46 protein-coding genes (1 of these 46 running past the window's edge) are annotated in these 57671 nt (G+C 41.6%); 19 read left to right on the top strand and 27 right to left on the bottom strand.

Annotated features, from left to right (window positions below; genetic code table 11):
* The first annotated feature begins 394 nt into the window (after positions 1-394).
* Together LK453_RS06345 and polA are read left to right on the top strand one after the other, a co-directional pair.
* On the top strand, positions 395-805 hold the full coding sequence (locus LK453_RS06345) for an organic hydroperoxide resistance protein (protein ID WP_007395736.1): 411 nt from the start codon (positions 395-397) through the stop codon (positions 803-805).
* Positions 806-1259: 454 nt separating this feature from the next.
* Positions 1260-4316, top strand: a complete 3057-nt coding sequence (gene polA, locus LK453_RS06340; protein WP_379652699.1) for a DNA polymerase I — start codon at positions 1260-1262, stop codon at positions 4314-4316.
* 198 nt (positions 4317-4514) lie between these two features.
* Here the strand turns inward: polA and LK453_RS06335 are convergent, their stop codons facing one another.
* The gene (locus LK453_RS06335) at positions 4515-4928 is read right to left on the bottom strand and encodes an organic hydroperoxide resistance protein (protein ID WP_201529130.1); all 414 of its coding nucleotides are present in this window, start codon (positions 4926-4928) and stop codon (positions 4515-4517) included.
* A gap of 221 nt (positions 4929-5149) precedes the next feature.
* Between LK453_RS06335 and LK453_RS06330 the strand changes: the two genes are divergently transcribed.
* The 5 genes from LK453_RS06330 (at position 5150) to LK453_RS06310 (ending at position 11141) form a co-directional block, all read left to right on the top strand.
* Positions 5150-6004 carry an AraC family transcriptional regulator gene (locus LK453_RS06330; protein WP_201534499.1) on the top strand — a complete coding sequence of 285 codons (855 nt, stop codon included), beginning with the start codon at positions 5150-5152 and terminating at the stop codon, positions 6002-6004.
* Positions 6005-6181: 177 nt separating this feature from the next.
* Positions 6182-7330, top strand: coding sequence for a catalase family protein (locus LK453_RS06325; protein ID WP_201534496.1), 1149 nt, complete (start codon positions 6182-6184; stop codon positions 7328-7330).
* 230 nt (positions 7331-7560) lie between these two features.
* The gene (locus LK453_RS06320; protein ID WP_227954074.1) at positions 7561-8556 is read left to right on the top strand and encodes an IS4 family transposase; all 996 of its coding nucleotides are present in this window, start codon (positions 7561-7563) and stop codon (positions 8554-8556) included.
* Between the two features lie 153 nt (positions 8557-8709).
* Positions 8710-9875 (top strand): IS3-like element ISPpy1 family transposase gene (locus LK453_RS06315; protein ID WP_227945133.1). Its coding sequence is split into 2 segments (ribosomal slippage): positions 8710-8983 and positions 8983-9875, totalling 1167 coding nucleotides; the frame shifts between segments, so codons are not numbered across the junction.
* A 114-nt stretch (positions 9876-9989) separates the two neighbouring features.
* Positions 9990-11141, top strand: a complete 1152-nt coding sequence (locus LK453_RS06310; RefSeq protein ID WP_007395741.1) for a hypothetical protein — start codon at positions 9990-9992, stop codon at positions 11139-11141.
* A gap of 47 nt (positions 11142-11188) precedes the next feature.
* Here the strand turns inward: LK453_RS06310 and LK453_RS06305 are convergent, their stop codons facing one another.
* The 3 genes from LK453_RS06305 to LK453_RS06295 form a co-directional block, all read right to left on the bottom strand.
* The gene (locus tag LK453_RS06305) at positions 11189-12442 is read right to left on the bottom strand and encodes an alkane 1-monooxygenase (RefSeq protein ID WP_201536553.1); all 1254 of its coding nucleotides are present in this window, start codon (positions 12440-12442) and stop codon (positions 11189-11191) included.
* A 234-nt stretch (positions 12443-12676) separates the two neighbouring features.
* Positions 12677-14440 (bottom strand): amidohydrolase, encoded by a 1764-nt coding sequence (locus tag LK453_RS06300; protein ID WP_201536549.1) that lies wholly within the window; start codon positions 14438-14440, stop codon positions 12677-12679.
* Between the two features lie 184 nt (positions 14441-14624).
* Entirely contained in the window at positions 14625-15398 is a 774-nt protein-coding gene (locus LK453_RS06295) for a glucose 1-dehydrogenase (protein ID WP_201536546.1), read from the bottom strand.
* Positions 15399-15981: 583 nt separating this feature from the next.
* Between LK453_RS06295 and LK453_RS06290 the strand changes: the two genes are divergently transcribed.
* A complete protein-coding gene (locus tag LK453_RS06290) occupies positions 15982-16524 on the top strand; it encodes a ferritin (protein WP_007395745.1) in 543 nt (180 codons plus the stop codon).
* A gap of 196 nt (positions 16525-16720) precedes the next feature.
* Positions 16721-16933: a hypothetical protein gene (locus tag LK453_RS06285; RefSeq protein ID WP_007395746.1), complete on the top strand. Its 213-nt coding sequence runs from the start codon at positions 16721-16723 to the stop codon at positions 16931-16933.
* 168 nt (positions 16934-17101) lie between these two features.
* Here the strand turns inward: LK453_RS06285 and hemH are convergent, their stop codons facing one another.
* Positions 17102-18121 (bottom strand): ferrochelatase, encoded by a 1020-nt coding sequence (gene hemH, locus LK453_RS06280; protein WP_201536543.1) that lies wholly within the window; start codon positions 18119-18121, stop codon positions 17102-17104.
* 463 nt (positions 18122-18584) lie between these two features.
* Between hemH and metX the strand changes: the two genes are divergently transcribed.
* The 3 genes from metX (at position 18585) to LK453_RS06265 (ending at position 21579) form a co-directional block, all read left to right on the top strand.
* Positions 18585-19856 (top strand): homoserine O-succinyltransferase MetX, encoded by a 1272-nt coding sequence (gene metX / locus LK453_RS06275; RefSeq protein WP_265088907.1) that lies wholly within the window; start codon positions 18585-18587, stop codon positions 19854-19856.
* Positions 19853-20473: a methionine biosynthesis protein MetW gene (gene metW, locus LK453_RS06270; protein WP_201536540.1), complete on the top strand. Its 621-nt coding sequence runs from the start codon at positions 19853-19855 to the stop codon at positions 20471-20473. The genes metX and metW overlap by 4 nt, the downstream gene beginning before the upstream one ends.
* 524 nt (positions 20474-20997) lie before the next feature.
* Positions 20998-21579, top strand: coding sequence for a tetratricopeptide repeat protein (locus LK453_RS06265; protein WP_007395751.1), 582 nt, complete (start codon positions 20998-21000; stop codon positions 21577-21579).
* A gap of 198 nt (positions 21580-21777) precedes the next feature.
* Here the strand turns inward: LK453_RS06265 and LK453_RS06260 are convergent, their stop codons facing one another.
* From LK453_RS06260 to LK453_RS06230, 7 genes are all read right to left on the bottom strand, one after another.
* On the bottom strand, positions 21778-23205 hold the full coding sequence (locus tag LK453_RS06260) for an FAD-dependent oxidoreductase (RefSeq protein WP_201536537.1): 1428 nt from the start codon (positions 23203-23205) through the stop codon (positions 21778-21780).
* A 359-nt stretch (positions 23206-23564) separates the two neighbouring features.
* On the bottom strand, positions 23565-24752 hold the full coding sequence (locus LK453_RS06255; protein ID WP_007395753.1) for an isovaleryl-CoA dehydrogenase: 1188 nt from the start codon (positions 24750-24752) through the stop codon (positions 23565-23567).
* A gap of 52 nt (positions 24753-24804) precedes the next feature.
* On the bottom strand, positions 24805-25722 hold the full coding sequence (locus tag LK453_RS06250) for a hydroxymethylglutaryl-CoA lyase (RefSeq protein ID WP_320157805.1): 918 nt from the start codon (positions 25720-25722) through the stop codon (positions 24805-24807).
* A 116-nt stretch (positions 25723-25838) separates the two neighbouring features.
* Positions 25839-27944: an acetyl/propionyl/methylcrotonyl-CoA carboxylase subunit alpha gene (locus LK453_RS06245; RefSeq protein WP_201536534.1), complete on the bottom strand. Its 2106-nt coding sequence runs from the start codon at positions 27942-27944 to the stop codon at positions 25839-25841.
* 111 nt (positions 27945-28055) lie between these two features.
* Positions 28056-28889: an enoyl-CoA hydratase/isomerase family protein gene (locus LK453_RS06240; RefSeq protein ID WP_201536531.1), complete on the bottom strand. Its 834-nt coding sequence runs from the start codon at positions 28887-28889 to the stop codon at positions 28056-28058.
* 116 nt (positions 28890-29005) lie between these two features.
* Complete coding sequence (locus tag LK453_RS06235) at positions 29006-30616, bottom strand: carboxyl transferase domain-containing protein (RefSeq protein ID WP_201536528.1); 1611 nt, start codon at positions 30614-30616, stop codon at positions 29006-29008.
* Positions 30617-30733: 117 nt separating this feature from the next.
* Positions 30734-32533, bottom strand: a complete 1800-nt coding sequence (locus LK453_RS06230) for an AMP-binding protein (RefSeq protein ID WP_201529152.1) — start codon at positions 32531-32533, stop codon at positions 30734-30736.
* A 681-nt stretch (positions 32534-33214) separates the two neighbouring features.
* Here LK453_RS06230 and hslO point away from each other — a divergent pair.
* Positions 33215-34144, top strand: coding sequence for an Hsp33 family molecular chaperone HslO (hslO, locus tag LK453_RS06225; RefSeq protein ID WP_007395759.1), 930 nt, complete (start codon positions 33215-33217; stop codon positions 34142-34144).
* A gap of 130 nt (positions 34145-34274) precedes the next feature.
* Here hslO and LK453_RS06220 read toward each other — a convergent pair whose 3' ends face one another.
* From LK453_RS06220 to LK453_RS06170, 11 genes are all read right to left on the bottom strand, one after another.
* Positions 34275-35270, bottom strand: coding sequence for an IS4 family transposase (locus LK453_RS06220; RefSeq protein ID WP_227945199.1), 996 nt, complete (start codon positions 35268-35270; stop codon positions 34275-34277).
* A gap of 256 nt (positions 35271-35526) precedes the next feature.
* A complete protein-coding gene (locus LK453_RS06215; protein WP_201536525.1) occupies positions 35527-36987 on the bottom strand; it encodes a PGAP1-like alpha/beta domain-containing protein in 1461 nt (486 codons plus the stop codon).
* Between the two features lie 139 nt (positions 36988-37126).
* On the bottom strand, positions 37127-39145 hold the full coding sequence (locus LK453_RS06210; protein WP_379652727.1) for a PhoX family protein: 2019 nt from the start codon (positions 39143-39145) through the stop codon (positions 37127-37129).
* A 300-nt stretch (positions 39146-39445) separates the two neighbouring features.
* The gene (locus tag LK453_RS06205) at positions 39446-40144 is read right to left on the bottom strand and encodes a fumarylacetoacetate hydrolase family protein (protein ID WP_201536522.1); all 699 of its coding nucleotides are present in this window, start codon (positions 40142-40144) and stop codon (positions 39446-39448) included.
* A gap of 121 nt (positions 40145-40265) precedes the next feature.
* Positions 40266-40991 carry an ABC transporter permease gene (locus LK453_RS06200; protein WP_201529159.1) on the bottom strand — a complete coding sequence of 242 codons (726 nt, stop codon included), beginning with the start codon at positions 40989-40991 and terminating at the stop codon, positions 40266-40268.
* Between the two features lie 9 nt (positions 40992-41000).
* Positions 41001-41741, bottom strand: coding sequence for an ABC transporter permease (locus LK453_RS06195; protein WP_007395764.1), 741 nt, complete (start codon positions 41739-41741; stop codon positions 41001-41003).
* Positions 41742-42102: 361 nt separating this feature from the next.
* Entirely contained in the window at positions 42103-42936 is an 834-nt protein-coding gene (locus LK453_RS06190) for an ABC transporter substrate-binding protein (protein ID WP_201536519.1), read from the bottom strand.
* A 252-nt stretch (positions 42937-43188) separates the two neighbouring features.
* Positions 43189-44028: an ABC transporter substrate-binding protein gene (locus LK453_RS06185; RefSeq protein ID WP_201536516.1), complete on the bottom strand. Its 840-nt coding sequence runs from the start codon at positions 44026-44028 to the stop codon at positions 43189-43191.
* A gap of 66 nt (positions 44029-44094) precedes the next feature.
* Positions 44095-44895: an ABC transporter substrate-binding protein gene (locus LK453_RS06180; RefSeq protein ID WP_227678568.1), complete on the bottom strand. Its 801-nt coding sequence runs from the start codon at positions 44893-44895 to the stop codon at positions 44095-44097.
* 482 nt (positions 44896-45377) lie between these two features.
* Entirely contained in the window at positions 45378-46187 is an 810-nt protein-coding gene (locus tag LK453_RS06175) for an ABC transporter ATP-binding protein (RefSeq protein WP_201536513.1), read from the bottom strand.
* A gap of 454 nt (positions 46188-46641) precedes the next feature.
* Positions 46642-47070, bottom strand: coding sequence for a hypothetical protein (locus tag LK453_RS06170; protein WP_201529449.1), 429 nt, complete (start codon positions 47068-47070; stop codon positions 46642-46644).
* Between the two features lie 562 nt (positions 47071-47632).
* On the opposite strand from LK453_RS06170, the gene LK453_RS06165 reads away from it, so the two are divergent.
* From LK453_RS06165 to gltS, 4 genes are all read left to right on the top strand, one after another.
* Positions 47633-48898 (top strand): glutamate-5-semialdehyde dehydrogenase, encoded by a 1266-nt coding sequence (locus LK453_RS06165; protein ID WP_201536559.1) that lies wholly within the window; start codon positions 47633-47635, stop codon positions 48896-48898.
* 523 nt (positions 48899-49421) lie between these two features.
* A complete protein-coding gene (locus tag LK453_RS06160; protein WP_201538654.1) occupies positions 49422-50510 on the top strand; it encodes an IS4 family transposase in 1089 nt (362 codons plus the stop codon).
* 52 nt (positions 50511-50562) lie between these two features.
* Complete coding sequence (locus LK453_RS06155) at positions 50563-51261, top strand: ZIP family metal transporter (protein WP_227674490.1); 699 nt, start codon at positions 50563-50565, stop codon at positions 51259-51261.
* A 470-nt stretch (positions 51262-51731) separates the two neighbouring features.
* On the top strand, positions 51732-53006 hold the full coding sequence (gltS, locus tag LK453_RS06150; RefSeq protein ID WP_007395772.1) for a sodium/glutamate symporter: 1275 nt from the start codon (positions 51732-51734) through the stop codon (positions 53004-53006).
* 224 nt (positions 53007-53230) lie between these two features.
* Here the strand turns inward: gltS and pepF are convergent, their stop codons facing one another.
* From pepF to LK453_RS06135, 3 genes are all read right to left on the bottom strand, one after another.
* Complete coding sequence (gene pepF / locus LK453_RS06145; RefSeq protein ID WP_201542287.1) at positions 53231-55048, bottom strand: oligoendopeptidase F; 1818 nt, start codon at positions 55046-55048, stop codon at positions 53231-53233.
* Positions 55049-55149: 101 nt separating this feature from the next.
* A complete protein-coding gene (locus LK453_RS06140) occupies positions 55150-55461 on the bottom strand; it encodes a DUF7677 family protein (protein ID WP_007395774.1) in 312 nt (103 codons plus the stop codon).
* A complete protein-coding gene (locus LK453_RS06135; protein ID WP_201536491.1) occupies positions 55451-56224 on the bottom strand; it encodes a type 1 glutamine amidotransferase in 774 nt (257 codons plus the stop codon). Before LK453_RS06135 ends, LK453_RS06140 begins: the two co-directional genes overlap by 11 nt.
* 133 nt (positions 56225-56357) lie before the next feature.
* Between LK453_RS06135 and LK453_RS06130 the strand changes: the two genes are divergently transcribed.
* Both LK453_RS06130 and LK453_RS06125 read left to right on the top strand, forming a co-directional pair.
* On the top strand, positions 56358-57059 hold the full coding sequence (locus LK453_RS06130; protein WP_227953986.1) for an IS1 family transposase: 702 nt from the start codon (positions 56358-56360) through the stop codon (positions 57057-57059).
* A 187-nt stretch (positions 57060-57246) separates the two neighbouring features.
* Positions 57247-57495: a DUF2164 domain-containing protein gene (locus LK453_RS06125; protein WP_201536488.1), complete on the top strand. Its 249-nt coding sequence runs from the start codon at positions 57247-57249 to the stop codon at positions 57493-57495.
* A gap of 27 nt (positions 57496-57522) precedes the next feature.
* Here LK453_RS06125 and LK453_RS06120 read toward each other — a convergent pair whose 3' ends face one another.
* A protein-coding gene (locus LK453_RS06120; RefSeq protein WP_201536485.1) for a type 1 glutamine amidotransferase crosses the window boundary here: on the bottom strand, positions 57523-57671 show its 3' end. The gene runs 601 nt beyond the window's last position; 149 of the gene's 750 nt are visible here — the last part of the coding sequence; its start codon lies beyond the right edge, outside the window; the stop codon is at positions 57523-57525.

Here is a 57671-nt window from a genome sequence, read left to right as displayed (position 1 = left end):
TGATTCATTGGCCATTACCCTCCCTATCACTGAATAGCTGTCATTTAATAAACTTAAAGATAACGACTTGGGCCAAAGCTATTTATTAGATAAGAGCATTATAAAACACAGTGTAAGTTAAGCTTACAAAGTCCCAGTAAAGCGTTACGACTCACAAACGACAAAGAGAAAATCCTTTGCTATGCTGATTGCGTGTTCAAGAAACTTTACTATTTTCATAGCTAATATTTTAACAACTAATATTTTAAAAACTAGAAATCAACTTCCTCCAAAGTGATTGTTAGGATAAAAACCTTTTTTAGGTTTAACAAAATATTAGATTCAAGACAAATGTTAGCGTTTATAAAAATTAGCATTTATAAAAAACAATAACTTAAGATAAAAAAGGATCTCTATGAAAACTTTATATTCTACAAAAGCAACTGTCGTTGGCGGCCGCATGGGTTCAGCCAAACTGAATGATAGTGATTTAGAAATTAAGATGGGTGCCCCAGGTACGGGAAAAGGTAATAATCCTGAACAGTTATTTGCGATGGGTTATGGCGCCTGTTTTGATAGTGCACTAGGTGTGGTTAAACAGATGCAGGGCGTAAAGTTTGACTCTACCACTGAAGTCAATGTTGATCTTTTACAAAGCGACAATCACGATTATAATTTAGCTGTTACCCTTCACGTGATTGCTTCTAATACTGATCTTAGTGCCGAAGATGTTCAAAAAGCGGTTGAGAAGGCTCACGAAGTTTGTCCTTATTCTAAAGCCACTCGCGGTAATATTGAGGTCAAAGTAACTTCTGAGGTTAAATAAAGCTTGGCTAGTCTTGGCTTACAGCAATAAAAAATATTATAAGTTTGTAAGTTGAGTAAGACTACTTTATAACCCCTACTAGTATTTATTAGCGTTTAGTGCAAAAAATTTAGACCCAAATCATATTTAGTGATTTGGGTCTTTTGTGTTTAAACGGTTTGATGCTATTAACCCTATAGTTACGACTGATTTATAAGCTTTGCACCGACTCAATAAACAATCATCCTATCGACACCCTATTTTTTCGTTATAATGATTTTATAGTCAATGTCTCGGCTGCCTAGCCTATTTTTTTATGGCGGTAATTTTATCGCAGTGATACTAATTTATAGTTTTATCACTACTAAACCACTATTTATCACTTTATCACTGTTCCTTTTATTCGTGTTTTTATTACCGATACTCTGATTTCTACAATAGATACTAATAACGTTAAATTAATTGAGTAACTTTTATGACCGATAACACCCCTGATACTACCCTTGATACCACTGCCGATACTTCGCATGCGGCCCTTGATCCTAATGTAATGCCTAACTTTGAGCACATGCCCAATGTCGCTACTATGGACACCAGTCATATTGATAAAGAACGCCCCCCTTTTATCTTGGTAGATGGCTCTTATTATTTATTCCGAACTTATCATGCGCTACCCAAAACTATGATGAATTCCCAAGGGCTGACCACCAATGCTATTCGTGGCACCTTAAATGCTCTTTTAAAAGTTATGCGCCGTTATAATCCCACCCACATGGCTGTGTGCTTTGATACCAAATCCCCTACCTTCCGTCATGCGATGTCAGAAGAATATAAAGCCAATCGTCCTAAAATGGACCCTGAGCTTGCAGAGCAAATCCCTTATATCCACCGGTTAGTGCGTGCTTTAGGGATTCCTTTATTACGCATCGAAGGCGCTGAGGCCGATGATATTATCGGTACGCTAACCCATCGTGCGGTACAAGAAGGTCATCATGTGGTTATCTCAAGTGGTGATAAAGATATGATGCAGCTTATTAATGACTGCGTAATATTAGAAGACAGTTTTGTTGGTAAAGTCGTCGATGTACAAGGGGTTGAAGACAAATATGGCATCAAGCCCAATCAGATGATTGACCTACTCACACTGATGGGCGATGCCTCTGACGGCATTAAAGGTATCCCAAGTGTTGGTCAAAAAACTGCCGTTAAGTGGCTTAATCAGTATCAAACTGTCGATAATATTGTTGCTAATGCGCATGAAATTAAAGGTAAAGTCGGTGAAAAACTGGTCGAGTTTGCCGATAACATTCCTCGTGACCGTCAGCTTGCGACTATTGTTACCAACCTTGAGATAGGCCAAGACTGGGAAGATTTACGTATTAATACCGATCCAACAGCACATATTGAAGAGCTGCGTGAGCTGTATAGCGAGCTAGAGTTTAAAAATGAATTGGCATCACTAGATCATCCCAATCATCCTGCTAATTCGTCTGCCAATAGTGTGGCCGATAGCAAAGCAGACGCCGAGTCACAAGCACAAGTGGCCAAAACGCTGCAAAACCAAAAACAGACTTCTATCATTGAACATATCAAAAACAGCAAAACCCATGACAAAGCTTGGCACACTGTGCTTGATGAAAACATGTTAGATACTTTGTTCCACCAATTACAAAGTGCCAAACATTTTGCAGTCGATACCGAAACAACTAGCATTAACTGGCGAGAAGCTGAAATAGTGGGTTTGTCATTTTCGGTACAAGCACATGAGGCCTATTATGTACCTCTGGCGCACGTGGACTATAGTGAACCCCAAAAAAAGGCGAAAAATAAGAAAGAAGAAGCAGAACAAGCGGAACTAGTAGCAAATGCTGAAGTGGATCCTTTAATCGCTAAACAACTTGACCGTGATATGGTGCTTGCCAAATTAAAACCCATTTTGGAGAACCCTGAAATTGGTAAAATCGGTCAGCATCTAAAATATGATGCCCATGTGCTGAGAAAGTACGGTATCGAGTTAAACACGTCGCCTAAAAATTGGGAAATGGATACGATGCTGGCAAGCTACGTATTAAATGCGGCTGCTACCCGTCATAGCATGGATGATCTTGCCCGCCATTATTTGCATACCCAAACTATTAGCTTTGAAGATGTCGCTGGCAAAGGGGCTAAGCAAGTTACTTTTGATAAAGTCGCTATTAATATTGCCAGTGACTATGCTTGTGAAGATGCCGATATTACCTATCAATTGTTTGAGCTATTCCAAGATAGACTTAAAGACGATACGGTCAATCAACGCCTACTACATGAGCTTGAGATTCCTGTGGCCCAGATATTATGTCAGATGGAATCAGAAGGCATTATGATCAAACGCTCGTTCTTAAACGAGTTGTCCGAGCGCTTTGATGAAGAGATTATTGAGCTTGAGAAGCAGGCTTATGTTGAAGCGGGTGAGGAATTTAACTTAGGCTCTCCCAAACAGTTGGGTGAAGTGCTGTTTGATAAGCTTGGCGTTATCGGTGGTAAAAAGACTAAGTCGGGTCAGTACTCAACCGGGGAGGCGGTGTTGTCTAAAATTGACCATCCTCTGGCCGAAATTGCCCTTGAATATCGTAGTCTCGCTAAGCTAAAAAACACCTATACCGATGCACTTGATGCTGTCGCTGATAAAGATACAGACCGTGTGCATACTAGCTATCATCAAGCCTTAACCAGTACTGGCCGTTTGTCTTCTACTGATCCTAACTTACAAAACATCCCGATTCGCACTAAGACCGGTCGACTTATTCGTCAGGCATTTATTGCCCCTAAAGGCCGTGTGCTATTGGCAGCGGATTACTCGCAAATTGAGTTACGTCTGATGGCTCACTTCTCAGGGGACGCCAACTTAACCAAAGCGTTTAATGAAGGCTTAGACATTCACACAGCGACTGCCGCTGAAGTATTGGGTAAAACGGTTGATGAGGTCACCCCTACTGAACGCCGTAATGCTAAGGCCATTAACTTCGGTCTACTGTATGGTATGAGTGCCTTTGGCCTTGCCAAACAGCTGCAAATGTCTCGTGGTGAAGCTCAAGACTATATCAATCAATATTTCGAGCGCTACCCTGGTGTCAGACGGTATATGCAAGACACCCGTGATAACGCGGTAGATAAGGGCTATATTGAGACTATCCTAGGTCGTAAGCTATATACACCGGATATTAATAGCACCAATCAGATGGTACGCCGTGGTGCTGAACGTGCTGCTATTAATGCGCCGCTTCAAGGCAGTGCTGCTGATTTAATTAAACTGGCGATGATAGCGGTAGACAAAGTATTGCCTAAACAAAACGCCAAAATGCTACTACAAGTACATGATGAATTGGTATTTGAGGTCGATAGCGACAAAGCCGATGAGATTGGTGAGCTAATCAAAAATGCTATGCAAGATGTACTGAGTGATACTGCCAAAGAGATGGGCTGGGAAGTTGATTTCGCTGTACCGTTGTTGGTTGAAACTGGTGTTGGCGATAACTGGGATGAGGCTCATTAAGAGATTTAGTGAGTATTTAATGGTAGCTTATTGTTAGTTTTTTATGGGAACAAAACCAATCTAATGCGAAAATTTTGAGCTAAAAAACCTTAAATTGAAAAAGGGAAGTGTCATACGACACTTCCCTTTTTTAAACTTACGCTAGATTAAACTAATAAAGCTAGCGCTTATTTATACTACCGTTTATACAACAATCACCTAAACTACAGTCACGTGCAAACGCACATCCACATTGCCTCGGGTCGCATTTGAATATGGGCAGACTTGATGCGCTTTTTCAACAAGATTTTGCGCCTCTTCTTGACTAATACCAGAAACTTCAACGCTGATGTCTAAATCTAGGTTGTAGCTGCCAGAAGACTGCATACCAATACCAACCGCAACAGAAGTTTTTGAGCTACTGATATCTAACTTCATCTGTTGTGCTGTCATGTTCAAAGCACTGTCAAAGCAAGCGGCATAGCCTAAAGCAAACAGTTGCTCAGGATTAACGCCCTTAGCACCTTCTTCTTGTGGTGTAACTAAATCAAAGCCTAATGAGCCGTCATTAAGTTCTGTACGGCCTGAACGACCACCAGTGGCTGTTGCTTCGGTTTTATAAAATATTTTCATGGTTTTATCCTTATATGTTATATGTTTATCGTTATTCATTGTCATCGAGAATTCGAACGTTTTCAGTACTATTTGCGTTTCGATGTATTAAGTTTCGATAAATAAATTATAAGGTCTGACAAACAATTAGGTTAGAACGAACCTATAATATATTTGCCTATTTCTCTAAATTACTGGAGTATAGAGCAAATAGTTTGATAATTGATAAAGCAGGATACTATATGCAGCCCCATATAATAGAGTCATTGCTGACTATATTGCCTAGAAATGAAACGATCGAGTCTGACATTGAGGGACTCTTCTTTTATTGTGCAGACAAACCCAGTGATATGGTGAGCTATATTCAAGAGCCGAGCATCTGTATCGTGCTACAAGGAGAACGTGAGATTTACCTTGGCTCTGACTGTCAGCGCTTTGATAATAACCATTTGATGTTTTGCCCAGTTAATATTCCTATCAGCGGCCATATTAAATCCGCTTCTCCTGAGCGACCGGTTATCGTGATGTCTATGCGGCTTGATTTGCCATTAATTCGTGAAGTACTCGCTAAAATGCCGCCAAAATCGGCCACTCAAGGCTCTAATCTGGGTATTAAATGGCCTTTAGATAATACGATTATGGATTCATTTGAACGCCTAATAGGCTTGCTTCATTATCCAAATGATATTTACTTTTTAGCCCCATTATTACTTCAAGAAATCTATTACCGTCTGCTTAATGCTGAACAAGGTGAAAAGCTTAGGCAGCTCGTTACCAATGGCAGTCATACTCATCAGATATCTCAAGCAACAGATTGGCTAAAGCGTCATTTGAATGAGACAGTCGTAATAGAAGAGTTAGCGCTGAAGGTAGGCATGAGCGAATCTGGTTTTTACCAACACTTTAAAGCCTTGACCGGGTTTAGCCCTTTGCAGTATCAAAAGAGTTTACGCTTGATGGAGGCAAGGCGCCTAATTCGTTTAGGTGATAAGCAGGTGTCGCAAATCGCCTTAGACGTAGGATATGAGAGTCCCAGTCAGTTTAGCCGAGAGTACAAACGTTTTTTTAATGTCAGCCCAAGTCAGGATACCGTTTAGGGCAGTGTCGTCATAAATCCTATAATCTTAATCCTATAATTTTAAAGAAATCTTATAGTTAAAGCGCTTCTCGTGTTACTTATTAGTATCAGAACCTAATCATAAGTTAGCAACTTATTAGTAAGAGATTATTTATTATAGATAAGCCACCCACCACTTATTATAAGGTAGCCTGATATGCTAAAAAAATTATTTAAGCCAAAATTTGTCAAATTTGATGAAAAATACACTAAATTGACGGCCGAGGAAGAGTCGATCATTGAGGTTATTAGTAACGATATTCGTAAAGAAGTGCTAAAAACCAAAGGTAAAGACAAATTGCCTTACCACGGTCGTGCGGTACATACTAAGGGCTATTGTGCGCTGAAAGCTAAATTTGAAGTGTTGGATAATTTGCCCGCAGAATATGCGCAAGGCGTATACGCAAACCCTGGTATTCACGACGCAGTCATTCGATTCTCAAATGCTGGGGGCTTAGTAGCCCCTGATAGAAGACTGGGGGTAATTATTGGCTTCTCTTTTAAAGTATTCGATGTAGAGGGCACAAAGGTAACCCCCGATGAGCCTGAGGCGCCAACGATGGACTTTGCCTTGGTAAATACGCCAGTATTCTTTACCAATCAATTAAAGGATTATGCCTTATTGTCTAAGTTAGCGTTTGCTTTTAATGGTTATTTGGCAGATGGATTAGTTGGCAAGGCGAAGTTCGGGATACATTGGTTGACAAAGTATGGTAAAGAGATACCAGACTTTGAAGCATTTAAGACCTTAAATGCATTCCGTAAAACAGTAACGGTAAAGCCTAAAAACCCTTGGATGTATGATTATTTTTCTCAAGGTGTGGTACGTCATGGTGATTATATGGGCAAAATTAGAGTCACGCCTACCAAAGAATCTCTTGCTAAGATTAACCATCCCGATCTACATTTGTTTAGCGACAATGAAACCATTCGTAACACCCTAATTGAAGAAATCGGTGAGCACGATTATCAGTTTGATATACAAATACAACTGTGTCGCAATCTTAAAAAGCAACCTATTGAAGACATAACCAAAGAGTGGAAAGAGTCCGATGCACCATATGTGACCGTAGCGCGATTGACAGTGCCCTGCCAGGACGTACCAGAAGATGGGAACTTTGAAGTAATGGAACACTTATCGTTTTCTGTCTTCAGAGCGTTAGAAGAAAACCGTCCGATTGGTCGTATCCAACAGTCTCGCCTGGAGGCGTATAGAACGTCATCTAAAGTTCGTCATGAAGAAAACCAAGTAGAACGTAAAGAGCCGACCAGTTTAAAACAAGTATTTGATAAAACTTACTTTTAAACTTATTTCCAGTAAGTAGTTTGTTTGTATTTGGGAGGTTTCATAACGGTTTAAACTCTGCACACGACAAAAAAACAAAAAAGTCTGTTAAAGCAAAGGCATAATAGTAATTTTTAAGACGAATCAGACCATGCCAAACTTTAACAGACTTAGTGAAACTTTAACCCAAAACCTGAGCATGAACAAGGCAAGAATCAATTGTTTGAGCCTAATGATAATAGCCCTGATTACTGCTCAAAGCAGTAGTCTTAAAAAAAATAGCAAGACACCTTCCTAAGGGTGGTAAAACCGACAGCCACTATCGCAGACTACAGCGATTTTTTGCCGAAGCGAGGATAGACTACGATCAACTGGCTTTGATGATATATCGACTATTTGGACTAGGCAAAGTCACCTTAACCATTGACCGCACCAACTGGAAATGGGGTAAAAGTAACCTCAACATCTTTATGCTAGGAGTGGTATATAAAGGGATAGCCATCCCCTTATACTGGCAAATGCTAGATAAGCGAGGTAATACAAACCATCTTGAACGCTGTGAACTTATTGAGCGGTTTATCAAACAATTTGGCAAAGATAACCTTGATATGATAGTAGCAGACAGAGAGTTTGTTGGCGAAAAATGGTTTAACTGGCTCACCAATAATCACATACCCTTTGCCATACGGATTAAGAAGAACAGTAAAGTTAAGAATCATCATGGCAAGTTGGTACATATTAAAGAGTTATTGCGCCATGTTAGCCATCAAGAAACATATCGACATGGGCGAATACTGACTGTCGATGGTTGTTTGGTTCGAGTATTTGCCAAGCGTGATAAAGACTATGGTTTAGTGATTGTCGCAACCAATCAACTAGAAACAGTGGATGCGATGACAAGCTATGCTAAGCGTTGGGAAATTGAGACTTTATTTGCTTGTCTAAAGGGGCGTGGCTTTAATCTTGAAGATACCCACTTAACCCATCTTGATCGGGTCAGTAAATTAGTCGCAGTGAACGCCTTAGCATTTTGTTGGGCTTATCATGTCGGTATTTATAAAGACAAAGATAAGCCGTTAAAACGCAAGTTAAAGTCAAACGCTCGACCTCAAGCCAGTTTGTTTGCGCTTGGCCTGGATTTATTGATTGAAGGTCTTCGTTTGGTATTTTTTAACAATGATAAGACTGTATTTCGACAATTAGTTAGCTTTTTAACCCCTAAACCTATGAAAATCGGATGGGGATGATTTTTTTGTCGTGTGCAGAGCGGTTTAAAATAGAATAAATATCCGGTTAGTATTCAAATATTTAGCCGAGTTGTATATAATACTCCCGGAAAACTAGACCAAAAAATTGTAGCAAATAAGATAGAATAACCTTTAGAAAAAGAGGTCTATCTAATGACAAAAGTACGTAAGCGTCACAATGCTGAATTTAAAAGCAAAGTCGCCGTTGAAGCCATCAAAGAACACAAAACCCTCAACGAGTTAACCGCAGAATATGGGGTTCATGCAACCCAAATCAGCAACTGGAAAAAGCAGGCTTTGGCAGTTATCCCTACTGCATTCAATACCAAACAGCAAGCCAACGAACAAGCCCAGCAAGCTATTATCGATGAACTACATAGGCAGCTAGGGCAAGTCATCAGTGAAAGAGACTGGCTTAAAAAAAAGTCCTTACAGCTACCCTGAGCACTCGTAAACAACTGCTAGAACCTGATAACAAGGATTTTAGTGTTCGTAAGCAATGTGAATTACTCAGTATCAACCGCTCAAGTCTGTACTATCAGCCAAAGCCCATCAGCGAGCTTGATATTACCCTGATGAACCTGCTTGACCAGCAGTACACCAAGACCCCATTTTATGGGGTTAAACGCATGACAGCGTATTTGAGGCAACTAGGCTATCAAGTGGGAGAAGATCGAGTTAGGCGCTTACTACGGCAAATGGGGCTAGACGCTATTTATCAGCATCCTAACACGAGTAAGCCTAACTCTGAGCATCAAGTTTACCCGTACTTGCTTAGGCATGTACCGATTAGCCGTTGTAATCAAGTATGGAGTACTGATATCACCTATATTCGCTTAGCCAAGGGCTTCGTGTATTTGATGGCGGTGATAGATTGGTACAGTCGTTATGTTCTAGACTGGTCGCTATCTACCACGCTTGAGGCGGATTTCTGCGTTGATACGGTAAGTAGCTTACTGCACAATGGGTTACGCTGTGAGATTTTTAATACGGATCAAGGCTCTCAGTTTACCAGCCCAAGATTTACCAGACCGCTCATTGAGCAGGGTATTGCCATCAGTATGGATGGTCGCGGTAGGGCACTGGATAATATCTTTGTGGAAAGGCTTTGGCGATCAGTGAAGTATGAATGCGTGTATTTGCGACAGTTTGAGACAGTCAGTCAGGCAAGAGCAGGTTTGAAAGAGTATTTCGAGTTTTACAATCATGAGCGTTTACATCAGTCGCTCGATTACCATACTCCTGCACAGGTTTATCTGGCTAACAATAGTTCGGATAATAAATCGTTTTATCAACCCAATTCTATCTTAATTTTATGATAATTTGGTCTAGACATTGGGGAGTACCTTAGTATTCTCTTTTCAATAAATATGGCGTAAGCTTTCTTTTCGATTATTTAAGCCTATTTAATAACTGTTGTGAATCTCTTTTCTATGAACAAGCCCACTAAAATTAGTTCTTCTCTATTCCCCCTAGTCACCTGTCTGTGTCTTAGCTCAGCAGCTATTGCTCAAGATGACCGTCAAAATACTGTCTCTACTGAGACAGATAGTATTGACACAGACAGCGTCCAAACAGACGACATTGAAACACAAAATGCCTCTCTAGAAACAGAAGACTCTTCGTCTATCGAAACAGACAACTCTGACAACGAACCCTCTACCCTATCGAATCTTAATCAAGAAGCGACTCAATGGGCAGACGGTCAACGAGAAGGGGTACAGAAGAAACTCAGCAGCTGGGCAAATTCAATGGATGACTGGTTTGGTGAGCCTGATCCTAGGAAACCAGCCTCCGCTAAGTTACGAATTGTGCTTGATACCCGATGGGCAGATGATCCGGTTGAAGGGAGTCAAATCTCGGTTGAACCAAGAATTAGAGGCCGTTTAAAGCTGCCGGTATTAGAAAAACGTCTCAGCTTAATTATTGGTGATGAAGATTTAGATGAAGAAAAAATCTTAACCAAAGGGTCAAAAGGCAGTAATTCAAATAATAACAATGGCTATCAAGAGAAAACTTACGACCGCAAACAGACCCGTGATGACAACGCCTCAATCGCTTTGCGTTGGTCAAAGATAGAAGAAGCCCTCGGCTTTGATGCCGACATAGGTATTCGCTCTGGAGACGATGTGTACGTTAAGTTTAGTGCTGACAGGGACTTATATGAGCAAGATAAGTGGAAAATATCCACTCATAACTATTACCGCTATGGTAGCGACAGTGAGCATGCCTTAAAAGGTGAGGTGAACTTTCAGTATGCATTGGATCACAATAGCTATCTTAACAATAACGTCAATATTCGCTATCGCCATGAAGGGGATAAGGAAGACACAGACTGGAGCAATGAGCTGCGCCAAATTCACTTCTTTGAAAAAGAAAAACAGTTGTCTTATGGACTGTCAGCCTTCGGTAATTTTGAAAATAGCGAACCTAAATTAAACAGCTATGGCCCTACCATAAGCTACCGTCAGCCTTTTTGGCGGGATTGGTTGTATTTACAGACTGAGCTGAACTACTTTGATGACAAAGAAGAAGACAAGAGTCACTTTTTGTCTGGATTATTGCGTTTAGAAGCGTTGTTCTAATCGATCGCTATATAGAGTACAGGGCAGATAATATAAAACTGAACCAATTACGCTATTTTCGATTTAAAACGATCCACCCATTCGAGCCCTTTACTTACTAAATCAGTCGCTTGCTGCATGTGAGGACTGAGCGGCTTGTCATGCAGATTAATTTTGCTCATATCACCTTGATAATGCTCGACCACCCGTTTATTCATGATGGCAAACCATAATGGTGGAATATATGCCGGTATAATCATACTGGCGTAGCCACTGGGTAATTGCGGGGACTCGTCAAAATGACGCAAGGCTTGATATACTCGACTCGGATGAGCATGATGATCTGAGTGGCGCTGTAACTGGTATAAGAATAAGTTGGTCACAATGTTATTGCTGTTCCAGCTATGCGCAGGCTCAGTACGGACAAAATTACCTTTACTGTCTTTTTGACGCAGCAGACCATAATGCTCAAGATAATTGACCGATTCTAACAAACTAAAGCCATATGCGGCTTGAATCACAATAAACGGAATCACTTTCTTGCCATACAACTTACAAAGCGTGCCATACAGTATGGCGGTAATAGCCCATCCTTGTAATAGTTCATTGTCCTTAGACCAAAAGCTTTTGTTTTTACGTTCAAGACGACGTTTTTCAATGTTAATTGCAGAGCGTAATCCACCAATTACGGTGCGCGGTAAAAACTGCCAAAAGCTTTCGTTATAACGGCTACTTGCTGGATCTTGTGGGGTTGCCACCCAGCGGTGATGACCAAAATTATGTTCGATAGCAAAATGACCATAGGCCGAAGGCGCTAAGCTGATTCGGGCCAAAGTACGGTTCAACTTATCTGATTTATGACCCAACTCATGCGCTGTGTTAATGGCGATGCCACTGCCAATACCGGTGGTAATGGCCACACCGAGCTTGTTATACCACGGTAGCTGACGGTGCGTGAACTGGTGTGCGGCAATGAATAAGGCAATGTAATTAAGTGGAATAAAAGCATGGGCAATTTTTTGATAATAGCCATCATGCTCTAATACCTGGTAGGCGTGTTCAGATAAGTTACTTTTGTCTAAACCCATTATATAATCGGTTAATGGAATAAAGCCATAGGTAAAAATACTTCCAGACCAAGCAATGGCGGTATTTTTGGCATCAAAGCCTTGTTGATCTTTGACTCCTAGATACATTGCCCAACCAATAACGGGCGCAAGCGGACTCAACAGCCACAGCTTACGTTTGGGATCTTGCCACTCACTCTGTTGCGCTACGTGGTTGATAAGATTTTGTTGAGGCGGATTCAAGTTATGAGTCATCAGACGCTCCTTGCGTTAGTGTCGTGATTTAAACACAACTGACTTTATAGGTTTCTTCCTGAAACACTGAACTTAATAGCTAGATTAGAATATTTAATCAGTAAGCGCAAACTTTATTGTCACTTAATGCTTCACTTCATATCATATCCAATACGATAATGACAACAAAAAGCCCAGTCCGGAAGACTGGGATTTTGAGATAATGTTTAACAAATGGCATTTTAGTCGTACATGCTATTTAGCTGTCTCAGCAACTTCTTGTGTCGCATCATAAACAGGTTTGCCATTTTTAATGGTCTGTACCACTTTAATATCTCTAATTTGCATCGGTTTTATTGTGAGCGGATTTCTATCAAGTATCACAAAATCAGCGATCTTACCTACCTCAAGTGTGCCTTTCTTGTCCTCTTCAAATAGTTGGTAAGCGGCATGGCTAGTCACTGATTTTAAAGCTTGATAAGGACTGGTTTTCTCTTCAGAGCCTATGACCTTTCCACTTCTAGAAAGTCTATTTACCGCAGTCCACATGGTGAATAAAGGATCAATTGGGGTTACCGTTGCATCTGAGTGATTGGTGTATTTAAGTCCTAGTTTATCTGCACTCGCTATAGGACTTAAGAAACCTGCTCTTTTCTTACCCAAATTTTCAAGATGCACATCGCCCCAGAAGTAGGCATGATTGGTAAAGAAAGAAGGCTCTATATTGTATTTCTTAAAGGTTTCAAGCTGATCAGGTCTCACAAATTGCGAATGTATCACCACAGTTCGACGGTCTTTATCCAAGGCCTGATTTAATGCTTTTGAGGCGTATTCATGAGCCTTGATAACCATATCAATGCTGGCATCGCCATTGGCATGAATAAATAACTGATTGTCTGCTTGATACGCCAATTTGAATAAATCATTAAGGGTATCTTGGGATAAGCTAGGTAAACCGGTACAGTCCTTTTCACAGCCTTCCACCTTAGTCAAATAAGGTTGAGTAAAATAAGCAGTCTTACCTTGCGGTGAACCATCCGCAATAATCTTCGTACCTTGCACCTTAAAACCATTGTTATAGGTTTTAAAGGTGAGGTCTAGATCTTTTAAGTTACTTTCAAGCTCACTAAAGCCTGCCAGCGATACCAAATCAATTTTTAATTTTCCCTGATCCGCTTGGGACTGGAAAAAGCGAATGGCCTCTCTATCTGTCATCCCATCTTGAGCAGTGGTGATTCCCTTTTGAGCGTAGACATCTTGGGTTTGATCAAAAAATTCGGCTTGTTTGCTGTTCAGCACTTGGAGCATATGACCGACAAAAGGATACATCGCTGTTTCTTGCACTAGTCCATTGGGCTCATTTGAATTCGGCAATCGACCAATCATTCCGCCTTCTGGATTTTTGGTAGCCGCAGAGACTTTCATTTTCTCAAGCGCTAATGAGTTAGCAACGCCCATATGACCGCTGGTGTGTTGAATGTATACTGGATTATTGGGCAATGCTTTGTCCAGCTCCCTCTTATTGGGATGACGCTTATCCGACAACTGGCTTTCATCATACCCCCATCCGTATATCCACTCTCCATCAGCGATATTGTTTTCAGCCTTATAGTTTTTTAAAGCGGAAAGCATCTGATCGATGCTAGAGATATTACCCACAGGTGGCGGGTTTAAGTCGACTTGCCCCATGGTATTAGACACCATGCCAAAATGACTATGCGCATCTATAAAGCCTGGTAGCAGTGTTCTCCCCTCCAAGTCTATCTGCTCACTATCCATAAACTGATCTTTGGCTTTTGCTAAATTCCCCACATAAACAATTCTACCTTTACGCTCAACCAAAGCTTCCACTGTACTAGGCTCAGTGGTGTTCATAGGAATAATATTGCCGTTGTAATATAGATGGGCCTTATTCACTTGGGTAACTTTAGGTTCAACGCTGACCGTATTTTCAGTATTAGAACTACATCCCGCAAGAAGACTTAGACTAACTAGTGTGGGGATAATTTTTTTGATCATGACTGTTTTGGATACCCTTTAATTTCTACGCAGTTTGATAAATTGTTTGACCCATCAAACGCCTGATTTTTTTAATAATCGAACATTTGATGGGTCTAATTTAATGGGGCTAAGATAATGCTAAAGTGAACATGCTAATAAATGTTCTTAAGCTAATAGCTAATAGCCACTCCTAATCTAAGAGTTACTCTAAAGTCTGTACACCGCCGCCATTTACGAATAAGGTTTGACCACTTACCCATTCAGAGATAGGCGAGGCAAAATATAACATGGCACCCGCTATATCTTCAGCCGTACCCAGACGTTTGATAGGCGTATGCTGCAACATGGTTTTTTCAATTTCTGGTGTCAGAACACTCTTTAAAGCAGCGGTCTTAGTAGCGCCTGGTCCCACCGCATTGATACGTACCTCTGGTCCGAAGTCATGGGCTAAGTTTGCCACCATATGGTTCACTGCCGCTTTTGAGCCGCCATAACCACTCATATTTGGGCTCTTATTGATGCTCGACATTGAAGTAGTAAATACGATTGAACCGTAGCCTGCTTTTTTCATGTGTGGTACCACCAACTGACACAGACGCCAACCACTAAACACATTCAGTTCAAAATCACGTTTGATATCAGAAACGTCTGCTTTAAATGGATTTTCACGACCACCGCCACCACCGCCTGCATTATTGATTAAGATATGGATAGCCCCAAATTCTTTTACCGTCTGCTCGGTTAAATTTACCAAATGCTCATCTTTTAGTACATTACATTCAACAGCCAATGCCTTAACCCCTAATGCCTCGACTTCTTTAGCGGCTATTTCAGCATCTTCTAGTTTTAAATCGGCAATAACGATATTGGCACCATGTTTTGCAAGCATTAACGCCGTAGCTTTACCAATACCATTTGCACCACCGGTCACTATGGCTATCTTATCTGTCAAATCAAATAATTCGCTAGGATTCATGTCTATATCTTCCTGTTTTCTATAATATTGTTATTAATTATGTGTTTTTTGTTTGATAAATGAATATAACAGGTCAACATAACAAATTAGGCTTTAGCTGTAGGTGACTATTTGTTCCTTTTAGGTAATTAAGGCCTAAATTAATTGTTAAAGCTCATCGATTTTTTCAGCTTTAAAGTTTTATAGTTTTAAAACCTTTTTTGTTTTTTATATTGAAAAACTAGTTTCTATTTAAAATTAGCCTCGAAAACTGGCTTTGAATGCCGACTTTTTAAAATCACTTTTTGAAGTAGCCAACTGTGCTTAAAAGTTACAACTTTTTACCTCTCTCACAGAACACGAACAACTCATAACTTAGCCTTACTAATAAAATCTGTCGCTACTCTTATAATAAATATGTACCCCATAAAATTTTAATAAAACAATGGATTTTTGCTGTTTAACTTAACTATTTACCCTAATAGATAGTTCCTAATTATTAGGTCGGAAGTTTTTAAAGACAGTACCATTGAGTAATACCAATAACTATTAACTAACTTTTATAACTAAACTTTTTATAAATAGAAAACATAAAGGATAAAAAATGAGCGACAAACGTATTTCTGACAGTATGGAACAGGCCTTAAATGATCAAATGAATAATGAAGCTGCCCAAGCGCAGGCCTATTTATCTTTAGGTGTTTGGGCTGATTCAAACAATTATTCAGGCATTGCAGAGTTCTTCTATAAGCATTCAGAAGAAGAACGTCAACACATGTTTAAATTTTTAGAATATATTCAAACTCGCGGTGGTGAAGCCAAAATTGGTGCCATCCCTGCCCCACGTGACTATCCTGTAGATTTAGAATCTTGTATTGAAGATGTGTGGCAACACGAGCTTGATAACTCTAAAAAAATCTATGAATTAGTAGACAAAGCGCTAGAAGAGAGAGACTGGCCAACTTTTAACTTCTTACAATGGTTCGTGAAAGAGCAAATTGAAGAAGAAGCGTTAATCGATGGACTTCGTGATAAATACGCTTTGGCTTCAGAAACCAAAGACAATAATGCAAACTTCTATTCTTTAGACCGTGATATGGCAAATGCTTCGCAAGAAGCTGAATTACCTCGCGATCAGACTCTATAAGATAAGCGGTTCGTAGCAGTGCGGTGCTGATTAGAATGAGTTTTTAATTAATTTCTAACTTATTAATTCCTAACTTATTTGAGTTGAACCCGTTAAATTGAGTCTAAATCATGTCTTGATTTGGACTCTAAGTTCCGCTCAGTGTTGAGCTTACTGCTCATTACTGAAACTTATAGTAGGATAAAAGGAGTACAGTATGAAAAACCCGAGTGGTAATGAAGTTGATACAGACAGTGATTTAGACGGTATGGCAGCTGAGCAAGGATTGACTGAAATGCATCATCAAAATATTGATGAAGCTCGTATCGATGAAGTGTTAGTGGAAGAGGCGATACAAGGTTCTCACTATCCCGACATCCGTGATATAGCGGATGATGATGCCGTTGCTCACAGTCATGATGACGAATAAGATAATTAGATGCGGATAACGGTTTGCACCTTAATCTAAGTATCTGTTTAATAAGTATCTGTTTAATAAGTATCTGTTTAAATTGTTAAATAAAAAACACCCCTATTTAAAGTAGGGGTGTTTTTTATTTCATTTTTTGTTTTAGCTATCTAATAAATCATAGTGATATTAAGCCCACCCTTCAAGAGTAGCTGCCCATCCCGCTGCTAATGGCTTGGCCAAAGCTTCCATCAAGTCTATGTGCGCTTCATCATCATTTAAAGCTGGAATATAGTGGTACTCTTTTCCGCCTGCATTGATAAAGTTATCACGATTTTCCATTGCCAACTCTTCTAAAGTCTCTAAACAGTCGGCGGAAAAAGCAGGACTCACCACCTGCACTGAACGGACGCCGGCTTTACCCCATTCCTCTAATGTCACATCAGTATAAGGCTTGACCCACTCTTGTTTGCCAAATCGAGATTGGAAACTAATAATCCATTCATCCTCTGTCAATCCCAATTCCTGAGCTACCTGAGCAGCAGTACATTTACAGCGTTTGGGATAAGGATCACCTTTGTCGGCATAGGGTTGCGGAATGCCATGGAAGCTGAACATTAACTTTTCAGGCTTGCCATGTACCGCTTGGAATCGACGGATTGAATCTGCCAATGCTTTGATATATAACGGATGGGCAAAGTAGTCTTTAACAATCGTTAAGTTAGGCAAATTGCGCTGCTTTAACGACCATTTGGTCACCGCATCATAGACAGCACCACCCGAGGTAGCCGAGTATTGTGGAAACAGAGGCAGAATCACAAAGTGGTCTACGCCTTCACTACGCAGGCTATCCATCACATCAGGCAACCCTGGATTGCCATAAGTCATTGCCGAATGCACAGACACCTCAAAAGGCGCCAAACTGCCGTCTAAACGACTCTGTAATTTTTCAACTTGTTGCGCTAGTATCCTGCGAATGGGAGAATCTCCCTTCCAAACACTGGCATAAGCTGCTGCTACCCGCTTCGGGCGACTGGGTAACACAAATAAATTTAAAATAATCGCCCATAAAAATTGAGGTATCTCGATCACCCTAGGGTCAGATAAAAACTGCTTAAGGTAGCGTCGTACTGCTGGCGCTGTCGGCTCATCTGGGGTACCCAGGTTGACGAGCAAGATGGCAATACGGGGAGGCTTATTTGGTTTCATAATGCACTGAATATCCTTGCTGAATCTGATTTATGGGTTATATTTAGAAAAGTTTTACTGTATTTGCTGTAGTTATAGGTTAATTTTTACGGTATTTAAAAACTAATGTAGAGCAGATCTGCTCAAATCTCTACTGTATTACTTGGTTTATTAAATTTATCTGGTCATTAGGTTAGGCTGATAACTGTGATATACAACAGCTGAAAGCACGCCATTATTGACAACAAATGTTGATTGACCCTAAACCTTCAGTGTACCATTATTGGTCATCGTTTTACTAAAGTAACCCAAACAATCCAAGCCAAAATGCGCTCAATCTTCAGAAGAATTATTCTAGGTAAGACGGCCACAGATGCAAGTTGTACTTAAAGACCCTTACGCCTACAATAGCTAGAACTATAATGCAGTACCCACAACCCTTACAACTGACATAGTAACCATCATTATCGAGGTAATTTTGAGTATCCCATCTAGTACCCGGTCGACCCCGATAGATCCCAAATTTGTTAACTCTGTGGGAATTGTTACCCCGCAGACGATGCATTTTGATACCCCTTTAGCTTTAGAGTGTAATCGAACTCTGCCTGAGTTTGACCTAGTTTATGAAACCTATGGTGAGCTAAATGCAGATAAGTCCAATGCGGTCCTTATTTGTCATGCGCTCTCGGGCAGTCACCATGCGGCAGGCTGGCATAGTGCAGAAGATGAAAAACCCGGTTGGTGGGACAATATGATTGGCCCTGGTAAAGCTATCGATACCACCCGCTACTTTGTGGTTTGTCTCAATAATATTGGCAGCTGTCATGGCTCTACTGGGCCTACCACACCCGTTCCTGAGTCAAGTGTTGATGGCACACCCGGCAAGCCTTATGGTCCAGATTTTCCTTTAATTACCATTAAAGACTGGGTGAAAACTCAGGCCATGCTTTCAGATCGTTTGGGTATCGAAGTTTGGCATGCAGTGGTAGGCGGCTCAATGGGCGGCATGCAGGCACTACAATGGTCAGTCGATTATCCAGAACGGTTAAAACGCTGCGTCATTATTGCCAGTACCCCTAAGCTTTCTGCTCAAAATATCGCCTTTAATGAGGTCGCTCGTCAGTCTATCTTATCTGACCCAGACTTTAACCAAGGTCGCTATTTAGAAGCCGGAACTTACCCTCGCCGTGGTTTAATCTTAGCCCGTATGGTCGGTCACATTACTTATCTTACCGAAGATGCCATGAAATCTAAGTTTGGTCGTGACTTAAAGTCGGGCAAATTTATGTATGGCTATGATGTTGAGTTTCAGGTGGAGAGCTATTTGCGCTATCAAGGTGAACGTTTTAGTAAAAACTTTGATGCCAATACTTACTTACTAATGACGAAAGCTTTGGATTATTTTGATCCTACCCGAGATTACGTTAGTGATGACACTCTGTCAGATTTAGAGGCTTTAAAACAAACGTTCAAGCACACCCGTTGTCAGTTCCTTGTTGTCTCATTTACCACGGACTGGCGATTTGCGCCTGCCCGTTCACAAGAAATTGTCGATGCTTTGATGGCCAATGATAAGCAAGTCAGCTATGTCAATGTCGACGCCCCGCATGGTCATGACTCGTTCTTGTTCGATATACCACGTTATATGGGCGCTATTAAAGGCTTTTTGAACGCGCCTTTTTTGAGCCAAAAGCAGCAAACCGCTACTGATATTAATACTGACGCCAAATCCAGAACACAGGAGAGCCTGACATGAGATTAGATCATGAACTTGCCAAACAATGGATTTCCCCTCACTCTCGTGTCCTAGATTTAGGCTGCGGTGATGGCTCTTTGCTTGAGCAAATGCAGCACTCTCTTGGGGTGACGGGATATGGACTCGAGCTAGATGAGGAGCACATTAATCAAGGTATTGCTAAAGGTCTCAATATTATCGAGCAAGACTTAAATGATGGCTTGGCCCGTTTTGCGGACAATAGCTTCGATACCGTGGTCATGGCACGGGCGCTACAAGCGGTAAAATCACCTGATACCCTATTATTGGACATGCTACGTGTGGGCCGAGAAGCAATTATCACTTTCCCAAACTTTGCCCATTGGCAAAACCGTCTACATTTGGGACTCAAGGGCTTGATGCCGGTCTCAGAAGCACTACCTTATGAATGGTATAACACCCCCAATATTCATCTGTGTACCTTTAAAGATTTTGAGAAACTGTGTGCTGATAATGACATCGACATCATTAATCGTTTTGCAGTGACAGATTCTGGCCCTGCTTCAAAGAAATACTCACCCCTTATGGCTTCATTAATTCGTAAAGCCCCTAATTTATTGGCAGATGTTGCTATCTATAGAGTGACAAAATCTAAATAGGGCTTTATAACAAATAGCTCTATGAAAAAGAGGTACCCCGTAAATTAGCGAAATTAATATTAGGGTCATTGGCCATTATGACGGCCAATGACCCTTTTTATTTGTAATGAAGATTTAAAGCGTATCGACAACGAAAAATCTCAAAAATTAGCAATTTAATGCTAATAAACAACCAAAATAACCCATAGAAGATTGTTACTGAGGCCTTTCTGGTATTACTTAGTTACAAATAACTGATGTAATTTTACTGTTAAATTATTTTTATAAGCCCTTTTTGGGTTATCAACGTTTGAGTTTCGTCTTTTTGGGTGTTAAGCTATGTAAATCTTGTCGATTATATGTTATCGACCTAACAAATCTAATTAAATTTACATTGTCACTATCATCTTAATTTGTCTCCAACTTAGCGTTAAACGTAGACGTTAACTTGGATTATTTTAGATTTTAAGTATTTATCACTAAATTTTAGCTCAGTGTTTGTTTAAATTTTTTTGTTTAAATACAGTCAATTTCTGGATACCCGTATGAAACTTTTAAAAGCAACTCTATTTACTGCTATGTTTGCTACTGCTGGCTTAGCTCAAGCTGAATTGGTATCAAACGTACCTTTAGATGTTTCTCGTTTTGAGATGATGGCGATCAATGAGTTAACCAGCCGCGCTACTCAAGGCAATAACCACGCCCAGTTCTACCTAGCCAAACGCTATCAAAAAGGGGAAGGCATCGCCAAAAACCCATTGAAAGCAATTGAATGGTATACCCGTGCTGCCAACCAAAACGTTACCCCTGCTCAGTTAAACCTTGGCATCATGTATGCTCGTGGTGAAGGCGTTGCAGTCAATGAACAGCAAGCCCGTTATTGGTTAGAGCGTGCTGCAAAGCGTGGTGATAACCGTGCCAGCTATACTTTAGCATTAATCGATGAAAAACAACGTAAACTGGTAGACGCTTATAAATGGTATGAGCTTGCTGCCCGTGACGGTATGTTAAATGATGAAGTTCGTACTAAAGCACGTGGTAAGATTGGCAAACTAGCCCTTAACTTATCAAGCTCTGATGTTGCGACTGCTCGCAGCCAAGCAGACAGCTGGTTCCAAAGCCAATAGTTAATGATAAAAACAACACTGAGAATTTTAACAACTGATAGTTAAAAATCCTGTATTGATAAGCACAAAGAAAAACCCCAGCCTTACGCTGGGGTTTTTTGCTTTAGATTTTGATTAATATTAGATTTTGGTTAATAAACGAATTTACCGGTTATATCAGTTACTGGCTGCCAGTTATGCGCAATGAGTTATGAGCTATTAGTTAACCGTTTTTAAGGTCGCTGTGGCCACCACTTCCCCATCAGCGTCTATCTGTTGTAGCACCATTTCATGACCCGTCTCAGTATCCATGTCGCTAACCACTTGCCATTGAGCATTGCTTTCATCAGCGGTTGGTCGACCTGTAGCACTGACAGAAATAGATTTGTTTTTTAAACGAATCATTGGTGGCTTATGAACATATGCTTTGTGCTCATAGCTTTGTGGCAAACCGTCTTCAGGTAAAGGCTGCGGACCGTCTTGCGGTAAAGAATGCTGCCCTAGATGAGCCAACAGATGCTCAGCAATGGTAGAGGCCTGTGCTCTTAATGGTGCCACATAACGACAAGGCACCCCATCAATTGACATGCAGTCACCGATGGCATAAATATCTGAATGACTACTTTGCAAGGTCGCCTCTTCTACCGCGATACCCAATTGTCTATCAAAATTTAAACCCGCACTATGAGGCAGAGTCTCATCTACCTTCAGTCCGGTACTGACTAAGATATGATCCACCTGCAGAGTTTGCTCACCCTCACCTAGACAATTGCTCACAGTTAACCGATAGCCGCCTTCGGCAAGCGCTGTCACCTGCTCTACTCGGCAGTTACCCATAAAGTTAATGCCTTGCTTAATTAACGCCTCTTTAATTTTGTTGCTAGCAATCTTAGGCAGCATTAACGCCAATGGTGCCTCATTCATATCCAATAAGCTGACCTTATGACCCGATTTCGTCAGATCTTCGGCGATTTCAGTACCCACCATGCCTGCACCAATAACGGCAATGTGCTGTGGCGCGCTTGCCGAGGATAAGGCCTGCTCGAAGTTGTGGAAATTATCGATATCATTAATATGCCAAACATTATCGGCATCGATAGTCGGCGGAATGGCCGGAACAGCGCCAATAGCCATTACCAGCTTATCGTAACCAATCTCGCCCTCACTAAGCACTATCTTGCGGTTTTCAGCATCAATACTTAATACAGTGGTGTTGGAGAGTAGCTCAATCTCTGCTTTATCCGCCGCTTCTTGCGCTTTAAAGCGTATCAAGTCTTCGGCGCTCTTTTGTTGACTAAACGCTGCTGAGAGCATAGGTTTATGATAGCGATGCCCTTTATCAGCCGCAATCAAAGTGATGCCAACCTCTTTGTTTAACGCCCGTATGGCATCTACCACTGTCCAGCCCGCTAACCCCGCCCCTATAATCACAATCTGCTGTTTGGTCTGCTTTGAAAGATTGGTATTTGAGGCCGCTTCATTCTGCTGCTGGCCAATGGGACTAAACTCAGATTTACCTACTCCGCATAAAGGGCAACTAAAACCTTCCTCTAATTCACTGAAGCTCGGTACAGTATCTGAAGTGTTGTTAGATTCTGGGGGATATACCCAGCCACACGCTTGGCATTCATATTGGGTTACGGTCATTTTTTATCCTGTTTAGTACTAATTTATTGATAGAGCATCCCGCTCATGTTTAAACAAAGCCACTTAAATAAAACTACTTAAATGAAGATAATATAATACTCAGTAGCCACTCACTCTATCTTATACCAAATCTAGAAATTAACCTATTTGTGAAAGCGAGTCTATTAAAGTAAGCGCAAACATGACAAGTAGCAGGTTCAGCGAGTTTGATAAAAGTGACTTATTTTATAGTAAAGGTATAACAACTCATTTGATGCTGAAATAACCGCTGCATAAAAAAACGCCCCAATCATAATGATGGGACGTTGGTATTAATATAGAGTGTCGATAAGACTCAAAGGATCTAATCAGCTTAAAGCTTATTTGGTTTCGTTGAACAGCTCACGGCCAATCAACATACGGCGAATTTCGCTGGTACCGGCACCAATCTCATAAAGCTTCGCGTCTCGCCAGAAGCGGCCCAACGGATATTCATTGGTATAACCATTACCGCCAAAGATTTGAATGCCTTCTCCTGCCATCCAAGTCGCTTTTTCGGCACACCATAAGATGACACTGGCACAATCTTTACGTACTTCACGGCTATGACCGGCACCACGTTGATCTAACAAATCTAAGTTTTTGCCAACTGTGTATAAGAAACTGCGACCGGCTTGTAAAATAGTATACATATCCGCCACTTTGCCTTGAATCAGTTGGAACTCCCCGATAGATTGACCAAACTGCTTGCGATCATGAATGTAGGGAATCACATTGTCCATCACTGCTTGCATAATGCCGACTGGGCCTGCGGCCAATACTGCACGCTCATAATCAAGGCCACTCATCAGCACTTGAACGCCATTATTTAAGCCACCCATAATATTTTCTTCGGGCACAAACACATTATTGAAAGTCATCTCACCTGTATGACTGCCACGCATACCTAGCTTATCTAGCTTTTGCGCAGTACCAAAACCTTCCATGCCCTTCTCTACCAAAAAGGCTGTAATACCTTTAGGACCTAGCTCTGGATTAGTTTTGGCATAGACCACCATTACGTCTGCATCAGGACCGTTGGTAATCCACATTTTGCTGCCATTTAACACATAACCGCCGTCTTTGGCTTCAGCACGTAACTTCATGCTGGTTACATCGGAGCCAGCACCCGGCTCACTCATGGCCAAAGCACCTACAAACTCACCACTGATTAGCTTAGGCAGAAACTTTTGCTTTTGAGCTTCGCTGCCATTACGCTTAATTTGGTTCACACATAAATTTGAGTGGGCGCCATAACTTAATGCCACCGAAGCAGAGGCACGGCTAATTTCTTCCATCGCAATCATATGTGCCATATAGCCCATATTAACGCCGCCGTACTCTTCAGGGACAGTGATGCCATGCAAGCCTAAATCACCCATCTTCTGCCATAAGTCCATCGGGAACTCATCGCTACTATCAATTTCCGCTGCCCTTGGAATAATCTCTTTTTCAGCAAAAGCTCGAACCGTATCACGGAGCGCTTGAATGTCTTCACCCAATTGAAAATCTAACCCTGGTAAACTCATAAATATCCTTTTTATGCTTAGTTAGCGATTGAAAAAACGTGTTAAAAAATTACTAGCGACGTAAAAGAGCGGTCGCTACTTTCGAACCATTTTTGCGACCCAAAAAGTCACTGATACGTTGACCTGCGACAGCCAACTTGTCTAAATCTATACCGGTTTCAATACCCATGCCCTGTAGCATATAGACCACATCTTCAGTCGCCACATTACCGGTAGCGCCTTTGGCATAAGGACAGCCACCAAGGCCAGCGGCAGAGGTATCATACTGTGCTACACCCAAACTTAATGATGCCAAAATATTGGCCAAGGCTTGACCATAGGTATCATGGAAATGCCCTGAAATATCGGTCACATCAATATATTCCATTGCTGCTTTTAACGCATTTTGTACCTTGATAGGCGTCCCGACACCGATGGTATCTGCCACCCCAATATGCTCGGCCCCAATATCGACTAAGCGTTTAGTGACATAAGCCACTTGGCTGGGAGCAATTTCTCCTTCATAAGGGCAACCCACTGTGCAGGAGATAACACCACGAACTTTAATACCTGCTGCCTTTGCGGCTTCAGCCACAGGCGCAAAACGCTCAATACTTTCATCGATACTACAATTAATGTTCTTCTGGCTGAAGGTTTCACTGGCCGACCCAAAAATAACCACTTCATCAGGGGCAAATGCCAGCGCATTTTCAAAACCACGCATATTGGGAGTCAGTACTGAATAACAGACATCTTTATGACGATTGTTGTCTCTGTTAATGCGCTGCATTATTTCGCTGTTATCGCCCATCTGTGGCACCCATTTTGGTGACACAAAACTGGTGGCTTCAAGCTTTTTAATACCGGCATCAATCAGCCCTTCAATCAGCTCAAACTTAACATCAGTGGGCACGGTTTGTTTTTCATTTTGCAGCCCATCACGGGGGCTAACCTCAATAATAGAAACCTTATCTGGATAATTCATTGGCATTACTCATCTTATGTTATGTTGCCGTTATCTAGTGATTGTCTTAACGTCATTTGGCCGCTGTTTAGCTATGACTTAACTTATTATTTAACTGCTATTGAACTATTAGGGCGACCCACTTAAGCGGTCTCTGTGTCTAATCTCAATAGCTCATCACCATCGGCCACCAAATCACCTGGTGCAAAGAGTAGCTCTGCCACCACCCCATCAGCTGGGGCATTGATGGTGTGCTCAATCTTCATGGCTTCAATCACTGCCAAAGGTTGGCCTTGTTTCACTTTATCTCCAGCGGCCACTTTGAAGGCAACCACTTGGCCTGGCATCGGCGACTTTAAGCTGCCTGCTGCCTGAGTATCGCCTTCAACATGTGCCATGGCGTCAATTAAGGTAATCGTACCACTGCCCTCTTCGGTGAAGACCTGTACCTTTTCGTTTTCTACCCAACTTTGAACCTTTCGACGTTGTCCATCAAGCCACAGTACATAACTGTCGCAATCTGTGCTCTTATATTCCACAAAGCCCTGATATACCGCCTCTGTCGCTGTGACAGAATTATCTTCACTAGTCGGTCGAACCGTTAATTCAAAAGTATGACTGCCCTTATCTACCAACTGTTTCGAGTTAGTTATTACCGCTGTATAGCCTTGCGCTTCATCGCCTTTATTTAAAATCAAATCGAATTGACGCTGATACTCGCTATAACCACGCCAGCCACCAAGCTGACTAAAGGGATCATGACTTTGCACCTTATTTTGACTTACTTTGGCTTGCTGTTCGGCCATCAACTTATTAATCACCGCCGTTGAAACCAATATCGGTAAAGGTAAAGGCTGTTGGTCAAACAACACCTCTTTTTCACGCTCAATAAGTGCTGTGTCTAGCTTAGCTTGGCTAAAGGACTGGGTTGCCAGAATATGACGTAAAAAGGCCACATTGTTGGGCAGACCCACAATACGGGTTTGTGCCAAAACCTGATCTAATTTTGCCAAGGCTTGCTCACGTGTTGGGGCATGCACAATCAGCTTTGCAATCATAGAGTCATAAAACGGGCTGATCACATCGCCTTCTTCCACCCCATCATCTACCCGAACATCGCTAATACTAAATTTACTGTGCTGAGGCTTACGGTAAGTGAATAGCGTACCTGTCGCCGGTAAGAATTCATTGTCAGGGTTCTCAGCACAGATACGGGCTTCAATAGCATGGCCATTAATGGTCAAATCTTGCTGTTTCACTGGTATTTCACCGCCAGCTGCCACTAACAGTTGCCACTCTACCAGGTCCATACCAGTAATGGCTTCGGTAACAGGGTGCTCTACTTGAAGACGGGTATTCATCTCCATAAAGTAAAAGCCCATCTCTACGTTGCCCTCACTAGAAGGTCTTTGTTCAACAATAAACTCTACAGTACCGGCACCCACATAGTTTACGGCTCGTGCCGCATTAATGGCGGCCGTCCCCATTGCTTGACGCATCGCTTCATCGACACCTGGAGCGGGAGCTTCTTCTAACACCTTTTGATGGCGACGTTGTACTGAACAATCACGCTCAAATAAATGAACGTAATTACCATGGCTGTCACCAAATACTTGAATTTCAATATGACGTGGATTTAAAGCGTATTTTTCGATAAGTACCGCATCGTTACCAAAGCTGGTTATGGCTTCGCGGCGGCAAGAGTCTAATAAACTGATAAAGTCTTCGCTTCTCTCGACTAGGCGCATGCCCTTACCGCCACCGCCTGAACTGGCTTTGATTAATAAAGGATAACCAATTTTATCGGCTTGTTGATGCAAAAATTCAGGGTCTTGATTGTCGCCATGATACCCAGGGATAAGTGGTACCCCAGCCGTTTCCATCAACTGCTTCGACTCTGCTTTTAAGCCCATTGCGGTAATCGCTGAAGCTGACGGGCCGATGAAGACAATACCTGCCTCTTCACAAGCTTTGGCAAAAGAGGCGTTTTCACTTAAAAAACCATAACCCGGATGAATGGCTTCAGCCCCAGTTTGTTGCGCAATTTTGATGAGTAAATCGCCTTTAAGATAACTGTCTTTCGGTGCTGAGCCGCCCAGGTAAACCGCTTCATCACAGACGCTGACGTGCTTGGCATAGCGATCAGCATCAGAGTATACCGCGACTGTGCGCACGCCCATACGCTTCGCAGTGGCCGCCACGCGACAGGCAATCTCTCCACGGTTGGCGATTAAAATTTTAGAAAACATAACTATTCCTTTAGATGTTGGCTCTCTTGAACATGGCCCTATATGTATTTTTTCCTTTATGATCTTGTCTTTTATATTCAATAAAGGAAGATAATGTAGTACTGCGAATTGTTAACTTAGCCAATTAGGCTTACGCTTCTGCAAGAAAGATTGAACGCCCTCTTTGCCTTCATCAGATGCTCTGATATCCGCAATGCCTTCCACCGTTTTGGCGATCAATGTGTCATCAATGGTCTCACTTGCTACATAATGCAGTAGTTTTTTGCATTCCTTAACCGCATTTGGGCTGTTATTACGCAGCTTTTTGACAATTGACGCTATTTTTTCATCCAGTTCAGTCACAGCCACGGTCTCATGGACCAGCCCCACACGTTGCGCTTCGGTCGCATCAAATACTGCTGCCGTTAAGAAATAGCGATGTGCTGCACGTGCACCCATTGCTCTAATGACATAAGGACTAATGGTGGCAGGCGCCAATCCTAAGCGTACTTCACTTAAGCAGAAATTAGCAGAGTCCACCGCTATCGCAATATCACAGACAGAAACCAGTCCAATACCGCCAGCATAAACATCACCTTGGATAGCGGCCACTGTCGGTTTGGGGCAGCTGTAAATAACGCTAAGCATTTGAGCTAATTTATCAGCATCCGCCAGGTTTTCCTCACGGCTATAGTCTGCCATAGCTCGCATCCAGTTTAGGTCGGCCCCTGCACAAAAGGCTTTGCCTTCTGCTGCCAAAACAATGACTCGAACCTCATTGCTATCACTATTACTAAGTTGGGTAAATACCTGATTTAACTCTTCAATAACCTTATCGTTAAAAGCATTACGCTTATCAGGACGGGCTAAAGTTACGGTAGCAATATAATCCTCGACCGTAACTTTTAAAGTAGTTAATGTCTCTAAGTGCGCTAAGGAAGTTGGTAGGGAGTGACTAATCGTCATAAATATCTCGTTATCTATTCTTTAGAGTAATGGGCTATATAAGCTGAAACAGATTAAAAAGTTAACGCCAGTTTGGCTATCGAGTATGGCAAGCTGAATGACATACTCTAAAAACGTTACATCCTAAACACGCCAAACTTAGTCTCTTCAATCTTAGCGTTATAAGCCGCACTTAAGCCAAGCGCCAATACTTTACGGGTATCAACAGGGTCAATCACTCCATCATCCCAAAGGCGCGCACTGGCATAGTAAGGATGACCTTGTTTCTCATACATCTCTTTGTAAGGTGCTTTAAACGCTTCTTCCTCCTCAGCGCTCCACGTCTCGCCCTTGCGCTCAATATTGTCACGCTTGACTGTGGCCAATACCGACGCTGCTTGCTCGCCGCCCATTACTGAAATACGCGCATTCGGCCACATCCACAAGAATCTGGGGCTATAAGCTCGGCCACACATGCCGTAGTTACCTGCTCCGAATGAGCCACCGACGATGACCGTGAATTTCGGCACCTTGGCATTGGCAACTGCCATGACCATCTTCGCACCATGACGGGCAATACCTTCGTTTTCATACTTGCGGCCGACCATAAAGCCGGTGATATTTTGCAGGAACACCAAAGGAATATTGCGCTTACAGCACAGCTCAATAAAATGCGTGCCTTTTTGAGCCGACTCACTAAACAGAATACCGTTGTTAGCGATAATACCCACTTTCATGCCTTCGATATGGGCAAAGCCACAGACCAAAGTAGTGGCGAAACGGGCTTTGAATTCATCAAATTCGCTGGCATCGACAATACGTGCAATAATTTCACGAATATCAAAGGGCTTACGGGTATCGGTAGGAATTACGCCATACAGCTCTTTGGCGTCATATTTTGGTGGTCTAGGCTCGATTTGATTAGGGATGTATTTTGGCTCACGGTTTAGGTTGCCTACGATGTCACGTGCCAACGATAGGGCATGCAGATCGTTTTGGGCCAGATAATCAACCACACCTGACAAACGGGTATGGACATCACCACCGCCTAGATCTTCTGCACTGACCACCTCACCGGTAGCCGCTTTGACCAGTGGTGGTCCTCCCAAGAAGATAGTGCCTTGCTCTTTAACGATAATAGACTCATCGCTCATGGCAGGCACGTAAGCACCACCAGCGGTACAGCTACCCATAACTACGGCAATCTGAGGAATACCGGCAGCACTCATATTGGCTTGGTTAAAGAAAATTCGACCAAAATGCTCTTTATCAGGGAATACTTCATCTTGGTTGGGCAGGTTTGCGCCACCTGAATCGACTAAGTAGACACAAGGTAAGTTGTTCTCTTGTGCAATCTCTTGAGCGCGCAAATGTTTTTTGACCGTCATCGGGTAGTAGGTTCCACCTTTGACCGTCGCATCATTACAGACAATCATACACTCGATGCCGTTAATACGTCCGATACCGGCAATTACTCCAGCCGCAGGAATATCCGCATCGTACATATCAAAGGCCGCCATGGGTGCCACTTCCAGAAAGGCAGTGCCTGGGTCCAAAAGACGCTCAACTCTTTCACGAGGTAATAGCTTGCCTCGTGCTAAATGTTTGGCCCTAGAATGTTCAGGCCCCCCTTGTGAAATCTTCTTTAGATGAGCATGTAAATCATCTACCACTGCTTGCATGGCAGCAGTATTGTCGGCAAACTCTTTTGAATTCGGACTTAGCTTACTGGTAATAATGGCACTCATGACATCCCTTATCTATGGTTGCGGTATCGCTGTCGTTGTCTTTTTTAGATTTATAATTTGCAGATTTATAACTTGCGGTATGAAATAAATGCTGCTTAGGGCTTTGGTACTAAGACCTTAGAGCCCTAACTCTTCAATCATCATTTCGGTAATCTTGTACTTCTGGATTTTACCGGTGATGGTCATCGGGTACTCTTGCACGAAGCGGAAGTACTTCGGTATTTTGTAATGGGCAATATTCTCTTTACAGAACTGCTTGACCTCTTCTTCGGTCAATTCGACATTTTGTTTTGGAATGATCCAAGCCGCCAAGACTTCGCCGTATTTCTGGTCGGGCACACCGACGATTTGAACATCGCTAATTTTCGGATGACGGTATAAATAGTTCTCAATCTCTACTGGATAAATATTTTCTCCGCCCCTGATCACCATGTCTTTACTACGACCCACCACTTTGATATAACCCTCTTCATCCATCGTGGCCAAGTCGCCGGTATGCATCCAGCCATCTTTAATGGACTCACGGGTTTTAAAGCGGCTGCCCCAATAGCCTTTCATTACTGAGTAACCACGGGTTAACAGCTCACCTGTTTCACCAATAGGTACGACCTCTCCGGTTTCAGTATTGACGATTTTTACTTCTAGATTGGGCTGCACCAAACCTACTGTTGAGACCTGCTTGTCTAGTGGGGTGTTTTTGTTGGTTTGGCAAGAAACAGGACTGGTTTCAGTCATGCCATAAGCAATCGTTACCTCGCTCATGTGCATCTCATCGATGACGCGACGCATCACCTCAATCGGGCAACTTGAACCGGCCATAATACCGGTACGTAAGGTTGATAAGTCATATTTATCAAAGTCTGGATGCTCAAGCTCTGCAATAAACATGGTGGGAACGCCGTGAAGGGCAGTACATTTCTCTTCCTCTACCGCCTTCAACACCGACAAAGGCTCAAAGCCGTCATTGGGATAAATGATACAACCGCCATGGGTTAAGATTGCTAGGTTACCGAGCACCATGCCAAAGCAATGGTATAACGGTACAGGAATACACAACCGGTCCTCAGCGCTTAGGTCCATTGCCTCGCCGATAAAATAACCGTTATTTAAGATATTGCGGTGGGTTAGCGTCGCCCCTTTTGGGGTGCCTGTGGTGCCACTGGTAAACTGGACGTTGATGGGATCAGTATTTTTTAATTTTGCTTGGCGCTCAGCAACTCGAGGATCATTGGCATCACCCTCTGTCATCCACTCTGAGAACTTTTGCATAAAGCCAAACTCTTCCTCAGTGTCTGGCTCATCAATCCAGATGATGCGTTCTACAGTCGGTATTTCGACCAAGTCTAGCTGATAATAAGGCTTATGATAAATCTCTGGACACAGTTCACGAATGATTTTGGCGTAATCGCTTGATTTGAAATGACGCATTAAAACCAAAGCTGAACAGCCTAGCTTATTGAGCGCATACTGTAATTCAAAACTGCGGTAAGCGGGGTTAATATTGACTAAGATAACCCCTACTTTGGCAGTAGCCAACTGCATCAATAGCCATTCTGCATTATTATGCGACCAGATACCGATGCGGTCACCAATCTCCAGCCCCATCTCAATCATGGCACTGGCCAATTGATTTACTTTTTGTTGTAGCTCACGATAGCTCCAGCGGATATTTTGATGACACACCACTAAGGCTTCTTGATCTGGGTATTTTTCAACCACAGCATCAAAGAAATCACCAATAGTGGCTTCAATTAAAGGGGTTTTAGGCCCCCAATCATGGCTCATTTTCAAAGGAGCATTGGCTGATCTATCGCCCATACTAACGCCTTGTAGAGCATTTAAATCAAAAGTGGGAGCTTGTTTGGAGACAGAAGAGGTGGTAGAAGTATTATCTGACGCGTGGGTGGAACCAATCATAACGAATCCTTTCGTTGCTATTAACTATCTAAAATTACGAACCATCTAAGATATAGGGTTGATGCTACGTTATCTTTCTTGAAGCCACTTCTAGTGACGCTCATACAAAGAAGCACTACCCTGCCTAAATTCCATTTAGTAACTTATCATGTTGGTGACTTAATATCAGTGACTCTACTGGTCACTATCACTGTATTTTCTGTATCGCTTTAAGTGTGTATCAACAACAATAAAGGCCAGTACCTACTATTTATTCACTTTCGAAATAATGACAAAATAGTGACAAAACAGTAAGTTAGTTAAGCTATGTCCGCGTAAATCTAGGACACAGTTGTTTACCGCTCTAATATAAAGGCTAATTACAACTGATGTCAACAACAACCACTATTAAACGTCATATTAGAATTTATTCGCAAGATTTGACTGGATTAGTATGCAAAAACTTACCTTTAATACTCTTTTTTATATTGATAAACTGAGCAGTATCCCCAATATATAGCACTTAAATAAAAGTCTATCGGTATATCTACCTAATTTAATGACCACTTACCATTAACTTATTACTTTCAATTTATCGAATGAATTTACTGAGCTATTGAATGAAAGCTACCGAATGACCCCTTTATCTTATCGAACAATATTTAACTGATAACCGCACCATATAACTGATTGAGACATTAAATGACCGAACTTACTGATTTACGTCAACGCTTTTTTATTGCTGACTCACCTGTCCGTGGTGATGTGGTACGCTTAAAACAAAGCTATGCCACTATCACTGCACAGAGAGAGTATCCGGAATCAATTAAGCGTCTATTGGGTGAAATGCTCACAGCAGCCAGCTTATTGATTGGTACCCTGAAGATTGACGGTACGTTATCTATCCAGCTGCAGTCTTCGGATGAGAGTAGCTTGCTCAGCTGGGCAGTGGCAGAATGTAACCAGTCAGGTATTATTCGTGCTTTAGCCAGTTGGAAATCAGACACTGAACAGCAGCAGCAAGCATGGGCAAACAAGACCAGTGCCGATGATGCTTTTGCAGAATTAGGCGCAGTCGGCAAAGGCGTGATGTTCATCAACATTCAGCCTGCTAAGGGAGAAGCTTATCAAGGTATCGTGGAAAGAAGCCATGATAATTTAGCCGAATGTTTGGCCCATTACCAATTACAATCTGCGCAAATCCCAACCCTCATTAATTTAGCGTGTGATGGTTTACAAGCAGGCGGTATCTTAGTGCAAATGTTGCCACGTACCGCAGAAGAGATGTATGAAGTAGAACAGAACGAAACCGCAGGTATTGATGATGATTTGTGGACGCGTCTGACCCTACTTACCCGTACCGTTAAGTTTGAAGAGTTAACCACTTTAGATGCTAATGAGATTATTTACCGCTTATACAATGAAGAAAGCGTGGTTGCGCCTGAACCTATTGCCCTAGAATTTGGCTGTACCTGTTCTCGTGATAAGTGTGAAGCAGCCATTGCCCAAATCGGAGAAGCTGAAGCGCTCGAAATCGTTGAAGAACAAGGCGGCACTTTTGAGATGGACTGCGGATTCTGCGGGTCGGTCTATAAGTTTAATAAGGCTGATATTGAAGAGATATTTGATTAAATAGCCCATTAATTGCTGCACTAAAAACCTCCTATGCCACAAGCTTAGGAGGTTTTTTATTGGCTTCTATTCATTAATACCTTTTATTTTTTTACGCTGTTACATTTTTTCTCTGCACACGACAAAAAAATCATCCCCATCCGATTTTCATAGGTTTAGGGGTTAAAAAGCTAACTAATTGTCGAAATACAGTCTTATCATTGTTAAAAAATACCAAACGAAGACCTTCAATCAATAAATCCAGGCCAAGCGCAAACAAACTGGCTTGAGGTCGAGCGTTTGACTTTAACTTGCGTTTTAACGGCTTATCTTTGTCTTTATAAATACCGACATGATAAGCCCAACAAAATGCTAAGGCGTTCACTGCGACTAATTTACTGACCCGATCAAGATGGGTTAAGTGGGTATCTTCAAGATTAAAGCCACGCCCCTTTAGACAAGCAAATAAAGTCTCAATTTCCCAACGCTTAGCATAGCTTGTCATCGCATCCACTGTTTCTAGTTGATTGGTTGCGACAATCACTAAACCATAGTCTTTATCACGCTTGGCAAATACTCGAACCAAACAACCATCGACAGTCAGTATTCGCCCATGTCGATATGTTTCTTGATGGCTAACATGGCGCAATAACTCTTTAATCTGTACCAGCTTGCCATGATGATTCCTAACTTTACTGTTCTTCTTAATCCGTATGGCAAAGGGTATGTGATTATTGGTGAGCCAGTTAAACCATTTTTCGCCAACAAACTCTCTGTCTGCTACTATCATCTCAAGGTTATCTTTGCCAAATTGTTTGATAAACCGCTCAATAAGTTCACAGCGTTCAAGATGGTTTGTATTACCTCGCTTATCTAGCATTTGCCAGTATAAGGGGATGGCTATCCCTTTATATACCACTCCTAGCATAAAGATGTTGAGGTTACTTTTACCCCATTTCCAGTTGGTGCGGTCAATGGTTAAGGTGACTTTGCCTAGTCCAAATAGTCGATATATCATCAAAGCCAGTTGATCGTAGTCTATCCTCGCTTCGGCAAAAAATCGCTGTAGTCTGCGATAGTGGCTGTCGGTTTTACCACCCTTAGGAAGGTGTCTTGCTATTTTTTTTAAGACTACTGCTTTGAGCAGTAATCAGGGCTATTATCATTAGGCTCAAACAATTGATTCTTGCCTTGTTCATGCTCAGGTTTTGGGTTAAAGTTTCACTAAGTCTGTTAAAGTTTGGCATGGTCTGATTCGTCTTAAAAATTACTATTATGCCTTTGCTTTAACAGACTTTTTTGTTTTTTTGTCGTGTGCAGAGACATTTTTTATAACCGAAAACTTATAACCGAATGCTTATAACTAAAGACTTATAGTAGGGTATGGATAACACGCTTCCTAGTTATACTAGAATCTCAATCTCCTCATCAACATCTTCTTTGATAAAAGACTGAATACGAGGCTGTAGGGCTAAATCGCTCTGGCCATTTTCATCGAGCCACTGTACCACTTGCTTATGCACACGGCGGTCATACTGTATATTAATGTGATTAACGCCATAGAACACCGCTTTGTGGCCTTCGGGCACATATAGCGTATGTAATTCGCCAGCTTCGCCCAATGCAGATTCAATAGTCACTAAACCATCGCCTACCAAATTAGTCGCTTTAGAGTCATAGACACCTTCCACGATTGAACCGGCAATAAAATAAGTTCTGACATGACGCGGCAGTCTTGTGGGGTAATGAAATTCTTCTGGCAACACATCGCGCTCTTTTAAATATTTCCAGTCTTCCTCTCGAATACTGCCATGACGCAAATCAATGATGCCGGCACTGCGAATATTACCCATTTTAGACAGTGAGGCCGCAAAAGGAACCTTACCAATCACATCCAATACATAATAACTAATGCGCTCAAGTACCGCACCTTGATGCGGCGTGCCTAACGTGATGAGGTTACCAACACGATCTCCCCAGTGCAGTCTGTCTTGCTGAGCATAAAAAAGAGCACTGCGTGCCACTAGCCCGCCCATGCTATATCCCACCAAATCGATTTGGGTAATGTGTGGATTTTCGGCGACTAGCTGCTGTAAAAGATGAGACAAATTTCGGCCGTTTTGTGAAATGCGTTGGCCCGTATTGTAATCCAAATAAAGTACGGTGGTTTTAGGTTGGCTCAATGCGATACTTTCGCCCAGACTGTCCTCTTCACAAGGCCGCCAATTTAGATAGCTTAGACACAGTCCATGGCACAAAAGCACCACCCGCCCAGACACCTTATTGCCTAGTGGTTGTCCATATCTGTCATAAATGACCATCGGTACCGCTAGCGGATTTTTTTGAGTAACTAAATGGTCGCCTATCATGCCATTAATGACATTGACCACCTGCTTCAACTTATCGGGCAATACTTTGTCATTGTATTTTCTTAATGTTTTGCGAGACAGCTTAATATTGGTTTTAACAACTCCACTACCTATCTGGCGTACCAAATAACGCATACCGTTGTAAGCCTGACGGGTAAGCCCACTCTGCCAACGACTTAAATTATCGTCATTAAAGCGGCCCAATGGTCTAAGTAGAAGTTCAGCATGTAAAGACTCGACGATCTCGGTTACCTCGAGCACGCCAGTGGTGGTTAAATGACTCAACCCCTCTAATACATCTCCCACTGTCAGAGGTGTATTTTTAGGTGCAACTGTATTATCTACAGCCGCTAGCTTTATGATTTCCGCTTCATCCAACTTATCTAAGGTGTCCATTTTTTCATGAAGCTCATTTAAAAAAATGGGTCGATAGGGCGTAACAAGCTCGCATCTTTCATATAAATCGTAATGCTTTTCTGAGTTGTCTTTAGTCATAATTTCATAATATTAATGGGGGTAGATTCTGACATCTTATCCTGTCTTCTAAATAAAGTAAAAACCTCAAATGTTAAACATTTGAGGTTTTTGTATGAGCAGTATTACTTAAAGAAAATTTAAGTTTTATTGTTAATAATTATGATAGCTTTAATCCCAAGTATCCCACTGCTGCGCCGTAACTGTCTTTATAGTTACGATGAATTAATGGTAGCACTTGAGCGGCAACTTTAGGATTTTCTGCTATGCCCTCGCCTGGGTGCTGGAAATTACTCATAATATAAGTAAAGCCATTCACTTCATCAACCGCATGTAGACCTGTTGACTCTGCCCCTGCTGGCGTCGATAAAATACGGGTAAGCTCATGGGTATCTACGTTATAGGCCCATAAGAAGTTATTAACATGAGTACCCGAATCTTCCCCAATAAATAAAGTACGCATTTTTTCAGAGAATTTAATGTTATCTGGGCAAGAAACTTTGTCAGGATGCGATTTATTACCTAACTCATCGGCTGCAATGTCTTGACCCGCTAAATTTGGTGGTACTGACATACTGACTGGAACCCACTCAGAATTAATCGCGGTATTGGTATTTAATGTCTTTTGACCGCCACTTAATTTATGAGCGTACACTGCGCCAGATTTGTTTTCAGCGACTTGCACACCATAATCACCATATTTCACTGGATCGACCATTGATTTCTCAATTCTGGCCATGGCTGAATAAGCAATTTTGTCTTTAACGTTGATTGCGGTACCTTCCATTTTGGTAAAGGCTAAGGAAGCACCTTTTAGAGCGGCATAACGATGTGTTTCTAAGAAAGCAGCTGCTTTTTCAGCATACTTGTTTTTGCTATTAAGCTTCACCCAGTTTGGCTTACCACTATAATAAATCTTAGTATAGCTAGTGTCTTTCGGGTCTTCATATTTGACACTCATGATGTCTTCTGGCTTGAAGGTATTGGCCATGGCTTCAATTTCACTACTGGTGGCATGACCCAAATGAATCCATTGGGTTAAGAATTCACCAGTGCCTACCCCTTTAGGAGAGGTTTGTTTTACTTTAGCCACATATAAATTACCTGAAGATAGGTCGCGAGGTTTATCAGCGACGAACATAAATAGCCCGCCATTGGTGGCATCATCACCCATTAATGCAGTACGCTCATCTGGCATCATTTGGATTAGCTCATGAGAAATACGACCTAGGTTATAATGCTTTTTCACAAAACCCGTGCCATCAGGATTAACGAAAACCTCTGGCATATGACCATAATGATAAGGATTGGCTTTGTTCTGATCACCATATAGCGCTTTACTAAAATCTAGGAATTTACCGTCATCTTCTTTGGCTAAATTATGGGCATCAGGCTCGTATTCTTCAGAAGATAAATGTGTGCCCCAAGGTGATAAAGACGCGCCACAAGTAATCCACAATCCATGAACAGGTGAGGTATCAACATTGTGATACTTAACCAGTGTTAACTCGCCGCTTTTTGGGTTTTGATCCAAAGTAAGCACCGCGATAGGAGATGGCAGACGTCCCCAAGTCTCTTTGCCTGAGCGGTCCATACTAGCATACTCAAACTGTACCACCGCAAAGACAGGGTTACCTTTAACGCCAGGAACCTTGGCACCCTTCATGGTGATTAGTGAAGAGCCATCTGGACAGTTAGAATAAAAAGGCACAGGCTGACCTGCTGAAGCATCATAAAGCGGTTTGTTGTTAATATCGTATAACTGTCCTGCGCGAGTGGTGCCGCCCATACCATCTGGCACCATATCACCGGTCACAAAAAATGGGGTGTAGGCTAAGTCATAGATTTGCTTACTGCCATCGGTGAAGTCGGCTTGCATCTTAGAGTCCACATAGACCGTTGCCATCTGTTCTGGATTGGCCAATGAAGGGGCCTGCATACCGATGAATTTAACCTGTCTCACCGCCTTGGCCATTGGCATTAACGCCGAAGCTGAACCAGCCCCTACTTTATTGACAGAAGAGGTGGTGGTACAGCCTGCCAAAGGTAACATAGGCACACCGGCTAAAAAGGTTATAACACTTCTACGCGTGGCGGATGTTTTTAAAATTCCATTGGCTGCGTCGTGGTTTTGAGTGTGATTGTTAGTGTCCCTATTTTGCTCAACGACTTGGGTCATTTTTATTCCTTAAGATACTTTAAGAGGGGCTATCAAGAATTAGTATTTAGGCCGATTTACAAAAAACTGCTTAAATGAAACATTGCATTAGCCTAATAAAAGTAAATGACAGTCTGTTTAAGGATTTATGACATAACAATGACAAAGGCTCTAAAGCCCATAGACTATTGCCTGATTTGAAATTTGAAGTTCATAAAAAAGCCGCCATTTAGATAATAGCGGCTTTTTAGAGCGGTTCTTACAATCCGGCAATAATTAGCTTGCCAGTGACTGGCTTGTTAATGATTGACCTGCCATTGATTAGGCCACATTAGCCTGCCATTCATAATCACCTAGCTTTAAAGTCAGAGCATCGCCTGCCGTTAGCATACCCACCCCACTTGGGGTACCGGTCATAATTACATCACCCGGTTGTAACCCAAATGCATGACTGATATCGCTTAATAACTGATATAAGGGAAATAGCATCAGCTCAGTGTTGCCATCTTGGGTCAGTTGATCATTGATATACAGCTGATAATTAACCGCACTAAAGTCACCAAATTCTTCTGGAGAAATCCAGTCACCTAGCACACAAGCCCCATCGAAACACTTGGCACGCTCCCAAGGATGACCCTTGTCTTTCAGCTCACTTTGCAAATCACGTAGGGTTAAATCCAGTCCTAAAGTCACCGCATCAATTAGACCAACGGTTGCCTTAACTTCCTCTAGTGAGGCTGAGTTTAGCGGCGCACCGATACGCACACACAGCTCAGCCTCATAATGGACGGCATAGGCCTTATCTCTTGGGGCATCCATCACTTTACTAGGAACAAGTTCACGAGTGCTAATAATACTCGACGCAGGTTTCATAAATAAAATAGGTCGCGTCGGTATTTCATTGCCCAACTCTGCAGCATGAGCCGCATAGTTACGCCCCACACACACGACTTTGCCTATGGTTGGTATTGTATTTTGGTTTACGCTAGCGTTTGAGGGTGTCTCAGAAGTTGTGGTCATTGTCTAATCTCGCAGTGTAAGCACAGAAGTAAAATATAGGGTCATTTCAGTAATAGCTATATAAGTATAAAGTATTAGCCAAAAAAACAGCCAGCATATAAATAGCTGGCTGCTTACTTTATCAAGGAATAGTATGGGTGGCCACATCGGGTGGCACATAATTAGCATGACGGTTCATACGTTTTTCTATCAAACGGAAAGTCAGTAGAATCACCCAAGATAAGACCAGATAAATAAGACCGGCCGCAAAATACAATTCAAAGATGGTATAGGTACGGGCGCTAATGGTCTTAGCAATACCGGTGATGTCCATCAAAGCAATGGTCATAGCCAGTGAACTGCCTTTTAGCATAAAGATCACTTCGTTACTGTAAGCCGGTATCATAATGCCAAAAGCACGCGGCAAGGTAATACGGGTCAGTTTTTGCCAACGTGACATACCAATGGCATCTGCCGCTTCAAGCTCACCCGGCGGAATAGACTGAATTGCCCCACGAATAATCTCAGCAGTATACGCACTGGTATTCAAAGTAAAGGCAATAATGGCACACCAAAATGGCTGCTTTAAGACCGGCTCCCATAAGAAAGACTCTTTGATAAACTCAAACTGGGATAGCCCATAGTAAATTAAGAAAATTTGTACCAGTAATGGTGTCCCACGGAAAAAGAAAATATATAAGAAAGGCAGTACTTGCACCAACTTATTAGAAGACAGGCGCAATAACGCCAAGCCCAGTCCGAAAATTAACCCCAAGACACCTGAGATAACCACCAGTTTAACGGTTAACGCCACACCACTTAGTAAATCAGGTAGGTAGGTAAAAATTACTTGCCAATTCCAATCCATATTCGCCCCCTACCCTTTCGTTGCATTAAGTGGTTGCGAGACGTGCTGTTTCGCAATTTTTTTGGCATAGCGCTTTGCAGGATTTGCCCGCCACTCAAGCCACATCATAAAGGCGGTGACCACAATTGTTAGTCCCAAATAGATAAATGCCGCTGCCATATAAAAAGTAAAAGCTTGTTGGGTTGCTTGGGCCCCACGTGCAGCATGATACATAATATCTTTTAATCCAACCACAGAGACCAAAGCGGTATCTTTTAACAGCACTAAAAACAAATTGCCAAGCCCGGGTAATGCCAAACGCCATACCTGAGGCACAATAATACGGAAATATACCTGCATGGGCTTCATACCCAACGCTTCTGCCGACTCCCATTGCCCTTTGGGTATCTCTTGAATGGCCATTCTGAATACCTCTGTGGCATACGCCCCAAACGCAATAGAAAGCGCCAATACCCCAGCTAAGAACGGACTAACCTCGACATAATCGTTATAGCCGAAATTTTGCAGCACCGCCATAATAAGCATGGAGCCGCCGTAGTATAAAAATAATACCAACAACAGCTCTGGTATGCCGCGCATGGTTGCGGTATACACTGTGGCAAGTTTACGAAATATCCAAATCTTAGAAAGTTTGGCGGTAGCCCCTAACAGCCCCAAGACCAAACCTATTGCAAGACTTGATAAGGCAAGTTTGACAGTAATCAACGAGCCACTAAGTAAGAGATGTCCAAAACCTTGCAAATCAAACACGTGAGAAGCAACCTAAATAATGAGAAGTAGAAGAAACATCAATATATGATATGAGATATTACAACTGAGTACTTAATAACCGTCCTAAATTTGGGGCAATCATTAAGTGTATTGAGCAACACTGAGATTAATCGTTTTTTACGATTCCGTGCAAACGGCGAATTCTAACATATTATAGGGCAATTGGTTAAGTATAAGATGAACACTGTATATTGTTCAATAGATTATAAAAGGCCTTAAAAGTACCAAATATATCGATAGCATAAATAAAAAAAGCCTCACAACAAGGTGAGGCTAATCCATAAAATCTAGAAAAAATAGATTGATAAGTTATTTAACCCTTATCGAAGCGAATTTCCCCTTAAGGCATTGGGAAATGCTTCTCTTTAATACGGTCATAAGTACCATCCGCTTTAATAGCAGCTAAAGCCTTATTAATATCTTGCTTTAACGCATCTTGCTTACGTACCGCAATGGCAAAGTTATCATCAATTTCAATATCAGAGCCTTTGATTTCAAACTCTGTATTATTTTTGCTTAACCATTCAAGCGCCGGTAATTTATCAGAAATCATAGCGTCTACACGGTTTGACTCTAAATCCAAAAAGGCGTTATTCAAGGTGTCATACATCTTAATACTGGCTTTTGGATAGTTACTCTCTAGCCACTGTGAAGAGATGGTTGAGCGCTGCGCTGCAATTTGCTTGGTATTAATATCTTGGGCATTACTGGGATCAAAGCTACTGTCTTTAGTGGCAATAAATACCAAAGAGTTGGTGAAATAAGGGTCAGTAAAATCTACCTGCTGGGCACGCTCAGGCGTAACTGACATGGCCGCAATAATCGCATCGTATTTCTTTGCTTTAAGTCCAGGAATAATACCTTCCCAATCTTGTGCTTCAATATCACATTTGACCTGCATTTTTTCACACAGGGCATTGGCGATATCCACATCAAAACCCGCTAAGTTTCCTTCAGCATCAGTGTAGTTAAAAGGAGCATATGCCCCTTCAGTTGCCACACGGAGCACTTTTTGGCCTTTATCACCACCTTCAGCGGTCGACTCTACCGTATTATCAGCGTTATTACATCCTGCTAATAATACAGAGAAAGACAAGGCAGTCATTAGTGCTACTGCCCCTTTTTTAATACTTCTTTTAGGCATCTGGCTGTTTGCTGTTGCGGTTTGAAGCATACTTATGTCCTTATAGAATTCATAAAAAACTGGCCCAAAGTCTGGTTATAAATCACTCATGACTGATTAAACCCAATCAAAACAGTCATTTTATACAACCTGACTTTAGCCAACCCTTTTAGTATGACAGCCAATTTATGACTGGGATAAAATCTCTGCTTAAAGCAAGCTATCCTATCTATCACTACTTATGGATAACCGATCCATTCAAGACTCTACCCATCATTTATCGCTGTACGACGTATTGAAGTATTAGTTAGCAGCTGCTTGCGCGGCAGCAGTGCTAGTGGTACCAAAATAAGGGGCCGAAATTTCGTCATATTTACCACTTTGTTTTAAAGTAGCCAAAGCGGTATTAAATTTACCTGCCAGTGCATCACCTTTTCGTACTGCGATACCCATCGTATCATCACTCTTAAACTCAGCGCCTTTTTGTTCAAAGGCTTTACCTTCTTCACTGGTTAGCCAATAAGCAGCCGTCACTTTATCAGAGAAAAGCGCACGAATACGGCCTGAAGCTAGGTCTAAGTAGGCATTTTCTTGCGTATCATATAAGTTCAGTTTGGCTTTTGGATGCGTCTCTTCAATGTATTGAGCAGCGATAGTGGCACGCTGAGCGCCCACTGGTATGGTACTAAAATCACTATCCACACTAATATTGTCGCCCTTTTTAGCCACCAAAACCAAACCATTGGTTAAGTAAGGATCAGTGAAGTCGACTTTTTCAAGACGCTCGGGCGTGATTGACATGCCAGCAATAATAGCATCAAACTTCTTAGCCTGTAGACCTGGAATTAGACCATCCCATTCTTGTGAGCTGATGTCACACTTAGCTTTCATCTCGTCGCAAAGCGCATGAATCAAATCAATCTCAAAACCAATCAGTTTACCGTCTGCATCGGTATAACTTAGTGGCTTGTAGCTTGATTCAGTGGCAATTCTAATGGTCTGTTCTGAGCCGCCTGCTTCAGGTGCTGCTGACTCGCCTTCAGCTGGCGCATTATTATTGCTATTACAAGCGGTTAGCATCAATCCAGATAACGCCACAGATAATAGCGCCCATTTACTTTTTGATTTCAGTGCAGTTGTCATAGTGTTGTCCTAGCTTTGAATGGTTTTAGAAGTATTTTACTTATCGTTGTGATAAACAGCGGGCGCTTATTTTCCAAAGTTTGCTTCTTCAATTTTCGCCAACTCACCCTTACTACGAAGAGTTTTGATCGCTGCGTTGAATTCTTCTTTCAAAGCATCATTCTTACGAAGCGCAATCCCTAAATGGTCATCGTTATCAATCTCTTTACCAATGACGGCATACTCAGGGTTCTCTGGTAACCAGTCGGCTGCAGATACTTTTTCAGCCAATACAGCATCCACTCGGCCAGATTTAAGATCTAAATACGCATTTTCGTAGGTATCGTATAGATTTACTTTGTTGCCGTCTTTGTTGTCAAAGTTTGCCAACAAATATTCGCCTAATGTGGTTGAACGTTGGCTACCTAAGTCCTTATTACTAATGTTATCAGGACTAAAAGTGCCGTCTTTTTTGGCCAACCAGACCATCGTATTAGAGAAGTAAGGCTCGGTAAAATCGACCGTTGCTGAACGCTCAGGAGTGATAGACATACCGGCAATAATGGCATCGTATTTATTGGCCAATAGACCTGGAATTAAGCCATCCCAGTCTTGTGACACGATTTCACATTTGGCTTTCATTTCAGCACAAATGGCATTGGCCACATCAACATCAAAACCACCCAAACTTCCATCATTGTTGGTAAAGTTAAACGGAGGATAAGCACCTTCAGTAGCGATGCGAATAGTTTTGCCTTCTTTTGAATCTGCGGCACTAGCGCCTTCAGCTGCATTATCAGACTTTGAACATCCCGTCAGTCCGACCATACCGGCCATGACTAATACAGGTAAAACCTTACGCGATAACTTGCTATCAAATAATGACATTTTTTCTTTCTCCAAAGCCAAAAAGTGGCTCATACAAAACTTAATTCGTGAAAAGGTTTATGAGTATAGCCGACTGAACTGATGGTTTTATGCTCTTAAAACCGCGACATGGTTCTCTTAAAACCTTGAGGTAATAGAGTTTGGATAAGGGGGTACAATAATATTTGTGTAAACTTCATAAACAAAAATAATACATGACGGTTCTCTTAAAAACAAATCATTTTATCGTATTACTGTTGTGCTTTCTCTTTTTACTCTACTTCTAATAGCCCCTATAACATAGGCAAATCTAATTTTATAACCTTAACCAAAAAGAGTGAGTATCAACTGATACCCACTCTATAATGACGATAATAATTTTTATGGCTTTCGCCAATAACTTTTTATGGCTTTCTTAGCAGGGTCTATTAAAGGATGCATTTAAGAGTTTTCTGAACTGCTTAGCCTTATTATTGTTAATAGCCTAGCTTAAACCGCTTAGCTTACAACGCAATCTTATTGGCATCTGCACGATGTGATGCCATAAACTCACGCACGCGTACCGAGGTTGGGTTATCGAATATTTGCTCTGGCGTACCCGCCTCTTCAATGCGGCCTTGATGCAAAAATACCACCTGTGATGACACATCACGGGCAAAACGCATTTCATGGGTAACGATTAACATAGTACGGCCTTCAGCCGCCAAATCACGCATTACCGCCAACACTTCATTGACCAACTCTGGATCTAGCGCTGATGTCGGCTCATCGAATAATAATACCTGTGGGTTCATTGCCAAAGCACGGGCAATCGCAACGCGCTGACGTTGTCCGCCCGATAAGTTATCCGGATAAGCGTCTTTTTTATCCAACAGCCCAACTTTCTTTAATAATTGCTCGGCTTCACTAATGGCGTGGTCTTTGCTTATCTTTAAGACTTGGGTAGGACCTTCAATAATATTTTGTAAAATGGTCTTATGTGGCCATAAGTTGAAGTTTTGAAAAACGAAGCCTACACGGGCGCGAAATCTTTCAAGCTGCGCTCTATTAGCGGCTTGTAACTCACCCGATTTACCAGGTACCAAATCAAGTGCTTCTCCGCCTAGGGTAATAGTACCCTGATTGGGATGTTCTAAAAGATTGATACAACGTAATAAAGTTGATTTACCTGAACCTGATGACCCTAAAATAGAAATAACGTCGCCATCATAGGCAGTAAGAGAGACCCCTTTTAATACCTCAAGCGAGCCGTAGCTTTTATGAATATTTTGCAAATCAAGGGCAATGGGTCGATCTGAAGTAAAGTGTGGCATAACAGTGGCATGTGTCCGAAATAAGTTGAAAGCAAAGGAGGTTATAATGTTGAAGGGTGTCGCTTAACTAACACAACATTATAAAAGGCGTATTGTCTCTTAAAACCCCAGTCATAAGCAAATCTTTTGCCATATTCTAGCTGACAATTATTAGTGACTGATAGCAGTTACTACTAATTTTTTATAGGTTATTGTTTATGGGCTACTTTTTATGGACTCGTTTTTTATTGACCATTTGATAGTTAGACAATAACGACTTGATAACTTGCCATAATAAATTCCATCGACAATAGTTAATAAATAGTGATTGCTTTAACGAAAAAACCCTTTCCACCACTTTTAAAATAACAAAGCAGTAGAAAGGGTGATTAATGCTAACTTAAAAAGTTGCATTAAAACATGTCTCAAAATTTGCATAAAAGAGCGCTTAAATAATACGCTCATTTAATACAGATTAGTTGCCAGATACATGCTCTTCTTTTTGAGTACCATCCATTACTTGACTGTTGTCAGCAGTGCTTGCATCAGTGGCATCGGCTGTTGCTGTACCTGTAGTACCAGCATCGATATTACCAGCTTCAGAAGCTTCTACTTCAGTACCAGCAGCATCATGGCCCATTGCTTCATGATTCATTGTATCAGTACCAGTGGCTGCAGGATCAGTAGCTGTTGTATCAGCACCTGTGGTAGCATCAGTTGTAGTCGTTGTTGTTTCAGTTTCAGTGGTGCCCATAGTATCACCTTGAGTATCAACTGAAGTTGATTCTGCAGCTTCTGGAGTACCAGCATCTGTTTTCTCAGAGTTGCTACAAGCAGTAACACCCATTGCTAATAAACTAACTGCTAATACTGGCGCTATAACTGACGTTTTAAAATTTTTCATAGTATTACCTATATATACAAAGATTCAAAGGGATTGATGACATTTAGCTTTAACGATTTTTAAAAGTATCAATTAAAACCAAACTACAGGGAGTGTTAACATCATAACAGCCCTACATTCTATTGATTAATTTTATTAATTAACCTTTAAATTGCAAAGCCGTTATCAGAACCTTTTTTAATATCGCCCAAGGTCGTTATTCATCACTTTACTCTCCTCGTTATAGATAAAATAGCTAATTTTCGTAGTAATTTATAAGCATTTGTGTAGACGACGCATTGTTGGCCCTTGATGCTTAATTACAACCGACCTTTTCTGCTTTTAAACAATAGCTTTAAAGACCGGTCGTTAAGTTTACTTACAATATAAATAACAAATGCTCGCAACATACTATAGGGTGGCAGCTTTACTATTGGCCTTATCTGCTTTATGTTATAGACCAAGTAAAAATTTTATAAGGCTTAATAAACCGCCAATGAGGGTTAATAAGCCAGAAGCTGTTCAACAGGCCCAGATTAGGAGACGATAAGTGACTCAGGAAATAGTAGACATCAAACAATACATGCAACAGGTTGGCAAGCAAGCCAGACAAGCCTCCCGACATCTAGCAGCGGCCAACACCGGTGATAAGAATAAGGCTTTATTAACCATTCATCAAAAATTAAAGGAGGCTAAATCCGATATCTTGGCCGCCAACAAAATTGATATGCAAAATGGTCACAATAATAATTTGGACGCAGCGCTACTTGATCGCTTAGAACTGACTGATGAACGTTTCGAGGGCATGTTACAAGGCTTAAAAGATGTGTCAACGCTACCTGATCCCATTGGCGAAGTCACAGACATGACCTTTCGTCCTTCGGGCATTCAGTTGGGTAAAATGCGTGTGCCTTTGGGCGTGGTGGGTATGATTTATGAATCTCGTCCTAATGTCACCTTAGAGGCGGCTTCATTGGCTCTAAAATCAGGCAATGCGATTATCTTGCGTGGAGGTTCTGAAGCCTTCGAATCAAATCAAGCCATTGCCAAATGTATTTTAGAAGGCTTAAAAGAAGCAGGTTTGCCTGAGCATGGCGTGCAAGTTTTACAAACCACAGACCGCGCTGCAGTGGGTGAACTAATTACCCTAACCGATTATGTGGATGTGATCGTACCGCGTGGCGGAAAAGGTCTGATTGAACGCATCAGTAAAGATGCAAAAGTGCCAGTGATTAAACATTTAGATGGCAACTGTCATACCTTTATTGACAGCGATGCTGATCCTGAAATCGCTGTCAACGTCAGCGTCAATGCTAAAACGCATCGTTATGGTACTTGTAATACCATGGAGACATTACTCGTTGATAAAGCAGTGGCTGACAGCTTATTACCAAAAATTGCTGAAGCTATCATTGAGGCTGATGATGCCATGCAGCTGCGCGTAGATGCTGAAGCCAAAGCCATTTTAAAAGACAACGCTAAGCTCTCAGGTCATTTAAGTGATGCCAATGATGAAGATTGGGATACCGAATATCTAGCTCCTATTCTAGCGGTCAAAGTTATTGACGGTATGGATGCTGCTATCGCACATATTAATACGCATGGTAGCCATCACACTGATGTCATTATTACCGATAACTATACTAAGTCTCAACGCTTTATCCGTGAAGTGGATTCCTCAAGCGTTATGATTAATGCGTCTAGCCGCTTTGCAGATGGCTTCGAATATGGTCTTGGTGCTGAAATTGGCATTTCAACCGATAAAATTCATGCTCGTGGCCCTGTCGGTCTACATGGTCTAACGTCACAGAAATGGATCGTTTATGGCCACGGTGAAGTGCGCAGCTAATTTTATAGTTCTTTGTAGATACTAACTCTATAGAAGATTGTAAATATCACTTCGCAGATATTGGAGTTATTCAGCTTACAGTAGCCAATTTATACCTAAAACGTCAGCACTAGCTGGCGTTTTTTTATATTAGCTAGCTTTATAGCAGGGACAACTATTACAAACTTTCACTAAAAAATACCGGCTATAAACTGAAATTAATTTTTCTTTTGTTATTCTACGTTCGCAATAAGGTCGCCGCCAATACAATCGTGCCCGCTATGGTTATCACAGTAAATGTCTGAGACGCTATTAAACGTACTAAAGCATTGTTGGTATAAAGTTTTTAATTTCACTGCTGTTAAACGCCATAGAGTTTGCACTCTTTGATTTTTATTTTCGTCATTTAGTTTTGGTCATTAAACGGTCGTCGCTCAAGATTAAACCACTCAATTTTAATATATTAGGGCTCTCTGTACACGACAAAAACAAAAAAGCTGACTAAGGACAAGGCATAATAGTAATTTTTCTTACGAACCACACTATGCCAAACCTTAATCAGCTCATAAATATATTATCGCAAAACCTAACCATGAACAAGGCAAGATTGACGTGTTTAGGCTTAATTACTCTAGCGATAATACAAGTACAAAGTAGTAACCTCAAACAAATAGCAAGAGGATTTGTCAAAGGTAGGACAAACAGTAATTACAGACGGCTACAACGCTTCTTTGCACAAGTTGACATAGACCAAGACCAGTTAGCCAAATTCATCTATCAACTCTTTGACTTAGACGAAGTCATCATCAGCATAGACAGAACCAACTGGAAATGGGGTAAAAAGAACATTAACATCTTTTTGCTCAGCGTTGTTCATCAAGGAATCGCTATTCCCTTATACTGGACACTACTTGATAAAAAAGGTAACAGCAATAGTAATGAGAGATGTGAGCTCATACAAACGTTCATCAACACCTTTGGCGCAGACAAAATACAGTATGTATTAGCCGATAGAGAGTTTGTTGGCAAAGAGTGGTTTCAATGGCTAAATAAAGAGCAAATAAAGTTTTGCATTCGCATCAAACACAACACCCTAGTAGCCAATCATCAGGGTAAATTGGTACAAATAAAGACATTGTTACGTCATCTATCCCCTCATGAAACGTTTATGTTAGCCAGAGCTGTTCCCGTATATGGCGTTAAAGTTCGTCTATTTGCAAAGCGTGATACTGACAACGATTATGTCATCATAGCGACCAACAATTTAGATCATACGGATGCTATGGCTCTTTATAGCAGACGCTGGGAGATTGAAACCTTGTTTTCTTGTTTTAAAGGACGAGGGTTTAATCTTGAAGATACGCATCTTACACAGTTGGATCGGGTAAGTAAGTTAGTGGCGGTTTGTGCGCTAGCATTTTGTTGGTCATATCGCATTGGGATTAAAACTGTACAGCAGCACCCTAAAAGACGAAAGCTTAAGAAACATGGTCGACCTCAGCAAAGTTTGTTTGCTATTGGTTTGGATGTTTTGATTGATGGTTTGCGTGAGTATTTCTTTGCTGGCAATCGGCGTGTGTTTGAGGTTCTAATAAGTTATTTGTCTCCTAGTCCACGACCTTTGAGACTTTGAGCATTTTTGTCGTGTACAGAGATTAGGGCTAATAAATAAGGGCAATAGAGAAATGATGGTATTTATAGTAATTTTGGTGGTTTCTGGCGCTCTAATTGTGGGTGCCTTATGGGGGGCTAAAGGCAACTTCCCCGGTTGGGTTCAAGGCAACCTGCTGGCACTGGCAGGTGGTGCGTTGATGTTATCAGTGGCTTTAGAGATGCTACAGCCGGCTGTGGGCGAATCTGGTCTTTGGCCTGTAGCAGCATTTACCTTGCTAGGCGCCATAGTATTTACCAGTGTTGATTATTGGATTGATACTAAATTTAAAGATAAAGGCGGTATGGGGCTTCTCGCGGCAGTCACCTTAGATGGCGTACCAGAGAACTTAGCCCTTGGGGTGTCTTTAATTTCAGGCAATGTGATGCAAGCTGCTGCTCTTGCAGGGTCGATTCTACTGTCAAACCTCCCTGAAGCAGCCGGTGGCGCTAAGCAAATGAAAGACAAAGGCAGCAATACCAAAAATATTATGTGGACCTGGATTGGGGCTGCCGTATTACTATCAATTGCAGCATTGGCAGGTAATTTATTATTAAGTGATGTGCCCAAAGCAAAACTTAGCTTGATTGACTCGTTTGCCGCTGGTGCAGTTATCGCCTCATTAGCAACCGAGCTATTTCCTGAAGCCTTCAGAAAAAGCAACTTATGGTCAGGAATTAGTACGGCGGTTGGTCTGGTATTGGCACTGGGTCTAAATCAGCTTGGTGGCTAAACAATTTTGAATACTGGGTTTTTCAGCATTTAAAAAATAGTCATCATCGTATAGAATAGCCCAGCACACGCCCGTGGCTAACAAATTTTATTGTTTAGACCACACTTCCGTTGAACGTCATATTTAATAGCCGGATAACTCTTATCCTAGGCTATAACGTTTGCTTGCGTCAGTTATAACATTTCTACTGGGGTTTCATAGCAACCCCTGTTCTTTATAGCAAACACCCAACACAGTCATCGAAGGCTCATGCCCGATGATTTGTGTGTCTTATTTATTATTTACTACAGTTTTATTGTCACGTCGAATAGACAGCTTATATTCACCTGACAAAACACTCTATTGATTAAAACAATCAAATATTAGCCATTTTTTGGCACATGACTCTTAATAAACCTACGCACGTTACCAAGTTGGCCATGGCTTTTTTAAGGCATAGGTAGGTTTATTTTAAAAAAAAAGGAATCTCTATGGAAGTTACTTTAAATGGCTACTATACGATGATATTAGCCACCTTGGTCCTTTTATTGGGCCGTTTTTTGGTGAAAAAAATTAAATTCTTAGAAGATTTTAATATCCCAGAACCTGTCGCTGGTGGTCTACTTGCTGCAGTGGTGGTGTATGCGCTTAACTTTATTTGGGGATATAGTTTCAATTTTCAGCAAGAGCTACAAACAGCCTGTATGCTGATGTTCTTTGCCTCTATTGGCTTGAGTGCTGACTTTGGCCGCTTAAAAGCAGGCGGTACGCCATTATTGATTTTCACTGTTGTGGTTTCTGCTTTTATCGTGATTCAAGATATTGTCGGGGTCTCTATGGCCGCCTTGCTTGGTCTTGACCCCTTATTAGGTCTGGTGACCGGTTCTATTGCATTAACCGGTGGACATGGTACTGCTGGTGCATGGGGTATCACCTTAGAACAGCAATATGGCGTCGTCGGTGCCACCACGTTAGGGATTGCCGTAGCCACTTATGGTCTGGTAGCAGGGGGTGTTATCGGTGGTCCGGTTGCTCGCCGACTCATCAACCAACTGGGGGTCAAACCTGCCGCTGCCAACCCTAACCCCAGTGAAACCGAAAGATTGGCCGGTAAGCAATCATTGTACAGCACCAAACACAGCGAAGAAGACGTTCATAGAAACAAAGAAATCTTTGAGAAGCCTGATAATATTCGTCTTATTACCGCGTCCTCTACCATCGAGTCATTGGCTTTATTTGCTGCCGCTCTCGCTTTTGCAGATGCAATGACTGTATTAGGAAAAGGGACTTGGTTTGATCTTCCTACCTTCGTTTGGGCACTGGCAGGCGGTGTGATTATCCGTAACGTATTGACCATCGTGTTTGACTTCCACATGTTCGACCGTGCCATTGATGTGTTTGGTAACGCTTCTTTAAGTCTATTCTTAGCCATGGCGCTACTGTCTCTAAAGCTATGGGAATTAACCGACTTAGCAGGTCCTGTACTTATTATTTTGGTGGTACAAACTCTGGTGATGATTGCCTATGTTTACTTTGTTACCTTTAGAGTAATGGGTAAAAACTATGATGCTGCGGTACTGTCTGCAGGTCATTGTGGCTTTGGTATGGGCGCTACGCCGACTGCTATTGCCAATATGCAAGCGGTAACCGATCGCTACTTGGCTTCACCAAAAGCATTTTTGATTGTACCTATGGTAGGTGCCTTCTTCGTTGATATCATTAACGCCACTGTATTACAGATTTTCATTAAGTTACCTTTTATGTAATTGAGCCGATGACTTAAAGCAAAATTGTAATATAAACAAGACGAAGGGCTAGGTTACGCGGTGTAACTCAGCCCTTTATCGTTTTAGCTACGGTTTTTTTAGATAAGGTTATTTTAGACTCTGTTGTTTTAAAAGCGGTTAGTTTAGACACTGCATTTTAGCTGATTCGTTCGTCCGCACCATCTTCTTTGCTAGGTCGACTGCTTTGGACTGATTGTCTCGTACTAACTGTCTTCTGATAGCGCTTCGGTCAGCTCACAAGCTTGATCAACAAGCTTACCAATAAAATCAATAGTATCAATTAAAGTACCATTATCAGTAATATCAACATCAATCATCTTAGCAAGTTCGCTCGGACTTTTTGACCCGCCGGCTCGCAATACCGCTAACCAATCGTCGATAACTTCTTCACCTTGACGCAGCTTTTTAAACAACTGGGTGGCAACGCTCAGACCTGCACTATAAGTGTAAGAGTATAAGCCAAAATAATAATGTGGCTGACGCATCCAAGTCAGCGCAGCATCGTCGTCAATCTCTACCGCTTCACCCCAAAACTGTTGTAAGGTCGCTTTCATCATGTCGTGCAAATCTTCAGTGCTTAGATTTTTGCTAGCATCTACCGCACGATACACTTCACGTTGGAAGTGAGCTTCAAGATAGTGCGTAACGAAATTATGATAGTAGGTGTTCGACAATAAGGAGGAAACCACGTAACGCTGAAACGCTTTGTCGTCAGTGTTTTTCTGTAATAAATGATGACCCAATAACAGCTCATTACAGGTTGAGGGCGCTTCGATAAAATATAATGAAGGCTCATAGCTTAAGTAGTTCTGATACTGACCGGCGTTATAAAAATGTCCGGCATGACCTATTTCGTGAATCAAGGTAAATACATCGCCTAAATTGTGAGTCCACGACATCAGCACATAGGAGTGTTCGCCATAAGGTGACGCACAAAAACCGCCAGTGCTCTTACCTTTATTTTGGGCAAAGTCATACCAACGCTCATCAAAAGAGCGCTGTACCATATCGGTATAATCTGTGCCTAATAGCGATAACGCTTCTACACAATATATTTTTGCCTCATCAATGCTTACCTTTGCCACAAAGCTAGCATCTAAGGGTACTTTGAGGTCAGCAAAAGTCATCTTATCGATACCGTTTACTTTTTTAAGCAGATTAATATAACGGCGCATGGGTGGTGCTAAATGAGTCATGATGGTGTCAATATGCTTATCATACATAGCACGAGACACTTTCTGATCCTGTAAAAGACAATCAAATACTGAGTCATAGCCCCGCATATCAGCGATAATTTTTTCTTTTTTGACTTGAGTCAAATAGTTGCTGGCAATAGTGTGCTGAGACTCACGCAGTCGCTTTGAGAACGCTTTAAAGGCTTGACGACGAAACTCGGTATCGACCGCCGTTTCATATTCATTTTCAAAAGTCGAAAAACTCAAAGGATAAGTCTGCCCATTGACCTCAAAGTCTGGAAAAGTCATATCGGCCAGTTTGCACTGTTCATAGTTTTGATACGGCAGGTCAAGTACTGGGGACAAAGAGATAAGTGCAGATTCTAAGTCTAAACTCAAGGTATAGGGCTTTTGTGCCAGTAAGTCTGATAAAAACGGACGATATTTGTCGTTATCAGTCATCGCTTGCTTAATCAGTGCTTCATCGGCCTGCTTTAGGGTCTGCTCCACAATGGCAGTTTGGCTGTTTAATTTGGCGACTTGTGACTCAAAATCTCTTGCTCTGATTTGTAGCTCACTATCACTCATATCCACTGCACTTTGCGCGCCAGCATAAGTATCAGCTTTGGATAAAATAGTTAAATAGGCCTCATAAGTCTGTAGCAGACGCACGATACTGGCCCCATCGGTTAAGTTGAGCATTGAATCCGAAGTTAATTCATTAGCAAGCTCAGCGGCTTGCTCTAAATCTGCGTAGAAATCTTCTGGTTTTGCGTAAAGCGCGGTCATGTCCCAGGTTAAATGCGTCGGGACATCGCTGCGTTTGGGTAGAGCTTGAGTAGTCATAGGGGTCCTTTAACTTTTAAAAATACTATTTTGAATTAATATTATCTTTTTATCTTATAGATTCGGGATTGCTAGATGACCCTAATATAGGTTAAACAGATTTACCTATCTCGCTTTGGTGGGCCATATAGCGTGGTTTCCCATTCCTCGAAAGGGGGATCAACAATATACTCTGAACAGTAAGATTTAAGATAGTCCGTTGCTCTTTTTTGTGCATAAGTAAAGTTCAAAACTTTACCCTCTTCATCCATTTCTAATACATTGGCAAATATGGCAAAGACCATTTCAATAGCACTGGGCTCAGTTCCAAATAAGTCAATATATTCAATGTCTTGAAGCATATAATGAGTACCACTTGCTATAAAATAAGCAAAAGTACTCAAGGCACCGCTAAAATCTTGACTAACTTTCATTTTTCACCTTATAGCTTGAAACTAGGTTATCCAATATCGTATCAAAGTAGGCATTATTGTCAGCAGCAAATTGGGCAATGTTTTCTAAAATAGAAGCTGGAGATTTTACGGTTTTCGGATACTGCTTGATATCCTGTTCAGAGATACCTTTACCCTCATTAATCATCGTCTGCAAGCTAATAGGCGTCACTTCAAAATGACATTGCCAACCTATGAGCCAAGAGCCTAACTGTTTATGTTTATCGGTTTGGTAAATAAAACCTTGGTTTTGCCAATATTTAGAGGTAGCCAAAGGCGTGGCACCGCTGGGCAAATCAAAACCATCGCCATGCCAATGAAAGGTGGTAAATTGATGGGGCACTCCATTCAATAGCGGATGATGGACACCTGGTTCAGTCAGTGTCAGCTGTGTCCAACCTATTTCTTTGATATCGATTTTACCCACATTGGCACCCAAACATTCAGCAAGTAGCTGAGCACCCAAACACATACCAATGACCGTCTTACCCGCTTTAATAGCTTCAGTGATAAACTGCTTTTCTATTTTTAGCCAAGGGAATTTATAGGTATCATACACTCCCATAGGCCCGCCCATAACAATTAACCAGTCAAAGCTATCTTGGTCTGGCAGAGCATTGTCCGCCATCAAGTCCTCTGCAAACTGAGTAAGGGTTAGCTTATGACCGTTGCGCTTTATCCAATGCTCAATAGACCCTAGAATATTGATATGATTGTGCAATAAGGCGTGGATGCGTAGAGTCATATTTCGTCCTTTATTTTCAATGCCTTTATTTTGACGCTTTGATTCCGATCGCTTTACTTTGATAATTTTATTCGGTGGTGGTTCAAAAAGTAGGCTGAAAAAAAACAGGCTGAGAAATTGATAAAATAGTGAAATGCAAATCACACTATACATCAAATGCCCAGCCTGTCTAAGTGACAGTATAAAGAAAAATGGCTTCAAAAGCTATGGTAAACAAAACTATAAATGCAAAGACTGCAAACGGCAGTTTATTGGCGACCATGCCTTAACGTACCAAGGCTGTCACTCCCAAAAAGATAGCAAAATACGCCATCTTATGGTTCGAGGCAGTGGCATAAAAGACATCGCTTGCGTTGAGAGAATCAGCAAAGGCAAAGTACTGGCCACCCTAAAAAAGTGTCACTACCAAATAACCCCCAAGCAAAGGCAATACGACTGTCTTGAAGTCGATGAGCTTTGGACATTCGTAGGCAAGAAGACCAACAAACAATGGCTAATTTATGCCTATCACCGTGACACAGGTGAAATTGTTGCCTATGTGTGGGGAAAACGAGACCTTAACACTGTCAAAAAGCTTAAAGCTAAACTGCAAGCCTTAGGCGTAAGTTGTGCTAGAATCGCTAGTGATACCTGGGATAGCTTTGTTACCGGTTTTAAGGGCTTTACCCAAGTCATTGGCAAGTTTTTCACGGTCGGTATTGAAGGTAATAATTGCACTATCAGACATCGAGTAAGGCGAGCATTTAGGCGAAGTTGTAACTTTTCTAAAAAGCTGGAAAATCACTTTAAAGCCTTTGATTTAGCTTTCTTTTACATCAATCATGGATATGTCTAATGTCAGCCTACTTTTTGAACCACCACCTTTTATTCTAATAGTTTCGATTGCTATTCATTACGCTACTTATGGGTTATAACTTTTGGTTTATAAAATAGTACCATAGCTTATCAGGCGTTTAATGGAAGCAAAATAGAGGACCTGAAATAGATTAAATCAATAATTCTAGATATTAACTGAGTAAATCATGAAACCCAAAAAGCTTTTACAACTGGATAAAGAACAAGAAGAAGTCTTGCTCGATGAACTGCGGGCTTACATGAGTAATGAACTGGATATAGACATTGGCAACCTGCCCGCTAAGTTTCTTTTGGACTTTATGGTGGAGCTGATAGGACCCAAGATTTATGATCAGGCGATTAGTGATACTGAGCCTTGGCTATACGATAGATTTACGGGCATCTTAGAAGATTTGTCTGTTTTAAAGAAAGACTAAGCAGGCCATAAGCTACTCATTTGTAACTTAACTATTGAGATTAGCCATATTATCTAACATTAAGCTTAGCCAAGTATTATTATCTTCAATATACTGCTCGCCCAGTGCCAGTATTTTTTTAGGAGTCTGTACTGAATTAGGGTGATGAGTTATGGACTCCCTTATGTACTCCTGTC

This window comes from Psychrobacter sanguinis, from assembly GCF_020736705.1.
Taxonomy (GTDB): Bacteria; Pseudomonadota; Gammaproteobacteria; order Pseudomonadales; family Moraxellaceae; genus Psychrobacter; species Psychrobacter sanguinis.
This window is presented reverse-complemented; position numbering and strand designations above follow the sequence as displayed.

Coding starts and splice junctions, on each gene's coding strand:
- LK453_RS06310 (WP_007395741.1), top strand. CDS start 9,990: ATGAACAAGCCCACTAAAATTAGTTCTTCTCTATTCCCCCTAGTCACC.
- metW (WP_201536540.1), top strand. CDS start 19,853: ATGAGATTAGATCATGAACTTGCCAAACAATGGATTTCCCCTCACTCT.
- LK453_RS06240 (WP_201536531.1), bottom strand. CDS start 28,889: ATGACGATTAGTCACTCCCTACCAACTTCCTTAGCGCACTTAGAGACA.
- LK453_RS06140 (WP_007395774.1), bottom strand. CDS start 55,461: ATGAAAGTTAGTCAAGATTTTAGCGGTGCCTTGAGTACTTTTGCTTAT.
- LK453_RS06250 (WP_320157805.1), bottom strand. CDS start 25,722: ATGCCAATGAATTATCCAGATAAGGTTTCTATTATTGAGGTTAGCCCC.
- gltS (WP_007395772.1), top strand. CDS start 51,732: ATGGAAGTTACTTTAAATGGCTACTATACGATGATATTAGCCACCTTG.
- LK453_RS06185 (WP_201536516.1), bottom strand. CDS start 44,028: ATGACAACTGCACTGAAATCAAAAAGTAAATGGGCGCTATTATCTGTG.
- hslO (WP_007395759.1), top strand. CDS start 33,215: ATGACCGAACTTACTGATTTACGTCAACGCTTTTTTATTGCTGACTCA.
- LK453_RS06260 (WP_201536537.1), bottom strand. CDS start 23,205: ATGACCGTAACCCAATATGAATGCCAAGCGTGTGGCTGGGTATATCCC.
- LK453_RS06335 (WP_201529130.1), bottom strand. CDS start 4,928: ATGAAAATATTTTATAAAACCGAAGCAACAGCCACTGGTGGTCGTTCA.
- LK453_RS06215 (WP_201536525.1), bottom strand. CDS start 36,987: ATGACTAAAGACAACTCAGAAAAGCATTACGATTTATATGAAAGATGC.
- LK453_RS06285 (WP_007395746.1), top strand. CDS start 16,721: ATGAAAAACCCGAGTGGTAATGAAGTTGATACAGACAGTGATTTAGAC.
- LK453_RS06295 (WP_201536546.1), bottom strand. CDS start 15,398: ATGAATCCTAGCGAATTATTTGATTTGACAGATAAGATAGCCATAGTG.
- LK453_RS06175 (WP_201536513.1), bottom strand. CDS start 46,187: ATGCCACACTTTACTTCAGATCGACCCATTGCCCTTGATTTGCAAAAT.
- LK453_RS06180 (WP_227678568.1), bottom strand. CDS start 44,895: ATGTCATTATTTGATAGCAAGTTATCGCGTAAGGTTTTACCTGTATTA.
- LK453_RS06125 (WP_201536488.1), top strand. CDS start 57,247: ATGAAACCCAAAAAGCTTTTACAACTGGATAAAGAACAAGAAGAAGTC.
- hemH (WP_201536543.1), bottom strand. CDS start 18,121: ATGAAACCAAATAAGCCTCCCCGTATTGCCATCTTGCTCGTCAACCTG.
- LK453_RS06165 (WP_201536559.1), top strand. CDS start 47,633: ATGCAACAGGTTGGCAAGCAAGCCAGACAAGCCTCCCGACATCTAGCA.
- LK453_RS06130 (WP_227953986.1), top strand. CDS start 56,358: ATGCAAATCACACTATACATCAAATGCCCAGCCTGTCTAAGTGACAGT.
- LK453_RS06345 (WP_007395736.1), top strand. CDS start 395: ATGAAAACTTTATATTCTACAAAAGCAACTGTCGTTGGCGGCCGCATG.
- LK453_RS06210 (WP_379652727.1), bottom strand. CDS start 39,145: ATGACCCAAGTCGTTGAGCAAAATAGGGACACTAACAATCACACTCAA.
- LK453_RS06135 (WP_201536491.1), bottom strand. CDS start 56,224: ATGACTCTACGCATCCACGCCTTATTGCACAATCATATCAATATTCTA.
- LK453_RS06300 (WP_201536549.1), bottom strand. CDS start 14,440: ATGATCAAAAAAATTATCCCCACACTAGTTAGTCTAAGTCTTCTTGCG.
- polA (WP_379652699.1), top strand. CDS start 1,260: ATGACCGATAACACCCCTGATACTACCCTTGATACCACTGCCGATACT.
- LK453_RS06160 (WP_201538654.1), top strand. CDS start 49,422: ATGCCAAACCTTAATCAGCTCATAAATATATTATCGCAAAACCTAACC.
- LK453_RS06305 (WP_201536553.1), bottom strand. CDS start 12,442: ATGACTCATAACTTGAATCCGCCTCAACAAAATCTTATCAACCACGTA.
- LK453_RS06325 (WP_201534496.1), top strand. CDS start 6,182: ATGCTAAAAAAATTATTTAAGCCAAAATTTGTCAAATTTGATGAAAAA.
- LK453_RS06155 (WP_227674490.1), top strand. CDS start 50,563: ATGATGGTATTTATAGTAATTTTGGTGGTTTCTGGCGCTCTAATTGTG.
- pepF (WP_201542287.1), bottom strand. CDS start 55,048: ATGACTACTCAAGCTCTACCCAAACGCAGCGATGTCCCGACGCATTTA.
- LK453_RS06255 (WP_007395753.1), bottom strand. CDS start 24,752: ATGAGTTTACCAGGGTTAGATTTTCAATTGGGTGAAGACATTCAAGCG.
- LK453_RS06265 (WP_007395751.1), top strand. CDS start 20,998: ATGAAACTTTTAAAAGCAACTCTATTTACTGCTATGTTTGCTACTGCT.
- LK453_RS06330 (WP_201534499.1), top strand. CDS start 5,150: ATGCAGCCCCATATAATAGAGTCATTGCTGACTATATTGCCTAGAAAT.
- LK453_RS06235 (WP_201536528.1), bottom strand. CDS start 30,616: ATGAGTGCCATTATTACCAGTAAGCTAAGTCCGAATTCAAAAGAGTTT.
- LK453_RS06230 (WP_201529152.1), bottom strand. CDS start 32,533: ATGATTGGTTCCACCCACGCGTCAGATAATACTTCTACCACCTCTTCT.
- LK453_RS06170 (WP_201529449.1), bottom strand. CDS start 47,070: ATGAAAAATTTTAAAACGTCAGTTATAGCGCCAGTATTAGCAGTTAGT.
- LK453_RS06290 (WP_007395745.1), top strand. CDS start 15,982: ATGAGCGACAAACGTATTTCTGACAGTATGGAACAGGCCTTAAATGAT.
- LK453_RS06200 (WP_201529159.1), bottom strand. CDS start 40,991: ATGGATTGGAATTGGCAAGTAATTTTTACCTACCTACCTGATTTACTA.
- LK453_RS06205 (WP_201536522.1), bottom strand. CDS start 40,144: ATGACCACAACTTCTGAGACACCCTCAAACGCTAGCGTAAACCAAAAT.
- LK453_RS06245 (WP_201536534.1), bottom strand. CDS start 27,944: ATGTTTTCTAAAATTTTAATCGCCAACCGTGGAGAGATTGCCTGTCGC.
- LK453_RS06190 (WP_201536519.1), bottom strand. CDS start 42,936: ATGCTTCAAACCGCAACAGCAAACAGCCAGATGCCTAAAAGAAGTATT.